Annotated in this window: 66 protein-coding genes and 4 pseudogenes; 34 read left to right on the plus strand and 36 right to left on the minus strand. The window is 34.0% G+C overall.

All coding sequences use genetic code 11. The annotated features are described in order from the left end of the window. Positions 1–57: 57 nt before the first annotated feature. The 3 genes from NSS74_RS18635 to NSS74_RS18645 form a co-directional block, all read right to left on the minus strand. The gene (locus tag NSS74_RS18635) at positions 58–261 is read right to left on the minus strand and encodes a DUF4028 family protein (protein ID WP_012260481.1); all 204 of its coding nucleotides are present in this window, start codon (positions 259–261) and stop codon (positions 58–60) included. A 287-nt stretch (positions 262–548) separates the two neighbouring features. After that, complete coding sequence (locus tag NSS74_RS18640; protein ID WP_002011077.1) at positions 549–1,079, minus strand: general stress protein; 531 nt, start codon at positions 1,077–1,079, stop codon at positions 549–551. A 36-nt stretch (positions 1,080–1,115) separates the two neighbouring features. Next, positions 1,116–1,256, minus strand: coding sequence for a hypothetical protein (locus NSS74_RS18645; protein ID WP_002011076.1), 141 nt, complete (start codon positions 1,254–1,256; stop codon positions 1,116–1,118). Positions 1,257–1,477: 221 nt separating this feature from the next. Between NSS74_RS18645 and NSS74_RS18650 the strand changes: the two genes are divergently transcribed. The 3 genes from NSS74_RS18650 (at position 1,478) to NSS74_RS18660 (ending at position 5,498) form a co-directional block, all read left to right on the plus strand. Next, positions 1,478–1,729, plus strand: coding sequence for a hypothetical protein (locus tag NSS74_RS18650; protein ID WP_002140683.1), 252 nt, complete (start codon positions 1,478–1,480; stop codon positions 1,727–1,729). Positions 1,730–1,933: 204 nt separating this feature from the next. Beyond that, positions 1,934–4,624 (plus strand): response regulator, encoded by a 2,691-nt coding sequence (locus NSS74_RS18655; RefSeq protein ID WP_002140681.1) that lies wholly within the window; start codon positions 1,934–1,936, stop codon positions 4,622–4,624. A 16-nt stretch (positions 4,625–4,640) separates the two neighbouring features. Beyond that, positions 4,641–5,498 carry a CheR family methyltransferase gene (locus NSS74_RS18660; RefSeq protein WP_002140680.1) on the plus strand — a complete coding sequence of 286 codons (858 nt, stop codon included), beginning with the start codon at positions 4,641–4,643 and terminating at the stop codon, positions 5,496–5,498. Between the two features lie 39 nt (positions 5,499–5,537). On the opposite strand, the gene NSS74_RS18665 is transcribed toward NSS74_RS18660, so the two are convergent. The 5 genes from NSS74_RS18665 to rsbV all read right to left on the minus strand — a co-directional run bounded on the left by NSS74_RS18665 (position 5,538) and on the right by rsbV (position 9,082). Next, entirely contained in the window at positions 5,538–6,680 is a 1,143-nt protein-coding gene (locus NSS74_RS18665; RefSeq protein ID WP_002140679.1) for a fused response regulator/phosphatase, read from the minus strand. A 325-nt stretch (positions 6,681–7,005) separates the two neighbouring features. Beyond that, the gene (locus NSS74_RS18670; RefSeq protein WP_012260479.1) at positions 7,006–7,446 is read right to left on the minus strand and encodes a ferritin-like domain-containing protein; all 441 of its coding nucleotides are present in this window, start codon (positions 7,444–7,446) and stop codon (positions 7,006–7,008) included. Between the two features lie 69 nt (positions 7,447–7,515). After that, positions 7,516–8,292 (minus strand): RNA polymerase sigma factor SigB, encoded by a 777-nt coding sequence (gene sigB, locus NSS74_RS18675; protein ID WP_002140678.1) that lies wholly within the window; start codon positions 8,290–8,292, stop codon positions 7,516–7,518. Continuing rightward, complete coding sequence (gene rsbW, locus NSS74_RS18680) at positions 8,255–8,737, minus strand: anti-sigma B factor RsbW (RefSeq protein WP_002140677.1); 483 nt, start codon at positions 8,735–8,737, stop codon at positions 8,255–8,257. Before rsbW ends, sigB begins: the two co-directional genes overlap by 38 nt. Positions 8,738–8,743: 6 nt before the next feature. Next, positions 8,744–9,082, minus strand: coding sequence for an anti sigma b factor antagonist RsbV (gene rsbV / locus NSS74_RS18685; RefSeq protein WP_002140676.1), 339 nt, complete (start codon positions 9,080–9,082; stop codon positions 8,744–8,746). Positions 9,083–9,279: 197 nt separating this feature from the next. Between rsbV and NSS74_RS18690 the strand changes: the two genes are divergently transcribed. After that, on the plus strand, positions 9,280–9,480 hold the full coding sequence (locus NSS74_RS18690; RefSeq protein ID WP_340814056.1) for a methyltransferase: 201 nt from the start codon (positions 9,280–9,282) through the stop codon (positions 9,478–9,480). 163 nt (positions 9,481–9,643) lie between these two features. Here NSS74_RS18690 and NSS74_RS18695 read toward each other — a convergent pair whose 3' ends face one another. From NSS74_RS18695 to NSS74_RS18705, 3 genes are all read right to left on the minus strand, one after another. Further along, positions 9,644–9,895: a GlsB/YeaQ/YmgE family stress response membrane protein gene (locus NSS74_RS18695; RefSeq protein ID WP_000522906.1), complete on the minus strand. Its 252-nt coding sequence runs from the start codon at positions 9,893–9,895 to the stop codon at positions 9,644–9,646. Positions 9,896–9,970: 75 nt separating this feature from the next. Continuing rightward, positions 9,971–10,171, minus strand: coding sequence for a CsbD family protein (locus tag NSS74_RS18700; RefSeq protein WP_000004264.1), 201 nt, complete (start codon positions 10,169–10,171; stop codon positions 9,971–9,973). 50 nt (positions 10,172–10,221) lie between these two features. Continuing rightward, complete coding sequence (locus tag NSS74_RS18705) at positions 10,222–10,611, minus strand: general stress protein (protein ID WP_000448809.1); 390 nt, start codon at positions 10,609–10,611, stop codon at positions 10,222–10,224. Between the two features lie 273 nt (positions 10,612–10,884). On the opposite strand from NSS74_RS18705, the gene NSS74_RS18710 reads away from it, so the two are divergent. Continuing rightward, complete coding sequence (locus NSS74_RS18710) at positions 10,885–11,355, plus strand: hypothetical protein (protein ID WP_002140672.1); 471 nt, start codon at positions 10,885–10,887, stop codon at positions 11,353–11,355. A gap of 265 nt (positions 11,356–11,620) precedes the next feature. Next, positions 11,621–11,728: pseudogene (locus NSS74_RS18715) on the plus strand (YjcZ family sporulation protein). A gap of 445 nt (positions 11,729–12,173) precedes the next feature. On the opposite strand, the gene NSS74_RS18720 reads toward NSS74_RS18715, so the two are convergent. Both NSS74_RS18720 and NSS74_RS18725 read right to left on the minus strand, forming a co-directional pair. Then, the gene (locus NSS74_RS18720) at positions 12,174–13,118 is read right to left on the minus strand and encodes an acetyl-CoA carboxylase carboxyltransferase subunit alpha (protein WP_000050726.1); all 945 of its coding nucleotides are present in this window, start codon (positions 13,116–13,118) and stop codon (positions 12,174–12,176) included. Positions 13,119–13,150: 32 nt separating this feature from the next. Then, complete coding sequence (locus NSS74_RS18725; RefSeq protein WP_000817662.1) at positions 13,151–13,597, minus strand: MarR family winged helix-turn-helix transcriptional regulator; 447 nt, start codon at positions 13,595–13,597, stop codon at positions 13,151–13,153. Between the two features lie 749 nt (positions 13,598–14,346). Between NSS74_RS18725 and NSS74_RS18730 the strand changes: the two genes are divergently transcribed. After that, positions 14,347–15,279 (plus strand): LVIVD repeat-containing protein, encoded by a 933-nt coding sequence (locus NSS74_RS18730; protein WP_002140670.1) that lies wholly within the window; start codon positions 14,347–14,349, stop codon positions 15,277–15,279. Between the two features lie 194 nt (positions 15,280–15,473). Here NSS74_RS18730 and NSS74_RS18735 read toward each other — a convergent pair whose 3' ends face one another. Beyond that, on the minus strand, positions 15,474–16,700 hold the full coding sequence (locus NSS74_RS18735) for a phospholipase D-like domain-containing protein (protein ID WP_002140669.1): 1,227 nt from the start codon (positions 16,698–16,700) through the stop codon (positions 15,474–15,476). Between the two features lie 239 nt (positions 16,701–16,939). Between NSS74_RS18735 and NSS74_RS18740 the strand changes: the two genes are divergently transcribed. From NSS74_RS18740 to NSS74_RS18755, 4 genes and pseudogenes are all read left to right on the plus strand, one after another. Then, on the plus strand, positions 16,940–17,140 hold the full coding sequence (locus NSS74_RS18740; protein ID WP_000218933.1) for a DUF1657 domain-containing protein: 201 nt from the start codon (positions 16,940–16,942) through the stop codon (positions 17,138–17,140). Positions 17,141–17,253: 113 nt separating this feature from the next. Further along, a pseudogene (locus NSS74_RS18745) lies at positions 17,254–17,487 on the plus strand (DDE-type integrase/transposase/recombinase); the annotation flags it as partial. A gap of 92 nt (positions 17,488–17,579) precedes the next feature. Beyond that, a complete protein-coding gene (locus NSS74_RS18750) occupies positions 17,580–17,789 on the plus strand; it encodes a glycine zipper domain-containing protein (RefSeq protein WP_000764047.1) in 210 nt (69 codons plus the stop codon). A 420-nt stretch (positions 17,790–18,209) separates the two neighbouring features. After that, positions 18,210–18,434, plus strand: coding sequence for a hypothetical protein (locus tag NSS74_RS18755; protein ID WP_002035172.1), 225 nt, complete (start codon positions 18,210–18,212; stop codon positions 18,432–18,434). Positions 18,435–18,701: 267 nt separating this feature from the next. Here NSS74_RS18755 and NSS74_RS18760 read toward each other — a convergent pair whose 3' ends face one another. From NSS74_RS18760 to NSS74_RS18780, 5 genes are all read right to left on the minus strand, one after another. Beyond that, the gene (locus tag NSS74_RS18760; protein ID WP_001202613.1) at positions 18,702–19,139 is read right to left on the minus strand and encodes an NUDIX hydrolase; all 438 of its coding nucleotides are present in this window, start codon (positions 19,137–19,139) and stop codon (positions 18,702–18,704) included. Positions 19,140–19,214: 75 nt separating this feature from the next. Further along, the gene (locus NSS74_RS18765) at positions 19,215–19,871 is read right to left on the minus strand and encodes a uridine kinase family protein (RefSeq protein ID WP_002125725.1); all 657 of its coding nucleotides are present in this window, start codon (positions 19,869–19,871) and stop codon (positions 19,215–19,217) included. A 258-nt stretch (positions 19,872–20,129) separates the two neighbouring features. Beyond that, on the minus strand, positions 20,130–20,741 hold the full coding sequence (locus tag NSS74_RS18770; RefSeq protein WP_002035046.1) for a DUF2812 domain-containing protein: 612 nt from the start codon (positions 20,739–20,741) through the stop codon (positions 20,130–20,132). Positions 20,742–20,757: 16 nt separating this feature from the next. Then, positions 20,758–21,072 carry a PadR family transcriptional regulator gene (locus NSS74_RS18775; protein ID WP_001078071.1) on the minus strand — a complete coding sequence of 105 codons (315 nt, stop codon included), beginning with the start codon at positions 21,070–21,072 and terminating at the stop codon, positions 20,758–20,760. A gap of 140 nt (positions 21,073–21,212) precedes the next feature. Further along, on the minus strand, positions 21,213–22,949 hold the full coding sequence (locus tag NSS74_RS18780; RefSeq protein ID WP_002035045.1) for an S-layer homology domain-containing protein: 1,737 nt from the start codon (positions 22,947–22,949) through the stop codon (positions 21,213–21,215). A gap of 690 nt (positions 22,950–23,639) precedes the next feature. On the opposite strand from NSS74_RS18780, the pseudogene NSS74_RS18785 reads away from it, so the two are divergent. Together NSS74_RS18785 and NSS74_RS18790 are read left to right on the plus strand one after the other, a co-directional pair. Next, positions 23,640–23,843 (plus strand): annotated as a pseudogene (locus tag NSS74_RS18785) (hypothetical protein); the annotation flags it as partial. Positions 23,844–23,931: 88 nt separating this feature from the next. After that, complete coding sequence (locus tag NSS74_RS18790; protein WP_002035370.1) at positions 23,932–24,762, plus strand: VanW family protein; 831 nt, start codon at positions 23,932–23,934, stop codon at positions 24,760–24,762. A gap of 638 nt (positions 24,763–25,400) precedes the next feature. On the opposite strand, the gene NSS74_RS18795 is transcribed toward NSS74_RS18790, so the two are convergent. Further along, positions 25,401–27,785 (minus strand): immune inhibitor A domain-containing protein, encoded by a 2,385-nt coding sequence (locus NSS74_RS18795; RefSeq protein ID WP_215598990.1) that lies wholly within the window; start codon positions 27,783–27,785, stop codon positions 25,401–25,403. Positions 27,786–28,400: 615 nt separating this feature from the next. Here NSS74_RS18795 and NSS74_RS18800 point away from each other — a divergent pair. Then, positions 28,401–29,495 (plus strand): response regulator aspartate phosphatase, encoded by a 1,095-nt coding sequence (locus NSS74_RS18800; protein WP_340814060.1) that lies wholly within the window; start codon positions 28,401–28,403, stop codon positions 29,493–29,495. Continuing rightward, complete coding sequence (locus NSS74_RS18805) at positions 29,495–29,653, plus strand: hypothetical protein (RefSeq protein ID WP_002087237.1); 159 nt, start codon at positions 29,495–29,497, stop codon at positions 29,651–29,653. The genes NSS74_RS18800 and NSS74_RS18805 overlap by 1 nt, the downstream gene beginning before the upstream one ends. A gap of 211 nt (positions 29,654–29,864) precedes the next feature. On the opposite strand, the gene dhaK is transcribed toward NSS74_RS18805, so the two are convergent. Then, positions 29,865–31,616, minus strand: coding sequence for a dihydroxyacetone kinase subunit DhaK (gene dhaK, locus NSS74_RS18810; RefSeq protein ID WP_340814061.1), 1,752 nt, complete (start codon positions 31,614–31,616; stop codon positions 29,865–29,867). 326 nt (positions 31,617–31,942) lie between these two features. On the opposite strand from dhaK, the gene dhaS reads away from it, so the two are divergent. Both dhaS and dhaQ read left to right on the plus strand, forming a co-directional pair. Beyond that, a complete protein-coding gene (gene dhaS, locus NSS74_RS18815; protein ID WP_212089433.1) occupies positions 31,943–32,509 on the plus strand; it encodes a dihydroxyacetone kinase transcriptional activator DhaS in 567 nt (188 codons plus the stop codon). 19 nt (positions 32,510–32,528) lie between these two features. Further along, the gene (dhaQ, locus tag NSS74_RS18820) at positions 32,529–33,527 is read left to right on the plus strand and encodes a DhaKLM operon coactivator DhaQ (protein ID WP_340814063.1); all 999 of its coding nucleotides are present in this window, start codon (positions 32,529–32,531) and stop codon (positions 33,525–33,527) included. 216 nt (positions 33,528–33,743) lie between these two features. On the opposite strand, the gene NSS74_RS18825 is transcribed toward dhaQ, so the two are convergent. Then, the gene (locus tag NSS74_RS18825; protein WP_080001803.1) at positions 33,744–33,887 is read right to left on the minus strand and encodes a YjcZ family sporulation protein; all 144 of its coding nucleotides are present in this window, start codon (positions 33,885–33,887) and stop codon (positions 33,744–33,746) included. Positions 33,888–34,200: 313 nt separating this feature from the next. Between NSS74_RS18825 and NSS74_RS18830 the strand changes: the two genes are divergently transcribed. The 4 genes from NSS74_RS18830 (at position 34,201) to NSS74_RS18845 (ending at position 37,244) form a co-directional block, all read left to right on the plus strand. Further along, the gene (locus tag NSS74_RS18830; protein ID WP_002064077.1) at positions 34,201–34,701 is read left to right on the plus strand and encodes a hypothetical protein; all 501 of its coding nucleotides are present in this window, start codon (positions 34,201–34,203) and stop codon (positions 34,699–34,701) included. 3 nt (positions 34,702–34,704) lie between these two features. Further along, entirely contained in the window at positions 34,705–35,184 is a 480-nt protein-coding gene (locus tag NSS74_RS18835; RefSeq protein WP_002064076.1) for a hypothetical protein, read from the plus strand. Positions 35,185–35,470: 286 nt separating this feature from the next. After that, entirely contained in the window at positions 35,471–35,782 is a 312-nt protein-coding gene (locus NSS74_RS18840; RefSeq protein ID WP_002140623.1) for an ArsR/SmtB family transcription factor, read from the plus strand. Positions 35,783–36,068: 286 nt separating this feature from the next. Next, complete coding sequence (locus tag NSS74_RS18845; protein WP_340814064.1) at positions 36,069–37,244, plus strand: MFS transporter; 1,176 nt, start codon at positions 36,069–36,071, stop codon at positions 37,242–37,244. A 617-nt stretch (positions 37,245–37,861) separates the two neighbouring features. Here the strand turns inward: NSS74_RS18845 and NSS74_RS18850 are convergent. Next, complete coding sequence (locus NSS74_RS18850; protein ID WP_159146309.1) at positions 37,862–38,143, minus strand: barstar family protein; 282 nt, start codon at positions 38,141–38,143, stop codon at positions 37,862–37,864. Between the two features lie 157 nt (positions 38,144–38,300). Here NSS74_RS18850 and NSS74_RS18855 point away from each other — a divergent pair, with 157 nt between their 5' ends. Further along, entirely contained in the window at positions 38,301–38,642 is a 342-nt protein-coding gene (locus NSS74_RS18855) for a YolD-like family protein (RefSeq protein WP_159146308.1), read from the plus strand. Positions 38,643–38,936: 294 nt separating this feature from the next. Here the strand turns inward: NSS74_RS18855 and NSS74_RS18860 are convergent. Next, positions 38,937–39,181: pseudogene (locus NSS74_RS18860) on the minus strand (N-acetylmuramoyl-L-alanine amidase C-terminal domain-containing protein); the annotation flags it as partial. Between the two features lie 97 nt (positions 39,182–39,278). Here NSS74_RS18860 and NSS74_RS18865 point away from each other — a divergent pair. Then, on the plus strand, positions 39,279–39,482 hold the full coding sequence (locus NSS74_RS18865; protein ID WP_236571813.1) for a hypothetical protein: 204 nt from the start codon (positions 39,279–39,281) through the stop codon (positions 39,480–39,482). Positions 39,483–39,494: 12 nt separating this feature from the next. Continuing rightward, the gene (locus NSS74_RS18870; RefSeq protein ID WP_340814065.1) at positions 39,495–39,716 is read left to right on the plus strand and encodes a hypothetical protein; all 222 of its coding nucleotides are present in this window, start codon (positions 39,495–39,497) and stop codon (positions 39,714–39,716) included. A gap of 61 nt (positions 39,717–39,777) precedes the next feature. On the opposite strand, the gene NSS74_RS18875 is transcribed toward NSS74_RS18870, so the two are convergent. Continuing rightward, positions 39,778–40,083, minus strand: a complete 306-nt coding sequence (locus NSS74_RS18875) for a hypothetical protein (RefSeq protein WP_012260458.1) — start codon at positions 40,081–40,083, stop codon at positions 39,778–39,780. Between the two features lie 998 nt (positions 40,084–41,081). On the opposite strand from NSS74_RS18875, the gene NSS74_RS18880 reads away from it, so the two are divergent. Further along, complete coding sequence (locus tag NSS74_RS18880; RefSeq protein ID WP_002064068.1) at positions 41,082–41,405, plus strand: hypothetical protein; 324 nt, start codon at positions 41,082–41,084, stop codon at positions 41,403–41,405. Between the two features lie 119 nt (positions 41,406–41,524). Here the strand turns inward: NSS74_RS18880 and NSS74_RS18885 are convergent, their stop codons facing one another. Beyond that, complete coding sequence (locus NSS74_RS18885) at positions 41,525–41,983, minus strand: putative iron-sulfur cluster-binding metallochaperone (RefSeq protein WP_000389113.1); 459 nt, start codon at positions 41,981–41,983, stop codon at positions 41,525–41,527. Between the two features lie 260 nt (positions 41,984–42,243). Then, positions 42,244–42,444, minus strand: a complete 201-nt coding sequence (locus tag NSS74_RS18890; RefSeq protein WP_012260457.1) for a hypothetical protein — start codon at positions 42,442–42,444, stop codon at positions 42,244–42,246. A 286-nt stretch (positions 42,445–42,730) separates the two neighbouring features. Here NSS74_RS18890 and NSS74_RS18895 point away from each other — a divergent pair, with 286 nt between their 5' ends. Beyond that, entirely contained in the window at positions 42,731–42,832 is a 102-nt protein-coding gene (locus NSS74_RS18895) for a YjcZ family sporulation protein (RefSeq protein ID WP_000505688.1), read from the plus strand. Positions 42,833–43,381: 549 nt separating this feature from the next. Continuing rightward, complete coding sequence (locus NSS74_RS18900; RefSeq protein WP_340814066.1) at positions 43,382–43,930, plus strand: DUF4352 domain-containing protein; 549 nt, start codon at positions 43,382–43,384, stop codon at positions 43,928–43,930. Positions 43,931–44,057: 127 nt separating this feature from the next. Here the strand turns inward: NSS74_RS18900 and NSS74_RS18905 are convergent, their stop codons facing one another. Then, positions 44,058–44,294, minus strand: a complete 237-nt coding sequence (locus NSS74_RS18905; protein ID WP_002140614.1) for a hypothetical protein — start codon at positions 44,292–44,294, stop codon at positions 44,058–44,060. Between the two features lie 200 nt (positions 44,295–44,494). On the opposite strand from NSS74_RS18905, the gene NSS74_RS18910 reads away from it, so the two are divergent. The 4 genes from NSS74_RS18910 (at position 44,495) to NSS74_RS18925 (ending at position 46,281) form a co-directional block, all read left to right on the plus strand. Then, positions 44,495–44,641 carry a YjcZ family sporulation protein gene (locus NSS74_RS18910; RefSeq protein WP_000540380.1) on the plus strand — a complete coding sequence of 49 codons (147 nt, stop codon included), beginning with the start codon at positions 44,495–44,497 and terminating at the stop codon, positions 44,639–44,641. A 299-nt stretch (positions 44,642–44,940) separates the two neighbouring features. Continuing rightward, the gene (locus NSS74_RS18915; RefSeq protein ID WP_002064063.1) at positions 44,941–45,282 is read left to right on the plus strand and encodes a PadR family transcriptional regulator; all 342 of its coding nucleotides are present in this window, start codon (positions 44,941–44,943) and stop codon (positions 45,280–45,282) included. Then, positions 45,275–45,757 (plus strand): hypothetical protein, encoded by a 483-nt coding sequence (locus NSS74_RS18920; RefSeq protein ID WP_033706476.1) that lies wholly within the window; start codon positions 45,275–45,277, stop codon positions 45,755–45,757. Before NSS74_RS18915 ends, NSS74_RS18920 begins: the two co-directional genes overlap by 8 nt. Next, complete coding sequence (locus NSS74_RS18925; protein ID WP_002087271.1) at positions 45,754–46,281, plus strand: permease; 528 nt, start codon at positions 45,754–45,756, stop codon at positions 46,279–46,281. The genes NSS74_RS18920 and NSS74_RS18925 overlap by 4 nt, the downstream gene beginning before the upstream one ends. A 43-nt stretch (positions 46,282–46,324) precedes the next feature. On the opposite strand, the gene NSS74_RS18930 is transcribed toward NSS74_RS18925, so the two are convergent. After that, positions 46,325–47,800, minus strand: a complete 1,476-nt coding sequence (locus NSS74_RS18930) for an MDR family MFS transporter (protein WP_215588765.1) — start codon at positions 47,798–47,800, stop codon at positions 46,325–46,327. Between the two features lie 142 nt (positions 47,801–47,942). Between NSS74_RS18930 and NSS74_RS18935 the strand changes: the two genes are divergently transcribed. Continuing rightward, complete coding sequence (locus NSS74_RS18935) at positions 47,943–48,518, plus strand: TetR/AcrR family transcriptional regulator (protein WP_340814069.1); 576 nt, start codon at positions 47,943–47,945, stop codon at positions 48,516–48,518. Between the two features lie 50 nt (positions 48,519–48,568). Here NSS74_RS18935 and NSS74_RS18940 read toward each other — a convergent pair whose 3' ends face one another. After that, a complete protein-coding gene (locus NSS74_RS18940; RefSeq protein ID WP_233147363.1) occupies positions 48,569–48,913 on the minus strand; it encodes a hypothetical protein in 345 nt (114 codons plus the stop codon). A 169-nt stretch (positions 48,914–49,082) separates the two neighbouring features. Between NSS74_RS18940 and NSS74_RS18945 the strand changes: the two genes are divergently transcribed. Next, positions 49,083–49,970, plus strand: coding sequence for a DMT family transporter (locus NSS74_RS18945; protein ID WP_063226605.1), 888 nt, complete (start codon positions 49,083–49,085; stop codon positions 49,968–49,970). A 224-nt stretch (positions 49,971–50,194) separates the two neighbouring features. On the opposite strand, the gene NSS74_RS18950 is transcribed toward NSS74_RS18945, so the two are convergent. Beyond that, on the minus strand, positions 50,195–50,962 hold the full coding sequence (locus NSS74_RS18950) for a TSUP family transporter (RefSeq protein ID WP_088098742.1): 768 nt from the start codon (positions 50,960–50,962) through the stop codon (positions 50,195–50,197). Between the two features lie 110 nt (positions 50,963–51,072). Here NSS74_RS18950 and NSS74_RS18955 point away from each other — a divergent pair, with 110 nt between their 5' ends. Further along, a complete protein-coding gene (locus NSS74_RS18955; RefSeq protein WP_060750927.1) occupies positions 51,073–51,858 on the plus strand; it encodes a TrmB family transcriptional regulator in 786 nt (261 codons plus the stop codon). 163 nt (positions 51,859–52,021) lie between these two features. Here the strand turns inward: NSS74_RS18955 and NSS74_RS18960 are convergent, their stop codons facing one another. The 5 genes from NSS74_RS18960 to NSS74_RS18980 all read right to left on the minus strand — a co-directional run bounded on the left by NSS74_RS18960 (position 52,022) and on the right by NSS74_RS18980 (position 56,814). Continuing rightward, on the minus strand, positions 52,022–52,189 hold the full coding sequence (locus tag NSS74_RS18960) for a hypothetical protein (protein ID WP_000169779.1): 168 nt from the start codon (positions 52,187–52,189) through the stop codon (positions 52,022–52,024). Positions 52,190–52,233: 44 nt separating this feature from the next. Then, a complete protein-coding gene (dnaB, locus tag NSS74_RS18965) occupies positions 52,234–53,520 on the minus strand; it encodes a replicative DNA helicase (protein ID WP_340814071.1) in 1,287 nt (428 codons plus the stop codon). Beyond that, positions 53,517–54,377: a DnaD domain-containing protein gene (locus tag NSS74_RS18970; protein WP_340814072.1), complete on the minus strand. Its 861-nt coding sequence runs from the start codon at positions 54,375–54,377 to the stop codon at positions 53,517–53,519. Before NSS74_RS18970 ends, dnaB begins: the two co-directional genes overlap by 4 nt. A gap of 197 nt (positions 54,378–54,574) precedes the next feature. Further along, positions 54,575–54,931, minus strand: a complete 357-nt coding sequence (locus tag NSS74_RS18975; protein ID WP_340814235.1) for a nucleoside triphosphate pyrophosphohydrolase — start codon at positions 54,929–54,931, stop codon at positions 54,575–54,577. Positions 54,932–55,725: 794 nt separating this feature from the next. After that, complete coding sequence (locus tag NSS74_RS18980) at positions 55,726–56,814, minus strand: hypothetical protein (protein WP_340814073.1); 1,089 nt, start codon at positions 56,812–56,814, stop codon at positions 55,726–55,728. Positions 56,815–56,931 lie beyond the last annotated feature (117 nt).

The following is a 56,931-nucleotide window of genomic DNA, read 5'->3' on the forward strand; positions in this document are numbered from 1 at the left end:
TATTGAATTACCTTACAAGAGTGTGACAATTTTGTAAGAATGAAACGCCTATTATTTTTAATAAAGCGCCTTTACATTCGGATACATAAACGATTCTCTATTTTCTTTCCAATCCTTTTCTACTTCTTTAAAAGTTGGTCGCCCTACTTCTTCCTTGTTTTTCTGTTTACTAAACCATTTCTTCACATACTTCTCTCCATTTTTATTTTGAACCGTACAAAGGAAACTATTACTACTATCCTTTACTATTTTTACAATCACGAAAAGACACCTCTTCCCTTTTCAATAAAGTGAAACTTTAATCAGCCCTCACCAATCGGGCTTTTACGGGCAGCCCGACCCCCACCTAACTTCTTTGCTTTCACTGAATTTTGAGATGGGGGTCTTACTGCCCACAAATAGCGGGATAACAGAATAGAACTTGATCTTTTACTATAAGCCCTTCCTCTCTTATAGTCATACGACTCCTCGGCCGCGCCAAAGTTGTAAGATCAAAAAACGATATTCACTATGTTTACATTTTTCATCATTGATATGTGAAGTACATATTATTTAAAGAAATCAGAGTTATAAGCATTATGCTTATCAAATATTTTATAGATTTCTAACTTATCATCTAATTTTGCATCTACTAAAATTAATATATTTCCATCGTAAATGTATTCTTCATATTTCTTAGCATGTTCTTCGGGAATTCCTAATCCGATAAATGCTCCTATTAAACTTCCAGCTCCTCCGCCAATACCGGCTCCTCCAATAGCTGCTGCGATAGGTCCCGCTGCTACGATTGGACCCATTCCAGAAACGGCAAGTATACCAAGACCTGTTAATAAACCACCGAGTCCGCCTGCTACTCCTCCTGCCACAAGCCCTGTCGCTGAAAAGATATCCGCTTTATGTGCCGTTTCACTATTCACTTTTTCACCCGATTTTTCTTCCAGATGTTCAATTTCCTTTTGATCCTTCGCAATAGCTGAAATGTTACCCGCCGAGTATCCTTTATCTTTTAATTCATTAATAACGAATGCCGCATCATCAATTGTTCTAAAAATACCTACTATTTTTCTATCTACATCCATAACTATTAACCTCCTAAAGTTTTATATAATGTATCTTTATCTTTCTTCATTTCTGTATACACTAACCTTCTTATTAACATAACCATTTACGAAAAAAGCGAATAGTAAAAGCATTACAAGCGAACTACTTAACAAGTAAATTAAATCAAATGTAATATCAATCATCATTTCATTCATGTATACCAGACTCCTTTTTATTTAAAGTAAAAGTATATTTTTATAGACTAGAAATCTTACAATTCATCTTCAGTCAATCTCTTTGTAGTATATGTATACCCTTCGTAACCCTTTCTAAACCTAAAAAACTATAATTATTTTTTTCTTATTTATATGTTTAACATTTTTTAAAACGGGTATGTTTATATTGTTATGCTTACTATACAGAAAGGAATATTTCGATGAATGCAATCCAATCTACTACTATTCTTTATAATGAAACACCTACAATAAAGCAGATTCATCATTTTTATGCTTTAATGACAACATTTCAAACTAATTTATTTATAAGTAAACACGGAACACTTACTTCTATTAAAAGCTTAAGCACATTAATATCCTTTTTCCTTACTGTAAAAAAGAGAGAGCTTGTATTATTTATCTTTGAAGGAATAGATGCAAAAAAAGCTTTAAGCACACTCTTTCCTTCTTAAAAGTTTTATTATCCCCCGATTCCCTCGATTGTTACTTTTCATATATGTTTATATTTCAAAATGATTTCCTCTATTCAAAACGAGACCCCCTTATACAATAGGGGGATTTCTAGTTTGGCCTTATGAAAACTGATATAATATATATTACGTTTTTCATTCTTTTCAATAGAAAACTTTTAATAACCTTGAAGGTAGGAATTTTTAATGAAATCGAAAGCAAAATTTAGTATTCGCTACAAAATTATGGCTGGTTATTTAGTTATGATTTTGTTCTTACTTATTTCTTTCATTATGTTAAACAATGAGATTTCCAATTTACAAAAATCTCGTAATTTTATTATTGATCACGATTTTAAAGTTCTTAATTTAACGAATCAAGTGGAGAAAGAATTGCTAACAATTGAAAATAAAGCGAAAGGATTTATTACTTCTAATAACGCAAATTACGTGCAATCCCTGAACACTGCGGAAAAGGATTACGAAAAACATTATCAAGATCTTTTGGCTCTATTAGAGGATAACCCCTCTCAGCAAGAAAAATTAAAGCAGATTAACGAAAATATTAATAGTTGGATTAATAAAGAGATTCATCCATTCATTACAAATCATAATAGTAATAACATACAAGCAATCGACACGACTCAAATTCAGTCATTACAATCGCAGCTAACTAACTTCCGTGGTGTAGAGGAGCAACTAACGAAAAAAAGAGCTGCACAATTAGATACTGAAAATAATAAATTAGAGATTTGGTTATACAGTTTATTGTTCTTACTTTCTTGTATTTCTATTATCATTTCACTCTATATTTCGAATTCCATTACAAAAACGATTAAAAACGTAATTCAAGCTATTAAATCCATTTCTTCTAAAGAAAAAATTACTGAAAGAATTCATGTAAACACGCGGGATGAAATAAAAGAGCTTGCTCATACAACGAACCACCTACTAGACGAAATATCTAAAAGAGAGTGGTTACAAACCGAGCTTGCAGAATTAATTTTAATGTATCAAGGTATACCTTCTATTGAGATGTTAGGTAAAAAAATTCTTAGTGGAGTTATACAAAAAACGCAAACCTCTTGCGGTGCATTCTATGTACGTGAAGAAATTGAAGAAACTGTCTACTATGTGAAGAAAGCTTCTTTCGCTGATCAAGGTGCTGATATTGGAAAACAATCCATTAAAATGGGTGAAGGTTTAATTGGGCAATGTGCTTTAGAAAAACAAAGCTTTATTCTTCGAGAAATACCAGAAGAATTTCGTTATGTCACTAGCGGCTTATTAGAAATACGCCCTCAAAACCTACTAGTCGTCCCTATCTTATTTGAAGATGAAGTGATCGCAATAATGGAGTTAGTAAGTGTAACTGAGATTTCAGACTTACATCAAGATTTAATTCAACAAACCGTTGATAACCTAGGTCTAACCATCCATAGTATTATGGGACGTATGCGAATTCAAACTCTTTTACATGAATCACAAGCAATGACAGAAGAGTTGCAAGTTCAATCAGAAGAATTGCAAACGCAAGCTGAAGAACTACAAATGCAAGCCGAAGAATTAAGAACAACGAATGAACAACTAGAGTCTAGAACTGAAGAGGCCGAGCAAAAGACAGCTGACTTACAAATTACTAAATCAGAATTAGAAGAAAAAGCAAGTGAAATATTACGTAGCTCAAAATACAAATCAGAATTCCTAGCAAATATGTCACATGAATTACGCACACCATTAAATAGTATTTTACTATTATCTGAAATGTTAAGAGAAAATCATGATAATCATTTATCCGATGATGAAATTGAATTAGCAACCGTCATTCATTCATCAGGGAAAGATTTACTTACTTTAATTAATGACATACTAGATTTATCTAAAGTAGAAGCTGGGAAACTAGATGTTATTTTTGAAGCAACGAACATAAGTGACATGGCAGCAAATATGCATCAAAACTTTTTACATATAGCTGCACAAAAAAATGTCGAATTTACTATTGAAGACAGTGATATTATTCCTAATTTGTTTTATACAGATGCAAAACGGATTGAGCAAATTATTAAAAACTTATTATCCAATGCATTTAAATTCACGGAAAAAGGATCCGTCTCTTTACATTTCGATCCGATAGAAACAACCAATTTGAGTAATGAAATGCAGTCTATAAGTAATGATTGGATTACAATTTCAGTAAAAGATACTGGTATTGGTATCGCTACAGAACAGCATCAACTTATTTTTGAAGCTTTTCAACAGGCAGATGGAGCAACGATTCGGAAATATGGTGGTACAGGCTTAGGATTATCTATCTGTAAAGAGTTTGCTAGATTATTAGGCGGTTGGATTACGTTAGAGAGTAATGTAGGAGAAGGCAGTACTTTCACAGTATATATTCCTAACCTTCCAAATGGGTTAAATGATATACAGTTATCCAATTTAGAAGTCGCAGCAACGATAGAAGATGTTATTCCTGCTGAAGTTATTGAGGAAACTATCGTGACGCCAGAAACAAATAACGTCTTCCAAGAGAAAACTATTTTAATTGTCGATGATGATCATCGAAATATATTTGCATTACAAAACGCATTAGAAAAACAACATGCCAACATTATTACTGCACAAAACGGCATAGAGTGTTTAGAAATACTAAAAAACAATACAAATATTGACCTTATTTTAATGGATATTATGATGCCGAATATGGACGGTTATGAAACGATGGAACATATCCGAATGAATTTAGGGTTACATGAAATACCTATTATCGCATTAACTGCTAAAGCAATGCCAAATGATAAAGAAAAATGTTTATCTGCTGGCGCTTCAGATTATATAAGTAAACCATTAAATTTACATCAACTCTATTCGGTAATGAGTGTATGGTTAATAAAATAAGTGAGGTTTAGTTTAAGTGGAAAATAAGTATTATAATTTTGATCCATCCGTAGATATGGATAAGCGTACGAACTTAGAAATTGAATTACTATTGGAAGCGGTATTTAAACTGTCAGGATTTGATTTTCGCCAATATGCTCGCACATCTATTTATAGAAGAATTTGTAATAGAATGCAGCTCTCTAATATCCCTACCATTTCAAAATTAATTGAAAAAGTAATTCATGAGGAAGGGTTTCTAGAACAGTTATTAAATGATTTCTCCATTAATGTAACTGAAATGTTCCGTAACCCTACTTTTTTTAAAGCGTTAAGAGAGCATGTTATTCCTGAATTAAAAAAGTATCCTGAAATTAGAATTTGGCATGCTGGATGCGCAACTGGTGAAGAAGTGTTATCAATGTCCATCTTACTTCACGAAGAAGGATTAAGTGAAAAAGCTGTTATTTACGCAACAGATATGAATACAAATGTGTTAGAAAAAGCAAAACAAGGCATCCTTCCGTTAAATAAAATGCAAACTTATACGAAAAACTATTTACAAGCTGGCGGTACACAAGCATTTTCTAACTATTATTCAACAGATAATCGTTTTGCTTATTTTAATCCATCCCTTTTACAAAACATTATTTTTGCACAGCATAATTTAGTAACCGATCAATCTTTTAACGAATTTCATATTATACTTTGCCGTAACGTTTTAATTTACTTTACGAGTAAACTTCAAAACCAAGTACAGCAACTATTTTATGAAAGTTTAGGCCACAATGGATTCCTATGTTTAGGAAATAAAGAAACTCTTCGTTTTTCACATATAATGCCGCATTATATCCAATTTAATCCTAACGAACAAATCTATCAAAAAATACAATAAAAAGCGTATGAAATCCTATGTTTGGATTTCATACGCTTTTTATTTCGCATTCGTTTGTATCATAATTAGACACATATCATCTGATTGTGTTTTCTTCTGTTCTTCCTTATAAAATCCTTCTATCTCTCCTTCTAAATCTCCCCATTTTCTTTCTGTAAAAGTACGCAACTTCTCTTCAGACTCAAATTCATCATTTGCAATTGATTCAAGAACACCATCTGTAAACAATAATATTTGAGCGTTTTTCTCAAAAGGTATGACTGTCTTCTCGACTTTTATTTCATCAAAAAATCCTACCGCACAACTCCCACGATCTAGTTCAATTATATTCTCTTCATCAACTAAAACGTATCCAGAAGGATGTCCTGCATTTACATATTCAATTGTTTTATTTTCTGTATTAACTACTAAGTATATTGCTGTAAAATAATATGGAATATTGTCATTCTCATTATGTAAAAGAGTCATATATTTATTTAAGTCTTTAATGACGAGTTCTGGATCGATTAAACATTTTATCGTTTCACGTAATACAGACGAAATAAACATACAAACTAATGAAGCAGATACACCATGTCCCATCACATCTAATAATATAATACCGTAGCGGTTTTCATCGATTTTATACCAATAATACATATCTCCAGCTAGTTTGAATGAAGGTAAGTAACTTGCTTCAATTTTTATATGATCTTCTCTTAATGGGCTACTTAATAAGTTTCTTTGTACTTGTGTAGCTAAATCTAATTCATTACGAAGATTTTCCTCTTGTTCTTTATGCCAATTTAATTCCGATTTCAAGCGTAATGCCACACGCATACGAGCTAACAATTCAACTTTATTTATAGGTTTCGTAATATAATCCATTGCGCCTATATCAAGCGCTTCAGCTAATTTATTCGCATCTTCTAAAGCTGTTACAAAAATAATAGGAATATCTTTAAACTTCTCCTCGTTTTGTAATCGCCTACAAACTTCAAGTCCATCAATCTCAGGCATCATGATATCTAATAGTATTAAATCAATTTCATTATGCCTGGAAGAATCTTTTCCAAAATGGATGTATTCGAAAAGCTCTTGTGCAGAATTAAGCGATACAAGATCCTGATATCCGGCTTGTTTTAAAATTTTTTCAATTACAAAGATGTTAACCGGATTATCATCGACAATTAAAATGGACACAAGTTATTTCCCCTTTTCTTATTTAAAATGTAAATCTATTATCATTTTCTATTTTTCTAGTATTACATACTCAGTTATAAAATAAAAATTTCCTACTCATACGTATCTATACAGCAAAAGAACAAACCCCCTAGAAATGAGAGTTTGTTCTTTCACTCTATACAGTGAAACTTTAATCAGTGGGGGTTTTCTTCATCCCCCACTGATTATTAGTTGAACCAATCGGACTTTTATGGGCAGTTGATCCCCCACCTAAATTCTTTGCTTTCGCTGCATTTTGAGGTGGGGGTCTTACTGCCCATTAAAGTGGGGTAAATTTCCACTATTAATTTAACACCATCGCTTTGTCATTTAAAAGACGATCTAATTCTTCCATATGATTTGTTTCATCTGCAATCATATCTTCTAACTTTACAACTAACTCTGTCATATTTAATTTCGCTGCCTGTTCTTTTCTCATTTCATAACGCTTAATTGTTTCATATTCTGATTGTCTAGCTGCTTCTAACATTTCTCTAACATCTTCTACTTGTTTCACTGGTAAAGGGATCGTAGTAGGTGTACCACCTAGCGTCTTAATTTTCTCCGCTAAATATAGGGCATGTCCTTGTTCATCACTAATTTCAGATTCAAAGAAAGGTTTTAACACTTGTCTATATATACCAGAAACCGTAGCTGCATTATGGTTATACATAATAATTGCCGAGTATTCTCCTGCTAAATCTTCATTCAATCCTTCGATTAGTTCTTTCACATCGTGTGACATTTTAATATCTCCTCCTATACTTAATAACTACCCCTTTTTTCATGTTTTAAACATAATTATTTAAAATTTTTATGTATCTAAAAACGCCGCTTGCTTCAATTTACTTATCGCTTGTCTTTTAATACGAGAAACGTGCATTTGTGAAATACCTAACCGCTCTCCTGTATCCTTTTGATTTAAATTTTCTCCAAATATATAATGAATAACACTCTTTTCCGTATCATTTAATACGTTAAAAATATCATCTAAAACGAGACGTCTTTCTGTCTGTTCATATCCTTGCTCTACTTCACCTACAGATTCAATTCTCGCTACCGAACTTCCATCAGATGAATTTTCAACTACATCATCTAAGGAAGATACTTGATAATTATTTTTCGCATCCATAATTTCTAGAACTTCCTCTTCGGATAGTCCTAAATGATTCGCAATCTCTATAATCTTCGGTGAACGTTGTAGGTGATCTGTTAGCTCCTCTATCGCAAGTTTAATTTTCCCGCCTAAATCTTTAATTCGCCTTGGAACATGAACGCCCCAAGTTTTATCACGTAAATACTTCTTTATTTCCCCTACTATCGTAGGTATTGCAAACGGTTCAAAAGCATTCCCTATCGAATAATCATACCTTCTTATTGCGCCTAAGAGCCCTAACATCCCTACTTGTATAATATCCTCATGCATCGGCCCACCTTTTGAATAGCGATATGCAATGGAATATACGAGATTTTTATAGTGATTAACCAACCTTTCCTGCGCTTCATCACATTGGTTTTGTTGGAATTCTGCAATTAGTTTAATAACGTCTTCTTTAGTAAGATCTGTAGGTTGAGATTGGATTTCCATCATTCTCCACCTGCTCTCTTTGTATATATTTTGTCATTAAAACTGTCATGCCCTCATCATGCATAATTTGTATATCATCCATTAACGTATTTATTAAATATAAACCTAAACCATTTTCCGGCAAATGTTCTACTGGTTTATTAATATCATACGGACCAACTTTACTTTTTAAGGTACTAAAATTAAAGCTAACCCCATTATCCGCAACCATAATTTCTAATCGATCTTCATATAGACCAAAGACAATTGTAATTTCTCCAACGTCTTCTTTATATGCATGTTGTACAATGTTTGTACATGCTTCACTAATAGCAATTTTCATATCTTCTATATCGTCATAAGCAAAGCCCATTCGATTCGCAACACCAGCCATTGTTAAACGAATAATAGCCACATATTCTGCTTTTGCAGGAATTTTCATTTCTATCTTTTCAAATTTCTCCATCATCCCTAGTCACCTTCTTTCTACTTTTTCAAAATCTGAATTCAAATTTAATATTTCTGTTAGTCCTGTAATATCGAATAATCTTTTTAACCTTCTAGATACACCAATAAACTCTAGTTTTCCATCATTTTTCTTAATTGCTTTTAATAGCGCTATAAAAACGCCTAAACCTGTACTATCCATATAATCTACCTTATTAAAATCTACTACTATATAAACCTCTTTCTCACTTGCAATAGGCATTACCTTATTTTTCAAATCTGATGCCGTATACGCATCAATCTCACCATTAAGTTGTACTGTATAACCTAAATCATTTTGCAAAATATTTATTGCCAAATTCATCATTTCCGCCCCCTTATCTCAAACTACTACTATTTAATTACCCATAAAAATTAGTTTTAAACATATTTTTTCATTTTAATTATAAATAAATTTTCTACACCTTTCTCAGCTTAACACTAAAAAAAATACTACCAAATGTTTAAACCTTATAAATTTGTGTATGTATAATGTATAAACATTATTTTTAGGGGGATCTATCTATGGAAGAGCACAGCTTTAAAGAGGGAGATTTTGTTCAATTTTCTTATCGACACGATCATGCTACAAAATTAATTGGTTCCATTATTAACATACTAACGAATACAATTGTAGTTGATATAGGTAATAGCGAGGACTTATCTCATATAGAACCGAGGCAGGTCGTAAGAATAAATAATTGTAAAAAAGTAACGATAGCTTAATATGTAATCTCAATCAGTGGGGCCATCCTCACTGATTCCTATGTAAAATACATTAAAAAAGCATCCAAATTATTTTAATTGGATGCTTTTTTATGTATATTTATTAGTTTTTTAACTTTATATCTATATATAATAAACTTAAGATTACTATTCATTATAATGCTTATGCTTTCCGTAGCATTCTAGAAAAGAATGTAACGATTAAAATAAAGACGATTGCACCTAATAAAGCTGGAAGAATAAAGATGCCTCCCCATTCAGGACCCCAATGACCAAATAAGGCACTACCTACCCAAGATCCGATTAATCCCGCAATAACATTACCAACTATACCTAAAGGAAAGTCTTTTCCTGTAATCATTCCAGCTAACATACCAATAAGTCCACCTACAATACACGTAATAATAAGTCCCACAATTAGACCTCCTATATTATTTTTATAATGGATTTATCAAGCTTTGGCGTTTAACCAAAGCTTGATAAACATGTATTATTCTTTGTTATCCAATCCATCACTTATCTTTTGTTTCACTTTTCCGACTTTTTCTTTTACAGTTCCCTTCGTCTTCTCCCACTTCCCTTCATTTTTCAACTCTCTATCTTCTGTAACTTCACCAATTCCTTCTTTTACTTGTCCCTTTTTCTTTTCAACTTTACCAGTAATTTGTTCTTTTAGCCCGCTCTCACTCATATTTCCAATCTCCTTTTCGTAATAGATTTGTAGATTTAAAGAGTATGAATTTAAATAGAATACGTGCATCTTCTTTCTTGTAACCATTCACCGACTCTTTCTAAATCCTTAACGAATAATAAGATTTTCCCTTCATCCAGTTTTTCTTCATAAAAGTTAGCTTCTTCCTCATTAAGTCCTAATTCTTGCATCTTATTTCTTAACTGATCTCCTGTTTTTTGAAAAACATTAATAATACTTGTCCCAAGTCCCTCTTCTTTTATTCCAATTGTATTCACGTCTGCATTGTCTGCGATTCTATCTGTCCTTTCTTTCTCATGTGTTAATACGTAAATATCTTTTTGGTCTATTCCTTTCTTCACTAGATCATTCGCTGCATTCATGACCTCTTTCTCCGTAATAAATTCATATACAAAAGGTTTACTATACTTCGTTTCCATCTTTAACTTCCTCCTCTAAAATGAATTATTTGTTATATTATATGTAATACACCCATTTTCGAAATGTTAAACATAAAATATGAAAAAAATTATGTGAATTTTGATTTTGATAGAGAATGAACCGCATATTTTTCATATATACGCTTCATATTATTCATACGAACATCATTAAAACTAGTAAACATGTCTCCCTATGATTTACAAAATTATCTCCTTACAATAACTACCTAAAATAACAGAAAATTGTTACAATTAAACGTAAGGAGGGATACTATGAAAAAAATCATATCTATATGCGCTCTAACCGCTCTATCTTTCACTTTAATAGGCTGTACAAGCACTTCTACTACAAATAATACTCCAACAACTAAGCAAGAAAATACGAAAAATGCCATTCAATTAAACTCTGCAGACATTACCAACATTGAGATGCTTAGAACAACAAGTAATACTAGTTCCAAATCTCAAACAGATAACGAGGAAATGATACAATCAATCGCTTCAGCAGTCCAAAACGGAACACCGAAAACAATCACACTAGATCAAAAAAAGAAACAGTCTGCGCATTCTACTATAACCGTTACATATAAAGATGACTCAAAAGAAGAGTTTCTTGTATGGGTTGATAATAAGGAGAACATTACGATTGCTAAAGATGAGAAGAAAGATAAAGTAGAAGCTGTGACGGTGAATATTAAAGGCGCTAAGATAATGAAGGATTTTTTTAAAAATGATAAAACATAAAAGGATCCCCATCAACTTAAGGATTCAAAATCAGCACAAAATTTTGTTCAGAAATACTATAAAATTTCAGCCTAATAGGTCAGTGGCGAGACCGTATATTATTAAACTTAAAATGTTCCAAATCGAAGGAAGACACCTTATAAGGTGTCTTTTCCTTATTTTCAAAAGGACCTGCTCCATTCATAAATGCATAAAGTAAATTGAATCCGTTAAAACACATGAGTGAACCTTTGTCTTCCCCCTCCTATCTAAAGGAGGAACTGTTATGGGCTTTGGTGGTAGTTGTGGCGGCTGTGGATTCGCTGGATGATTTGCTTTATTAGTTGTATTGTTTATTTTATTAATCATCGTTGGAGCTGCTTGCTTCTGCTAAAAAACTATCGAAAAAGATCCCCGTGCTAAACAAAAAATAAAATAAGCTGCCCATATGGACAGCTTATTTACATAATTATCGTTCTCGGAAGTAAAGTTTTAAAAGTAATTTATCCATAGTGATATTAAAATTACTACTAACAGGGGGAGCACCACATTGCCATCAACCTAAGCTTTTGAGATACCCCCCATAACGAAATTTTCACCTTTTTACAGTTATTTATGAGAATTCAGCTCATTTTTTCGTTTTGGGGAACAATCAATTTCTTAAGTTGATGGGTATGTGATAATGCTTCCATTTGAACAAATTTTCCTTTTCCATACCGATCACACACCTTTTGTAGAGTAATAGTATCAGCATATCCCAGTTTAAGAGGTTACTTACAAAATATTTAGAATTTTTTTTGCGAGAATCCTCCGAAATGTAATACGGACTTTAAATATTTTCATTTATAATTCTCTATTTGTCTATACTTTTCATACCGCTGTTGTATAAGCTCTTCCGAGGATAATAGTATCAATTTTTTTAGAGATGATTCGATTACAGATTCAATCACTTTTGCCTGTGATTTTATATCATTTTGTGCTCCACCTTTAATTTCAGGAATGATTTCATCAATAATTCCTAAATGTTTTAAATCTTTTGCTGAAATTTTCATATGTTCAGCAGCTTCTGGAGCATACTTAGCGTCCTTCCATAGGATAGATGCTGCTCCTTCTGGCGAAATTACCGAGTACCATGAATACTCTAACATATGGATATGGTTACCGACACTAATGCCAAGAGCTCCACCACTTGATGCCTCTCCAATTACAATACAAACAATTGGCACTTTAAGTGTAGCCATTTCAAATAGATTTCGAGCTATCGCTTCAGAAATTCCACGTTCTTCAGACCCTTTCCCTGGATAGGCGCCTATTGTATCAATAAATGTAATAATAGGGCGATTAAATTTATCAGCTTGTTTCATAAGTCTTAGCGCTTTTCTATAACCTTCTGGATGTGCCATTCCAAAATTTCTTTCTATATTTTCCTTTGTATTTCTACCTCTTTGATGACCAATAACCGTAACGGGCATCCCTTTAAATTTTGCAATACCACCTATCATTGCTTTATCATCACCATATAATCGATCACCATGAAGTTCGAGAAAGTTTGTAAACAATAAAGGTATATAGTCCAATGTCGTGGGCCGGTTACGTAGCCTTGCAATTTGAACTCGTTGAAAAGGTGTAATATTAGAATAAATTTTATCTTGCATTTTATTTAAACGTTTTTCTAATACATGAATTTCTGGCGATAAATCTACATTATTTTCTTTCATAATTTTCTTTAATTCATCAAATTTCTCTTTTAATTCAATAATAGGACGTTCAAAATCCAAACTCATTTTACCCTCCAAATGTTATGATTTACCTCACTCTAATCAAAAGGCTTAGAAATAGAATCAATAAATAATTCAAAACCATCCACAACTATTTTTTGTTCTGATTCTGATAAATTATTGAGAATACTTTGATAAAATGTAATGGATTGCTCTCTTAAGCAATTAACAGTTATGTGACCTTTTTCTGTGAGGTGCAGAAAAAGTTCTCTTCTATTTTTTTCATTTACTTCACGATAAATAAGCCCCTTTTTTACTAACTTATCTACCAATCTACTTACAGTTGAAGTCTCTAATCTAAGTTTATTGGATAGTTGCCAAACAGTTAATTTTTCCACCTCTAGTTCCTCTAACGCCATCATTTGAGAAGTTGGTAAAGGTTTTTCAAATGGTCCATTGGGCAAATTTTGAGATTCAAAAACCCCAGTTATTATAATCATTTTCTTAATATCTGTTCTTAGTTTTAAGGCATCTTCTCTTTTCAAAAAGGTCACCCTCCTACAATTAATGTATCATACATCAATTGTATTATACATGAATATGTTTTTTTCACAAACTTAACGTAAGCCAATATTACAACATGGACGAGATATTTCTTCTTGTTAAAATGGTATAAGTGGATTAAATGGCAGAACATCAATTATGTATCAGGGGCCTTTATGGGGTACCGCTCATCGCAATCAAGCTAAGAAAATAAAACTACCCAAAAAACGAAAATTTTGTGATAACTTGTAACAAAAAACTCATAATTTTTTGGGGGAGCTCTAAATTCTTAAGTTGATGGGCATGTGGCGTTACCCCATGCCCATCAAGCTAATGAAACTAGTTGCCCCAAAACAAAAAATGTATATTTTCACCTGGAGATGCCAATTTTCTCGTTTTGGGGGTACTATAAAATTTTAGGTTGATAGCCATGGGGTACCGCCAGCATTTCGGAAAAAAAACAGGCTAAGAGTATGCAAGATTTTATACAGTTTTTCTGCTAATCCAGTAACCTAAAAACCATGCCAGGATAGGAATGTATAAAAAAATGCATAGATCCATAGAACAAAAAAGGAGATTTACTTATGAGATTAGGGTTCCTCCTTATTCTTGCTACTGATAATAGGACGTTATGTTAACCTCATATGAATAGAATATACATCGTCAATTTTATTAGATAAGCATACAAGCTTAATTATCCGATTTGAATATAAATAATTATATTCAATTTCAAAAAAAGAGGTGAACTGTTTTGAACTCATATTTTTCAAAACAAAAAAAATGCTGTCATAGACTTTTTCCTGCTTTTCCACCTGCTGCCCCTCCTATTATTGTGAAAGCTAAATTTCTTTATGTATCTAGTTCTGACGGCGGTATCGATGATGACACGATAGAAATTTATAATATTATCAATCCTACGGCTCCTATACGTGTAGGAGAGTTTACATCAGTAACTAATTTAGCTCCTGCGGGATTGGCTATTACAGATACTATTCTTTATATCGCGAATTTAGGAGATGGTGTAGAAATTTACAATATCAATAACCCTATAGCCCCTATACGCATAGGAGAATTTGGTACAGCAGATTTAAATGTTCCTGATCAATTAACTATTACAGGTACCACTCTTTATGTCTCAAATGGTGGTAATAACACGGTGGAAATTTATAATATTACCAATCCTACGACCCCTGTTCGTGTAGGAGAGTTCGGCGCTGGAGATTTAAATTTCCCTTCCGGCATGACTACTACAGATTCCACTCTTTATGTCGCAAATACTGGAGATAACACAGTAGAAATTTATAATATTACTAATCCTATGGTTCCTGTGCGTGTCGGGCAATTTAACGCTGGAAATTTAAATGTCCCTGCCGGATTAGCTACTAAAGGTACCACTCTTTATGTCGCAAATGTTGGAGATAACACGATAGAAATTTATAATATTACCAATCCTACAACCCCTGTTCGTGTAGGAGAGTTCGGCGCTGGAGATTTAAATGCTCCTGCTGTATTGGCTATTACAGATACTACTCTTTATGTCGCAAATACTGGAGATAACACAGTAGAAATTTATAATATTACCAATCCTACAGTTCCTATACATGTTCGAGATTTTGGTGCTGGAGATTTAGATTTTCCTAATGGATTAGCAATTTTTACGGTATTCGGATACAACTACCAATAACGGTAATTATGTAAATGAGCTGTCCATATGGACAGCTTATTGTATTTTTGCTTAGCGTGGTTTTTTTGATGCATGTTGATCGTTTTTATCGTTTTGGGGTAACTCGTCCTTGTTAGCTTGATGGATATGGGGCATTTGCATTTCTTATCTTGATGGCAATGTGAAACTATCCCTAATATAAAAATACTTTGTCTTTACAAATAATACTCAAACATTTTTGCAACCTTTTCTTTCATTTTTTCTTTTATAGATAATTGATTGACGTCAGAGGATGTTACTTGCTTTGAATTTTGTAAGTCTGCATTAATCACTGGTTTTATTCTCGAAATATAGATAGGGTCATGAATATAACAGTTCATTTCTTCATTTAAATGAAACGAGCGTGAATCAAAATTCACGGTCCCAACCATCAATACTTTTTCATCAATCAAAAATACTTTACCGTGTAACACCCCATTTTTATAACCATATACTTCCATCCCCTGTTTTAATGCTTTTCGGATATATGGATATGCTGCTTCTTTAACTAATAGTGCATCCGAATGAGGTGAGAATAGAATTTTGACACGGACTCCCCTCTTTCTTGCATCTACTAATGCGTTCCAAATAGTTCTGTCTTTTGGTATAAAATAAGGTGTTAATATAATGATGGATTCTTTTGCTTGTTGAAACAGCATTGCATAATCTTGCCCAAGTTTTTCTCCACTATAATATGCAGTAAATCGTTGCGAGGTTGCTCCCTTTTCCTTTACCGCATTGTGTATCGGAATCGGTTTCTCTGAGTTTTTATTCCAGTCTAATACAAATTGGTGTTCTAAATCTTGAACTCCTTCTCCTCGTATTTGAAGATGATAATCTCTCCAATAACCAAGTTTTTCTTTTTCCCCCAAATACTTCTTTCCAATGTTGAATCCGCCAATGTAACCAACCTTTCCATCAATAACTGAAATACGACGATGATTCCGATGATCCAAAGAAGAAAAAAGATAAGGGAAAACAGGTTTATTGTAATATGTAAAATGAACTCCTTTTTTAACTAATAATTCTCTTTCCTTTTTCTTTAGTAAAATTCCACCTAACCTGTCCACTGCATAGTATACTTCTACACCTTCCTGACTTTTTTTCCGCAATAGCTCTAGAAACTGATGACTTACTTTATCATCAGCAATAGAAAAAAAGTTAATATGCACGTAATGCTTTGCTTTCTCTATATCTGAGAATAATTGATTGTTTAACTGTTTCCCATCTGTATACATAGTAATATCACTTTGACGCATAGGGTATTGACTAGAATTCTGGCTAAATACCCCATTTTTTTCGGCTATTGTTCTGTCAATTTCCCCCCAAACAAACAGAACTAAACATCCACCGATAAATAAAAAGAGGAATACTTGGAAAATTCTCCCTATCTTTTTCAGCATATTTAATCTCCTTTATATATTATTGTTTTATTTCTGCTAGTTTTTGTTATTGGGGCAAAACTATTCCATGCATCTATTAGCTAAAAAATCCTCCTTTGAATAATTAACTGTAAAATTTCTCATTCACATAACTCTAATTTAGGGTTATCATTCCTGATAACCCTAAAATTAGAAATCGTACTATGATAACAAAATAGGCATCCTATATTTTGAAGTACATTTACAAGGAGGATTACTACATGACAGTAAGTACTAAACTTAAACAAACTATCGCTGGATTAAAGAGTGCTCAAGCATGCCTAGAAGGATTTGTTCTTGATACTGATAACAAGCAAGCAAAACAATTATATAAAGGTGCAGCACAACAAACTCAAGAAATTATTGAATCTTTAAATCCTCGTCTTCAACAAATTGAACATGAAGAGCCTCAGTACAAGTAATAACATAATACCTTCCACATAGAATATCGTCCCCATGGAAGAGTGCCCAGCTTAAATAACGATTATCATAATGCTGATTACGATTAAAGGTATCGCCATATGCCCATCAACTTAAGAAACGGAATACACAATCTGCGTATGCTTTTATGAAACGACTCGTTCAAACTTTTGGAGAACCAACGGTTCTGACAACAGATAAGGCCCTTTCTTTACTTTGTTCACTCAAAAAATTAAAGGTGAATGACTTTTATAAAAGTACTACTCATTCTACAATCAAACATTTCAATAATTACATAGAACAAGATCATCGCTATGTAAAGCGCCGGTTTGCTAAATCCTCAGGATTCTAACACTTCGCATAAATCTGTCCTTATAGGTCAAAATATGTAAGGTATTGTGCTGGAATGCACTTGCCTATTCTAAATAAGGAGTGAGATGAGTGGCTGATAAAAACGAACGTAACCGTGTTGATAATGATACTGGCGAAGCGGTAGGAACTGGTGTCGGTGCTGTCGCTGGAGCTGCTTTGGGTTCTGTTCTTGGTCCACTTGGTACCGTTGCAGGAGCTGTTGCAGGAGGAGCAATGGGTAACAAAGTCGGCGAAGGTGCCGATGAGGCTAATGACAGTGTTGCGAACCGAGAAGATTAGACTTTAACCAAAGTGACACTGAATGAATTGGATTCCCAAAAAGGGAGTCCTTTTTTTTATTAAGTTAATTCAGCTTTTTTAGGTAAATTCCCAGTAAGATTGTGAATCAATTCACTTAAAGTAACGTGTGCGTTAGTTCAACAAGCTATAAGCAGCAATCATAATCATTTTCTTGGTCTTCCGCAATCGGGCGCTATTGCTGAATAAACCTTAGATTATCAATCGACTTTATTGTTATATTTTTGAGTACAGTGAAGTATCTTATATCGGAAATTAAACAACTATATTTTAACCCCGTCCTAAATTTAGAACGGGGTTATGCTTGTTTTAGCTTTTTAAATTTAATAGCACCACCTAAATGGAAGTTTTATCTCGAAACGAAGAGGTAACTCCAATTCTAAAAGAAGGGCCTGAAGTGTTTTGGAGTTTGTAGAGTTGATAGATGCTTTAAAATATGTTTCACCAAGTCGTGATAAACCTTTTAAAGCTTATAAGCATATTACTGAAAATTGGGATGATAACTGGGATAGTGTAAATTCACAGTGGAAAAATATAATTGGAGGATTATCAATTTCTAGTGTCCAAGGTGAAGCATTCAAGGAAGTTACTAGTACCATAGAAGGTTTCTTTAAGGAACAGGAATGACTTAATAGTCATTCCTGTTTGTTTTTTTGCGGTATCAAGTTAAGAAGCACATTCTTCCCCAAAAATCATAAAAATGAACTTCGGTGCTATAAAAAAATTCCATTTAGGGGGTACTTTAAAATCTTAGCTTGATGGGCATGGGGTGCCGCCAACAAAACGCGATTTCGTACGCTAAGAAAAAAGCCTTGCTACATAAGTAATGTAGCAAAGCTTTTTTAAGTTGTTTAATTCTCGCTCCACTATCGGCTTTGTTAACTAACACTTTAATTATTTTAACAGCCTTTTGTTTAATTCCCACAAAGCCGTTTTGTTACTATCCCATTTTAAAAGCGTTACGGCTTCCTCAAAGCACAGCCATTTATAATTGAAGTGTTCTTTAGATAATTTAATATTTTTTGTAGGAACTTTAACTCCAAAAGAAAATTCTTTTATTACATAAACATCTTCGCCCCAAAGAAATTCACCAACTACATCCTCTACTGGTAGTGAAGACACAGAATCTAGTTTTATATATGGACTTTCTCTTGTAATACCAGCCTCTTCAAACGCTTCTCGTTTTGCTGATTCAATAGGAGTCTCACCATCTTCTCCACCACCAGCTATTCCTTGCCAATAACCATAATCACTTCGATTAAAAATGGCATATTGAATGGAATCGTCAGTTTTTATATAAGGAAATATCAATACTTGATACGGTGCTCTCATTGCTTAACATCCTTCCGAAAAAATATGAAAAATTTATTCACTAACTTGCTATTTTAGTAAATAAAGTATTTGTATTTAAACTTTATAAAACTCAAATGTATTTTTTTCTAAACATATTGTTTCATTGGAATTTTTGATAATAATATCAAAACGTTGACTATACTGATGCATAAACACTTCATACTGAATCCGACGTTCTTCATGAGACTTCCTTAAGTAATTAATATCGGCTCCTCTTTCAATAATATCACGGCTAGACCTTCTCATTAATTCTGTTTCTCCATCTGTATAGAAGTAAATTTTCAAATCAAATAAATTTGGATTAATAAATGCGACACTCATTCCTTCTACAATCGTCACCTTATTTTTCGAAGAAATTAACTCACTTTTTATATAATGTGTATCCATTGTATAAAAATCTAAACCAGCTCTTACCATTTGAACATCTCTTTCTAACGCAGACAAATGATGGGCTGATGGATGACAAGCTGTCATTTTATCATAATGATTTTCATTCTGATATGTATAATGGATATTTGTATACTTTCGTACATTTGAACTAACAATGTATGGATCTGTATTAATATAACTCACTTTATTTTGATTTAATTGGTTTATGAGCTTATTGGCGAACGTTGTTTTTCCGGCAGCACCGTGTCCTGAAATGCCAATAACAATCTGTTCATCGGTCATACTGATCCAATTTATAATTTCTTGTAATAACTTTTTCATTATTCTCCCCCTGTTACTAATACATTCCCTTATTTATATTATCTTAATATAGAGTTATCCTACTGTAAAATCATACATGAAGCGAAAAAAATGGTATGATTATCCATCATATCATCTCTATTTTTAAAAAACTATATTAATTTTCAAAGGATTTTATTGTTATTTGGGGTAGTACCACATGCCCATCAAGCTAACCAAGTACACCATTTACAAATTCAAAAGAATCCCCCTCAAAGCATCAACTTTAAGGGGGTCCTCCTAGTATCTTCTCTCTTCATACAATCGATTTGCTTTATATGAGAAAAAGAAAAACATACCAATCGCAGCTGGGATAAACAACCATGAAATACCTCTCATTAATGCAAATGGCGTTTCAAATAATAATGATCCTAAAAATGCTGCACCGTGCATATCCCATAATCCTGGTGTATAGTATAGGCCTTTCGGATTTAAAATCACTCCTAAATCAATTGTATTATTAAACATAAATAGGATTAACAGCGGCAAATAGCATATTGCTAATTCTAAAAATGTCTTAGATAAACGTTTATACTTCCCTGCTCGTGACATTTGATCTGAAAAAATGTCATCTTCACTTTCCTCATCTATCTTTTTAAAATATTGCGTGCCTGCCCACCATTTACCGGCTATATGCTTCCAGCCGCTATCTTCAAATAACGTACAATAATTAATAAAATCACTTCGTCTATAAAATATTCTATAATCTATTTTAATTGTCGCATCCTCTGGTTCTGCGATTTTAAATTTATAACCGAATGTATTACTTTTTAGTTGATAGCCTTTCCAAGCCATCTCTTCTAACCATTTCTCTTCTTTCTCAAAGTCTAAAAAGAATTTCAATCTCCACATCTTTGCTTCCCCCTAACTATACATTTAATAAGCTTTTTGTAACCCCAATAATGTGCTGCATTCTCATAAAGTCTAAATGTAATACTTCTTTCCCGCGTTCAGTAATGACATACACTTTTCTTCGTTTATCTTCACTTTTTACAGATTCTATTAATTGTTGCTTTAATAAATTTTCAACCGCACCATACAATGTACCCGCTGCGATTTTCACTTGATGATTACTAAGTTCCTCCACCTTTTGCATAATTAAATATCCATGAGCTGGCTCTAATAAAGCTAAAAGAACGTAATACGTTGTTTCCGTTAATGGTAAATTTTTATCTCTATTCATAAAGACCTCCAATGTAACGATTAATATATAGCTAAACTATATAGTTGAACTGTATAGTTTTATTTTATACAGTCTGACTGTATATGTCAAATTTAGGTACAAAAAAACAACCTAGATCTCATAGGATCTAGGTTGCTTTTTTACATAAACGTAATCGTCACTAAAGAATATCCTTCTTTCGCATTATACGGCTCAGCTTTATAAGAAACACGGTTCGCTCCTTGCGGATAACCGATTTCTCCAATTACTTTTTTCACATCTTGCAATGCGCCATCCATTGATTGTTTATAAAGAATTTCAATCTTTGCTGACTTTGTGCTATAACGTTGCTGCATTTTATTTTTGAATTCATTATAGTTATTTGCGATATATTCATTTCCTAAATAATTTAACTTTGTATCTTTTAATATTTGCTGATATGCAGGTGTTTTCGTACCACCTGTCGCAATTCTATTTGTTAATGTACTATAATAGTTTGTTGTAGCTTGCGGATAGTCCCCTCGGTTCCACACGTGATTCTTCGCGATTTGCTCATCTGATAAGTTGAAATAAGAATACGTTACGCGGCCTTGTTCATCTGGCACTGGATCATCAAATGTTGTATCGAGATGGTACCATTTGTTATCGATTTTCACTAAATTCCAAGCATGAGGCTGACCGTCTCCAGTTCCTACTACAAAATGATTCTCAATTCCAGCTTCTTTTAATAATTGATAGGTTAATAGTGTGTAACCTTGGCAAACGGCAGAACGATTCGCGAGTGCCTCATATGCTGTATAGGCTTTATAAGACGTATCGTAAGAAACATGTTTTACAACATAATCATGAATCGCCTTCACTTTTTCATGATCATCCATCCCGACTTGAATAATAGAAGAAACAATCGCTTTCGCTTGTTTCATCACATATTCTGTTTGTTCTTTCGTTTCACGATATGTAATATTTAGCGTAAACGTATAATTCCCTGGCGATCCAGATAGTGAGTATGAAACATTCGATCTATTATAATTTGTATACTCATTTTTACTTGCGACTTCTTTATATGCGGTGAAAAGTGTATTCATCACTTCTTTTGTATTACTGTTTTTCGTTTTATATGGAAGTGTAATATTCGTTTCATACGTATTAATACGCGTTTGTACTTCATTTTTGAATGCTGTTAATAATGCTGCGTCTCCTGTATCTTGCACCGCAACCTCAGGCTTTTTATATTTCAATGCATTATATAAAAACTGTGCATACTGTTCACGCGTTACCGTTTTAGCTGGTTCAAATTTCCCGTCTCCTGTACCAGATGCAATCCCGTTTGACTGCACCGCACTAATCGCATTTTCTGCCCAAAATCCATTTGGAACATCATTAAATGTATGTTTTTGTTTAGCTGAAACTTGGAACGCATTTTTAATAATTTGCGCCATTTCTGCGCGGCTAACAGAATCTTTCGGTCTAAAACCGCCATTTCCATCACCTTTAAAGATCCCCAATTTCGTTAACGTTAAAACCTCTTCAGGAAACATTGTAGAACCTGAGCGAATATCTCCATACGGATTATTTAAAGTAGACCCATCTTGTAATACATAACGAGCACCATCATTACTAAACGTACCACCTTGCTTATTCGGTACTAACACACGATAAATTAAAGCTGCAACTTGCTCCCTCGTCGCAACATCACCAAAACCAAACTTTCCATTTCCATAGCCTGAAATAATATTTTTTCTCGCTAAGTCTTTAATCGCAGGATAGGACCAGTGCGATGTTGGTACATCAGAAAAAACGCCCGCTTCCGCAGCTTTCACATCACTGCCATTTGTATATAATAACGCACCACCAATAAGTGATAATGATGTAATTGATTTTAATAGTTTTATGTACATAATGCATTCTCCCAATACGTCTTCTATTTTTGTTGTTTTTTGTCGAAAAATCTAAAATAATATGACAAAACACATTATACAATTAAAACTTTTCGGAGGATATACTGAATTTCAAAATATGCAAAAATTCATATCACTATAGGGATTCATACTGATATTATGCTATTTTACTTGCGAATATATAAAGTGAAACTTTAATCAGTGGGGGTTTTGTTCATCCCCCACTGATTATTAGCCTTCACCAATCGGGCGTTTACGGGCAGTTGATCTCCCACCTAACTTCTTTGCTCCAGCCGCATTTTAAGGTGGGAGTTTTACTGCCCGTTAATGCGGGATAAATAAAAAGAAAAATACTAATGTAACATTGTAAATATACATATCGCTTTTTGAGCTTTTATTTCGCTAAAATGTAGCCTAAAAAACAATGCTATCTCCATTAAAATCACAATATAATCCTGAGAACATACCTTTTAACATGATTCATTGTAATTAACTTAACTTTTTATTTGCTAAGAAACTTTGCAACAGAACCTAGTAAAGTCTCAAAAAACAACTTATTATCAATCAATATTTAGTAAAAATATATTGATTCTTTAGAATTTCTTTAATTTTCATTATTCTTTATTTAAGGTTATCCTTTATATTTATAATGTGTTTATTTGAATTTATCATATTGAGGCAGAGTTTCACATGACTATAAGCAATTCGAAAAATGGAAAAAACAAGGTCCCCATTAGATTAATTATACTGTTTTTTTGCGTCTCTTATCTATTTATGTTAATTACTATGCAGCTAAGAAAAGTACAATTTATTGATGGATATACATATAAGAATGTAGTTAAAAAACGAGAGAATGCGACAATTAATATTACAGTTCTGTGCGGGAAAACTTGGGTAAATTCAAAGGCATTAATAAGACAATTGATTGGGATCGTAATTACGGAAATGGTAACATATGAAAACGATGGAGAGAGGAAATAAAATGAATTTAGTGAACTTACGTCCTAAACAACGGTCTAAGTATCGCATTCTACTAGGGACATGGTATTACTCTACAAAGAGGTACATTCAGTGGTTAGCAGATGGAAAAACATATGCAAAAACGTTTCAACAAGAAAAGTTACCCTATACAGCGATTCAGCACCGAACGATACTACTTCGTAAGCTCAAAGATGTAGATATGTGGTATCAACAGAATAAAGTTGTTAATTTGAAGATTGCTATTAAACAACTAAATGGTATCGTCATTAGACCGGGAGAAACATTCTCTTACTGGCGTTTAATAGGTAAGCCTACGAGGAGAAAAGGGTATGTAGAGGGCATGATACTACACTATGGATCTTTTCAAGCAGGCATTGGAGGAGGGCTTTGTCAGCTTTCAAATTTAATATATTGGATGACCTTACATACACCATTGACAGTAACAGAGCGATATCGTCATAGTTTTGATGTCTTTCCTGATTCCAGGCGGACCCAACCATTTGGAAGTGGAGCGACTTGTTCTTATAATTATTTGGATTTACAAATCAAAAATGAAACGGACCAATCGTATCAACTTCACCTTTATATTACAGATAAGCATTTAGTCGGTGAGTGGAGAATTGCCCATCCGCAGCTTTATCAATATGAAGTATATGAAAAAGAACACTCAATCCAATCTGCATACTGGGGTGGTTATATACGACATAATGTTATTCAACGTAAAGTATATACTCAACAGAAACAGTTTATAGAAGACCAATATGTAACGGAGAATCACGCTATAATGATGTACGAACCACTATTAGCTTATAATAATGAGGAGGGTAAGTGAAGGTAACATTGGTGTATCAAGTATTTTTGTCTAGTAACACACTACATGCCTCTCTTCATATAATTAATAGGCACAACCCTTTTTGCAACATAACTTTTTCTTGTTAAAAAACTTTGTAACAGAACCTCTTTTTAGTTTCTAGTGTGAAAATAAAGGGATGTGATAATTAATTTTTTCTGTACATCATAAAAAATCAATTATACTTATCATTTCTTACAATCAAATCTGATAAGTATTTTGTAATTTAATAAAAATTTCGTATGAGAATGTATTTTTGTTCATGCATTTCAATTAATTTTAATCATGCTACATTGTAATTTATTGATTTATTTCTACTTTTAAAACTAAAGCGGCATGCTACATAAATCTATTTTGATTTCTCGACATATAAATCGCTGCTATGCAGAATATAACAGGACCGCTACTGACTTTCTCCCTTTGTTTTACACCTCTTATGTGGAAGGAAAAGGAAATTTTCTAGAGATATCATTTCTCGTTTTTATTGAAAATAAATTTTATATCTTCCTTTCCAATGAACTGGTTCCTAAACTAAACTGCCACGTTTCTAGAATAAGAAAAGAGCTGTCCATAAGTCAGTTTCACCAACTTATGGACAGCTCTCATAGTTTCACCTTATTCTATCGATGAATCCAAACTGCACCTGCAGATTTGTCTTCAGCTTGACCTACTACTTCAAACTTCAATCCTAATTTCGGCAACTTACGTCCTGCATCTGGAATAGCGCTGTTGATGTACTGCTTAGAATCATCAAATTTTGCAACTCCTGGTAATCCTTTATAGTCAAAGATACCGCGAGTTGGCGAGTCTACTCTCCATGCTGGCGCTTGATCAAATGAGAATGCCGCATCGGCAATTTGATAACGCGTACTGCTCTTCACAGTCGGTTGTCCGTTTAATGTACCTACGATTGCCTCTGGATGAGAATCTACTACTCCTAAGAATCCTTCACCTGGATGAACACCTACCCAGTTATCTGTAAAGCTTTGATCCGCATACCATACAACCATTCCTGTATTAAAGACTGGACCACGCGCATGTTTTAACGCCGTGTCAGAACCAGCGTAATTTCTCCACTCTACGTAGTAGTTATTTTTTTTCTGTTCCAATCCGTTAGATACAGTAAATCCTTTTAACGTCATTGCTGGCCCGCCTTCTGCATCATCTGAGAAAACAACTTTGCCATCTACAGTTAATGCAGCATTATCTAACGCAAATCCTTTATAAGCTACTGCAATATCTGTTAAATACTCAAATTGCAGTTTTACTTTTTTCCCTTTAAATTGGCTTAAATCGTATGATTTATCAACCCACTTACCATCAGTTGTATCCACGCCGCCTTTTACATCTTTTTCGCCCATTCTATCAATACGTGTCTTCGTTCCATCTTCTGCAATCGCATATACGTCAAGGAAATCATACTTCGCTTCAAGTTCGTAGAATGCCTTATAATCGAACTTAGCATCCTTTGCATTTGTTAAGTCAAATACTGGTGTCTCAAGTGTTGTATGAATGTCATTTCCTTTTGTGCTGTAATAAAACTTCTTACCAAATGCTGACTCGATATTTTTAATATCTTTGTCTGGCAAGTTAACACGAACGATTCCTGGTCGTTTTGATTTTGTAACACTTTGATCTAAATATGTTGCAACACCGACTCCCGTGCGAAGTTTATCATAATCTACCTCAACGATATTCGCCCAGTTACCCTTCATATTCTTTTGGAAAAACTCTTTATTTTGTGGTGAGAAACTTGTTGGCTCTGTTCCTGCAATTTTTCCAGCCCAGCTGCCGCCGCTCATAATAGACCATGACTCAACAGGTTCACCTTGTCCTGAGTACTTCGTATCGTACTCATCTGGTAAGCCTAAATCATGACCATACTCATGCGCAAACACACCAACTGCTCCATCTTCAGGCTCGATTGTATAATCGTATGCAGCCATCTTTCCGCCCCAATTCGAAACAGAAGATTTTGTGCCATCAATCGCATATGGTTTTGATCCAAGTTTTGAACGATGAGACCAAATCGCATCATCTTTCAATTTACCGCCGCCAGCTTCTTGACCAACGCCAGCATGTACAACCATTAAATGATCAATAATGCCATCTGGCTCGTTTTTATTTCCATCACCATTTTGATCGTATTGATCAAATTGGTCATAATCAGCTAAGTTAATTCCTTTTGCTACCGCTGCTTTTAATGCTTCTTTCACAAGATCGCGTGGCCCTAAAGGACCTTTGTTATCATGGCCAGTACCCGCATCCGCACCATAATCTGAAGCTTTCCCTGGAACAGTAAGCCATTCCGTTACAGTTCCATCAACTGTGTAGCTGCCACCAGATTGTTCTTCATAATATTGTTTAAATGTGTTAATCTTCGATCCATCAAATAACGTAAATGGTTCATTACCAAATAACATTTTTTGATAATGTTCACGATTAAAGTCCTTAGAATACATGTATCCTGGCTCTTGATCAATATTGTTATGCTTAAAATCGCTAAATTCTACAAGTAAAACAAGTACTTTATCTTTTCGAACAGCACCGTTGTACTCTTCTTGCTTCGCTGGTGCAGTAGGTACTTTTCCATTTAATTTACTAGAATTCAATCCTGCACCTTGTCCAGCTACTGGCCCTACTGTTGGCTGCTGCGCCTGTTCATTTTCCTTCATTTTTGCATCTTTTACTTTTTTCATAAAATCAGAAGCTTCTTGCGTAAGACTATCTCCTGTCAAGATTTCTTTACCAGGGTTTTCCCCTTTCTTTTTCTCAACATATTTCTCGACAGCCTTTGACGTCTCAGCTTGTGATGCAGATTGATCAATTACGCCCCGTTGTTTTAGCGCTTCTGCCAAACGCTCTTCCGGTATTAAATGCTCATCTATTGGTAGAGATGATGGCGAATCAGCATACGCTGCATGACTTCCAAAAGCAAAACTACTACTTAGTACTGCTGCTGTTGCTAAAACTGATAATGGTTTTAACTTCTTATTCTTTTTCAATGCATTTCCTCCCCAGTGTCTGCGAATTATCGTTTTTTTTGCCGATAGCAACATAATATTCTTTATAATAAGAATATTCAATATTTTTCAATAGATAAAATGTTGAGAAATATTTTTTTGTGCAGGGTGGGATACGTAGGATAAGAAAATACAAAACTTCTACTAGTTTATGTTTTACACATAACCATAAAGTGGGATCACTCGTTCTTTTGTTTTGATGGCGATAGAGTAGTGCTAGGAAAGGAAATAACAAACAGCCCAAGTTCCTCATTGGAACTCGGGCTGTTTGTTATTTGAATGAATGCTTTCCATATGGATTCTTATAAAATTTCGAATCAGTTTATGTAGATTCACTTTACAAAAAGGCTGTTATTTATTTTAAGTGCAATAGTCATATTCGCTCGATTCACTTATTTTTTTTGCAATAAGTAAATGATCACCACCTAAGGAATCCGATTGAATTCTTTTTCTATTTATATTCTAATTACCTTTTAAATTATCAGAAAATTATTGAAAAAGTTTTTTTCTTTCAATATATCACTCTATCACACTTAATTTCTTGCTAGTATATACATACCAATATACAAATAAATATAGTAGAAAGCGGGGAGAATTATGGTAAGTCACCTAAAAACAAAAGATATGATCACACAACTTTTAAATAATTGGTATCAAGAGATACGTGCCCAGCACCTAAAAGAAGCAAAACACTTAAAAGACGAAATTGATAAATACATAAATAGCATTAATGAAGATTCAAATTTACTATTCCATTACTCACTTCTTACTTTTCGCTTTAAAGTTCTGCTTGATCATTTAAGCATTACACCAACAAGCTTCCAGACAATTGATTCACTGAATATACCCAAAAATGAATCGTTGTCTTATTATTATCACTTTTTCAAAGGGATTCACGCCACACTAATTTCAAACAACAATGAAGCCTGGGAATACTACGAAAAAGCCGAAACGCTATTACAACATATTCATGACGATCTTGAAATAGGTGAGTTTAGCTATCGTTTTGCTAACTTCTATCTTCATACCTATCAACCTCTATTAGCAATTCAACATGTGACTAAAGCTAAAGAGATTTTCTCTAAACATAATGGTTATGAAAATAATGTTGCCGCTTGTGAGAACTTATACGGTTTAGCATGTATTGATATAAAACAATTCCCTGTAGCAGAAGAAAAATTTAATTCTGCAATAGATATTTTACGTAAAAATAATGAGGATTCCCTAATATTAAGAGTCCGCAATAATTTAGGGTTTTTATATAGTAGCCAAAACTTATCCACTTTAGCAATTCGACACTTATCAGAAGTAACAACTAAAACTCCGGAGCATTTTAAAGCCCTTTTCCTTGAAGCTAGAGAACATTTCAAACTCGGTGAAGTTAATCAATCGGCCGAGTTGATCGAACGAGGGGTGGCGATTTGTGAGCAATTAGACAATAAAGAATACCTATATCATTTCAAAATTTTAGATTGTATGAATAAAGGTGTTCCAGCTGCTATTCTCGAAGAATTATCTTGGGAAGCTATCTCATTTTTCGACACACAACAACTATTTAATTACACACAAGAATACACTGAAAAATTAGCAATCAAGTTTTACGAAGAAAACGACACTGTAAAAGCTAGTAAATACTTTTATATTAGTCATCAAGCTAAAGAAAAAACTTTCGAAAAAGGAGCGTTAAAATAATGAAAAAACTTTTTGGAACGATTTTAGGCTTAGCACTTTCAGCTGCTTTATCTATAGGGTTAGCATTCCCTTCACAATCAGATTCTAAAGAACAGGTTAATTCGACTAAATCTAGTACAATTATGTACATGCAATCCAGCCACGGTGACTCCTGGTGATATAAAGAGATTCTATATCATGAATTACGAAAAGGGCACTCCCTCAATGGAGTGCCCTTTCTTAAACATCATATAGCAGACTACTTATTAACTTCAGCCCATTTAACCTTAAACTCCGCACCGAAATCATTTGCTTCTAAGCCACATTAATATACCATTTCACTAAATTTAAAATCCCCTCCACCTTAAGGCAGAGGGGATCTTTTAATTCCTATTTCAAACTACCCGAAATCTCCGTAAAGATAACCCCAAGCGCATGCGCACCTGCATCAGGATAGCCTAAACTTCTTTCACCAACTGTACCAGCGCGGCCCATACGAGCTACGATTTCTTTCGTATACTCTGCTCCTTTAACCGCTGCTTCTGCTCCTTTTTCAAAGGCAGTTTTCATATCTTCTTCGTTTGAAGCGCTATTTAACCAAGAGTCTACACATGGAGCAAGTGCATCAACAAGTGTTTTATCACCAACTACCGCTCCTCTTCCGAACGATCTTTCACCGATAGATTGTATGCCGTGAAGTGCCGCTTGCAATATTTCAGCGAACTCTTTAGCTGTTAACTCACGTTTTTCGCCTGCTGCTTTACTAGCTGCGCGGAATGCTCCGCCCCAAATTGGACCAGAAGCGCCGCCGCAATGTTCCATAATAATCATTGAACAACCGTCAAGGAATGCTCCGATCGTTACATTCTCTGGTCCTAAAATAGAATGCCACTCACGCTTTAATTGCTTAAATCCTTTTGCAATACTCATTCCGAAGTCTCCGTCACCTGCATGTGTATCTAACTCACAGAACGGTACTTCATTTTTAATAATAATGTCACTCATTTTATCAACGAGATAAATCATGTTATTTAATGTAATGACATTATTTTTAATAACAGCGTGCTCTTCCGCTGTTTCTATTTCGAAGGAAACTTCCTTCTCTTCTACATCTTCAAGCACATTCACGTACTCTACACTTTCAACTGGTCCATCTACTTTAAACGCTGGTGTATTACACTCTTTCGATAACAACGTTTTTAACTCGTCATCTAACTTCATTACTGTTAAAGACATACCTGCCATATCAATACTCGTCATATAGTTACCGACGAATACTCTATTAATCTTAATATTTCTAGCAGCTAATTCTCTCGTAACTACGTTATTAAATAGGTAAAGTTCTTGCAGTGGTGTTCCGCCAAAACCATTTACTAGAAGTGCGATTTCCTCACCATCTTTTACTCCTAAATCTTTTATTAAATCATTTGTCATACGGTTAGCTAATTCATCTGCTGACAGCGTTTTTTCACGTTTAATACCTGGTTCACCGTGAATACCTACGCCGTATTCCATTTCATCTTCCGCAAGTGTAAAAGTAGGTGATCCGCTCGCTGGAACTGTACAAGAAGTTAATGCTAAACCGATTGTACGCACGTTAGCCGCTGCTTTTTCCGCTACAGCTTTCACCGCTCCTAAATCCATTCCTGCTTCCGCTGCTGCGCCGGCAATTTTATGCACTAAAATAACTCCCGCAACGCCGCGGCGTCCTACTGTATACAAACTATCTTCTACCGCAATATCATCGTCTACTTTTACGTAGTCTACTTCAATTCCATCTTCAGTCGCTAAATGCGCACCGTTTTTGAAATTCATAATATCGCCGCTATAATTTTTAATAATTAATAACGTACCTTTTTTACTAGCTGTTTCTTTAATTGCTTGATAGACCTGAATTTGCGAAGGAGAAGCAAACACATCTCCGCACACTGCCGCATCCAGCATTCCTTTTCCGACTAGACCTGCATGCGCTGGCTCATGACCACTACCGCCGCCACTAATTAACGTTACTTTATTTTCATTCATTTCTTTCTTCTTAATAACTTTATATTTTTTCAAAAGCTCAAGCTCTGGATGAGCCATAACCATTCCGTTGCACATTTCCATTACTAATGTTTCTGGTTTATTTATAATCTTTTTCATTGTGATTCTCCCTCAATTCCTTTAATATATTGTGATATATTTGAAATCTTCTTCTTACTACTCATGTTAAAATGAAAGCGTTTTATAGTAAACGGACAAAATGGACAATCTGTCTAAAGACACCGCTCTCATTTATCCCGCATTAACGGGCAGTAAGACCCTCACCTCAAAATGCAATGAAAGCAAAGAAGTTAGGTGGGAGATCAACTGCCCGTAAATGCCCGATTGGTTCAACTAATAATCAGTGGGGGATGAACCTCCCCACTGATTAAAGTTTCACTGTATAGATAAGATTTTCATATTACTACATTCTAGGGATGATTCAGATGACCTCTTCTATAATTTCTAAAAAGATAATCGCGAACTCATTGAAACATTTAATGGAAACAGAATCGTTTCATAAAATATCAGTGAGCGATATTATGTTACACTGTCAAATGCGTAGACAAACTTTTTATTATCATTTTAAAGATAAATTCGAACTATTAAGCTGGATTTATAGAGAAGAAACGAAAGAAAATATTATAGACTTTCTTGATTATGAAACATGGGAAAACATTTTCGATTTATTATTTGATTACTTTTATGAAAATCAAAAATTTTACCGAAATGCCTTTAAAGTCATTGAGCAAAATTCGTTTAATCACTATTTATTTGAGCATACGAAAAACTTATATATGAAGATTATTGATGAACTATCCATGAGCTGTAGATTCAGCCTTTCGAATGAGACAAAAAATACGATTGCCTCTTTTTATAGTCACGGCTTCGTTGGGACGATAAAAGATTGGATTGAAAGTAAATGTGAAGTAGATCCATCCATTATGTCTTCTCTCATGAAAAATATGATAAACAATCAATTACTACTATTACTCGAGCAATCAGCAAAGTAATTAAAGGGTGGCAAAAGCAATGAAAAAGATTATGAATGATGTACAAAATATCGTTCAAGATATGCTGCATGGCTTTTATTTTGAACATAACGACAAAGTAAATTACGACGAAACAAATAACATCATTTATGTAAAAGATATCGCAGAAATGGAACAAAACGTTGTCATTATAAGCGGCGGTGGTAGCGGACACGAACCAGCTGATATTGGCTATGTAGGAAACGGAATGCTTACGGCGGCAGTAAACGGCAGTATCTTCACTCCCCCTACAGTCGAACAAATTGTGGCGGCAACTCGCTTAATGCCAAAAGATAAAAGTATTTTATTCATCATAAAAAACTTTAAAGATGACGTAGAAAACTTTTTAGCGGCAGAACAAATCGCAAAAGAAGAAGGAAGACAAATTGACCACATCATCGTAAATGACGACGTTTCAATTGAAGATGATGCTTCGTTTAATAAAAGAAGACGCGGCGTCGCTGGTACTGTTTTCATTCAAAAAATAGTAGGCGCGGCCGCTGAGAGCGGTCATTCTTTAGAAGAACTAACAGCACTTGGCCGTTCTGTCATCCAAAACTTACACACATTAGGAGTCGCCCTTTCACCTGCAAACGATCCAGTACAAGGAAAAGCTTCATTCACATTAAACGACGATGAAGTCTTTTACGGCGTTGGTATTCATGGCGAAAAAGGTTACCGCAAAGAAGCACTATCCTCTTCTGAAATATTAGCGATTGAACTTATGAACAAACTAAAAAGCATTTATCGCTGGAGAAAAGGTGACAACTTCGCCATCCTCATTAACGGACTCGGTGCGACACCATTAATGGAACAATACATTTTCGCAAACGATATTCGCCGTTTATGTGAGCTGGAAGGCTTACATGTGAAGTTCGTAAAGGTTGGTACCCTTCTCACTTCTTTAGATATGAAAGGTGTTTCGCTCAGTTTGCTTAAAATAGAAGATTCGGATTGGGTGAAGTGGTTGAAGGCGGATGTTGGTGTGGGTAGTTGGTAAGATTAAATAAAATTAATCAGAGAATATAGGGGTTTATACTATCCAATATAAATATCCATCGCCCTTCTTCTCTTTCATTGGCTTATTCTATAGTAATTATAAATCAGTTAGTAAAATGAAGCCTGAAATTTTCAAATAGAAATTAGGCGATGCATTAAGTAAATAATTTATATAAGTAATATCTTTTTTTAAAGATATTACTTTTCCGATAGTTTTTTAGCAGAAGCAAGAGGCTCCAACTATGATTAATAAAATAAATAGTACAACTAATAACGCAAATCCTCCAGCAAAACCGCAGCCTTCGCCGCAACTACCACCAATCTCTCCTTTGAGTAGGAGGGGAAATGCAAGGTCACACATGTATTTTAACGGATTGAGTTTACTTTATATTTTTAAGCATTAATTGAGCAGGTCCTTTAAGAAAAAAAGAACAGAAACCCTAAGGTGCCTTCCTCCGACTTGATAACCACATTTTATGTATTAAACTGCTATCCAATATTATTATAGTTCGAATTATTTTTTCTGAAAATTCACAACCATACACTTCATTAAGTTTACATTTATTTACAAGGTAATTATATCAAAAAAATACATAAACAACTAGACTAGTAATTAAATCCTATTAAGTTTAATATTTGGTTGTATAGCAAAAAATTACAAGGGGATGAATTAATTGAAAAGATTTATTAAACCACTTCTAATCGCTTCAGCATTTGCTTTAGGGATTACAACAATTGCACCTGAGAAGGGATTTGCAGAAGTATCTAATTATGAAAATAAAATTGAAAGCACTTACGAATTAGAGTACAATAACGATGTTTCATTTGAAAATAATTTTGAAGTGAATGATTACAGTGAGTTAGAGCAATCTAATCTACAAGGTACTGAAGGTCTTCCTGAACATGGCGTACAGTATGCACTACCTTTAATTCCAGTTGCTATTGCTGCGATTATGCGCCTTGTTCCAGTGGCATTAAAAGCTGGATCTAGACATATTAATATGTCTAAGTTTACTCAAAGGGTATCAGGTCAACTATTTAAAGATCCTAAATCAGGATGGTCTATTTCTAAAGAAAGGTCTGGTAACCCTCATGGAGGAAGTGCATGGAAGTTGATAAGTCCAAAAGGAAAAAAGGAAGCTACTTTAGATAGTAAAGGAAAGGTTCTTAGATAAAAAATGTGTGAAATCAAAGATTTGTTTCAAAAGTTAATTGAAGAATATTATGAGAAAGAAGATACCGATTTTTACGTTGTAGATACTTTTCCAAAAATAGTAAAGAGTGAAAAGTATTTTGATTTTGAAGAGAATATATTGCTACAGAATAAATATAACATTTTAAACAAAAGTGTTTTAGCTTTAAGTAAGTTATATTTATATGATGAGAATATTTACATTTTGGATAATGTAGAATCCCTAAATTATAGCAAATACACAAAATCTATAACTGAATTTAATGATGATGTGTTGAAATTTTTACCGTGTACAGAAGTAGATAAGCTCATATTAGTATTTTCTGATTTAAAAATAGGCGTAATAATTGGTGATGGTTGTTTTGCCTATGTAAGTTTTGAATCGAAAGATTTAAAACTAGTTGAGCAACTTTGTATATCTGAAGGCTTATTTGTAGCACACACTAAAGATCCTGACAGAAATTAAAAAAGGAATGCTGGTATTAATATCAGCATTCTTTTTTAATTTGAATATTTTATGTATATTCGAAAATATTAGATGAATTTAAATTCCTGCGAATGGCAGCCAATTTAATATTATTGTCCTGCTACTTCTTGCCGTTGACAAACATACTATATAACAGCAAACGAAGAAAAAACAAGCCCTATTACTAGAGCATCTCATTCAGATTTAAAAGAATCTACATATACCTTCTCCCCTTAAAATCACCAAAACCCATTTACAAATCTATAAAAGTAGATATAATATCCTTATGGAACCTTTATTAATTTATAAAGCATTGTCAAATGAAACAAGATGTCAAATTTTATCATGGTTGAAAAATCCAGAAAACCATTTCGATGAAAAACCTTATCTAGAGCAAGACCTTAACTTTCAAGTTGGAGTGTGCGTAGGAGATATCCAGCTTAAAACTGGCTTAGCCCAATCGGTTATTTCTAGTTATTTATTAACAATGAAAAAGGCAGGATTACTAGACTCTGACCGAATTGGAAAATGGACATACTATCGCCGAAATGAAAAAACAATACGAGAGTTTTCTGAATACGTTCAAAACGAATTATAAAATGAAAGCTAATAATCAATCTGCATACTAATTGATTATTAGCTTTCACACATTCTGCTTTTTACGGGTATCCAATTACTTTTTATAAGATTGCACTACCTATAAAAGCAAGAAACATAGAAAGGAGAAAATTTTTTAATATATCATATCTAGTTATTTAGATATCTGTTATTGTATTTAAAATTAAATAGTCCTGATAATATTGGCATCCAATCATACTTGTAATAATGCTTCTTTGTTAATGAATTTACTTTCAAAATACCGATACGAATGGAGAGTTTTATAAATGAAAAAAGTAAATCCTTTACTTATTCTGACACTCGCAATAGGTGTGTTCGGAATTATTACTACCGAGATGGGTATTGTCGGCGTATTACCACAAATCACTGAAAAATTCGGAATTTCAACTACACAAGCTGGATTTTTAGTAAGTATATTTGCACTAGTTGTTGCTATTTCTGGTCCGTTTTTAATTCTGCTCGTCTCTAGTATTAATCGCAAAATAATTTTATTAACAGCAATTTTTGCATTTGTTATTTCAAATATAATCTACGCTTATACAACACAATTTGAAATCATGCTTATTTTTCGTATTTTACCGGCAGCACTTCATCCACTCTTCTTTTCAATCGCTCTTGTAACAGCTGCTAAACTTGTCCCTCCAGAAAAGAGCGGTCAAGCGGTTACAAAAGTTTTCATGGGAATTACTGTTGGCTTTGCTTTAGGTGTACCACTAACCTCTTACCTTGCAGACCAATTTTCACTCGAAATTGCTTTCTTATTCGGAGCGCTTGTTAACACTCTTGCATTCATTGGAATACTAATTCTACTTCCTTCTATGCCTGTTACAGAAAAAATGTCTTTCGGCAAACAAATTCGTATACTCGGCAAACCAGGATTATGGTTGAATATTTTAACCGTCACATTCCTTTTTGCAGCCATGTTTTCCGTATACAGCTACTTCGCTGAGTACCTTGCCAAAGTAACTTCCATGAATGGATCTCTCATCAGTATCATGCTATTCATATTTGGCATTATTATGATTTTAGGCAATCATTTATTTGGTAGTCTCCTGCAAAAAAGTATAGTAAATACAGTAATATTATTCCCTATCCTATATTCTATTGTTTACATATTGGTTTATTATTTAGGTTCCTACCTTGTTCCAATGATTTTTATCGTATTCATTTGGGGAATCGTACATGCTGGTGGATTAATTGTTGGTCAAACATGGTTAATAAGCGAAGCAAAAGAAGCGCCTGAATTTGGTAATAGCCTATTCGTTTCATTCTCAAATCTCGGAATTACTTTAGGAACAACTATTGGAGGCTGGTTCATTTCAAACTTAGGTATTCACCAACTTATTTGGAGCGGATTCATTTTCACACTACTCTCATTTCTATTAATTATAATAAAACTAAAATTTTTCAATTCTAATAGCCAGGCTTCATTATCAAGTTAGTACATTTTCAGTTTCAAATTTTATAAACTAAAAAGTATAATGATCAAAGCCTTTAGCCATAATTACGACTAAAGGCTTTTTTGTATATAAAGTGAAACTTTACTCAGTGGGGGGTTTTGTTCATCCCCCACTGAGTATTAGCCTTCACCAATCGGGCGTTTACGGGCCGCAGGGCTCCCACCTAACTTCTTTGCTCCAGCTGAATTTTGAGGTGGGAACCCTGCTGCCCACAAATAGCGGGATAAAAATAAATCTAAAAGGAGCTAATTTTATGGAACATAATCAAAATGGAGTACTTGCTTTAATTGTTTTGTTTTTAGGATTAGTGTTTTTTGTTAGTGGAATGGTTTATCATTTATGGGGTTCTTATTAATTTCAACTTTTAGAAAGATAAATAATTTAAAAACTAAAACGTGTATTGTAATTATCGATATGGCATATTTCCAAAAACAACTTAACATGGTAAAATAATATTCGGACGGGAGTCCAATATTATTAAAATTAAGATGGTTCAAGTCGGAGAAAGGCACCTTAGGGTGTCTTTTCTTTTTTGTTAATTAATAGCTTGTTCTCTTCTAGGTAACTCTTTAAAATATAAATTTTAATAAAAAAGACGCTCATGCAGGATCCTTTCTATCCTCTTCATTATAATCAAGAAGACACTCTTTCATTATTTTCGTATCTCTCGGTAACCTTTTTTCAAACTTTGACCATCCGTCGAAGATCATTTTGTTTGGCAAAGGACACACAAATCCTGTAATACAATCCCAAAAAGCATCCCAGTTTTCCACGTACAAATTAGGAAACTCAAGCTTCTCTTTAAGAAGTAAATGCAATTCTTTTGCATTATAAATATTGCTTACATCTATGACAATAATTGATTCATGTGCATTACTCAATTATATATATATAAATCATACTTAGTTAAATTGGGTTGATTTTATAAGGAGTCAAAAACCTCTAAATGTTTATTTTATAATTATATAAATAATCCTAACATCTCTAAAAATTGATATAATGATACAGTTATTAATAGCAATCAGGGAGATATACAGCATGAACTATACACATATGCCAAAAGAAATAGGAATGATTAAGCGGACTCCATTCACTTCAATACCGAAGAAATTCATCGGTATTGGTAAGATTGTTAAAAAACAAACAAAAGTGGAGCGCCCTACATTAACCCAAGACGAACAAGAAATTATTGAAAACAAGTTACTATGTTCATTTCTTTCTGAAGAGAAGGTATTGATTACTTATTATAGAGATGGTCATTTACTTACTAGATATGTGACTGTAACTGACATAAATCCGATAAAGAATTTAATAACTTGCACTGATGCATCTTATAACAGAGTTTTCCTTAAATTTATAGATGTAATTGATTTGAGATAAAAAACATACAGTTTTTCAAATATATCCAGGAATAAAAATGAAAGAATCTTGTATTCTAGGTTAAATACAGATAGAGAAAAAGTGTAAGTTCTTGTGAGAATTAGCAAGATAAAGGCTGTTTGTTTAGGTTTTGGACTGTCTGTTATGGTTATCGAATTTACAAATACAAAAGAGGAACAGAACACAATAGAGAAAGCTAAAGAAGCATTTAGATAATAGTTGAAAACGCCCGATTAAGGACGGCTTCAACTATTATCTAACTTTGATATATTCATACCACCATTTACCACCTGATCAAGTATCCACCCAACAAGTAATCTTATCTAACTCTGTATTAGGTAGGACATCGGTTTGGATATAACATAGTCCAGAAAGTGAATCAACATTAACGCTACCTTTTATTCCTCGTTCTGCCATAGCTTGAATAGCTTCATCTAAGGAGTTAGTATCGAATCCACCTGACTTAACGTATTGATATCCACATTAGAACCGCCGTTTCCTTCACAATTCCCAACAGTTTGTCCCGTTAGAGCGTATAGTCATACCCCCTCCTTATGGTAATTCCTTTTGTAAATCTTTTTATTTAAATGTATAATTGTATGAAAAGTTCTAAAACTTTGAATCGAGGTGAAAAGCATGAGAAGTTTTGGCTCATTAATGACCTCTACTATCTGCTCAATAATCCTTATAATTTGGAATGCCTATTCCTTCTATGATGGATTCACGATGGGACATACGTATTACTGGGTTAATGGCATCGCAGCTGTTATCTTCTTTCTATTCTTTATCGTAGACATGCGAGAGATCTGCAAGAAAAACTATAGAACCTCAGAACAATAGGAGTTGATACATATGTGGAAAAAAATTAAGGATTATAGATTGAGCTTAAAAGATTTAAAGTTCATGTTATGGCTGTTCGGTATTACATGCTTTATATACAGCTACAATTTCATTGTAGGACTTGCTTTTGTCCACAAATTCCAAGTTTATGATTTAGGTGGTGCTATAGCGACATTCGCCGCATTTATGGATACTAGAAATAGGATTAAAAATAAAAATTATAAAGCAGCTTAATATAAAAAGGATCCTTTGCGGTTTCCTTTTTTCTATGTAAAATAAAAAAGCATCGAATTCGCTACTTTAATTGTTTGTTGTTTGCTTCTATTTCTTCTTCATTAAATGATTTTTGTACATTTCTTTTTAAATACAATCCTTTATAAACAAGTTCCTTGAACTCTTTCATAGATAATGGATCATTCAATACTTCCCATAATCCTATCAATTCTGTATATTTAGGTGTCTCCGTAACATACTCGTGTGATTTAACTGTTTCGAAGTGTCTATGGAATTCCCAATGACATTCTTCGCATAAATAGTAGAACCCGGAACACCTGTCATTTACACTCAAACTATTTTCTGTTCTATGGTTTCCTAGCCCCATTGTTATTCCTCGCTTTCTACTTGTAAATTTCTATTTCGATTGAATATGCAATATTTCATATTTCATTATTGTAATATTTCTTTATTAACTATCATTTTCTAGTTCATCATTAATATCCATTGATAAATCAACGTTTGTAATTTAATTCCTTATATTAAACCCCGACAAGATACTTTTAAACACTTTATTCAAATAATTATATTGGAATTTCTTGTTCTACACATCTATACGTATTTTGTGTATTATATAGCAGAAGAGTAAGGTAAGAGTTACTCTTTGCCATTTTAGAAAAGGTTCTGTTGGAGACAACAGGACCTTTTTTGTTCGAATTTCAATAAAACAATTCTTAAATTCCATCTCATTGGAAATAACTATATAATGAAACTGATTAAATATTAGGAGTGCTATTAATGTCTGATATAATCCGTCTCTTAATTATCATGATGATTGCAACCTTTTTATTTTCTTCCATAATAATGGAGTTTAAAAACCTCAAAAAAGCATGTTTTGGTTCTCAATTGAAGTCTTGTCTCTCCTCGGAGTTTTACTGCTAATAAAGGAATTTTTTATCAATCATATAACATAGATCCCTGAATAAAATTCAATATTCCGTCAACACTGAAGACAACCGATTAAGTTACTTTCTCCTTGTTCCCCCTTGGAGAACCGAGCAGTTAGCTTTTGCTGACTGTTCTTTTGTTTGAAATTAAAATAGCGTTTTTGTTCCAAATGATGCCCTTATTCATTTGGACACATTTACCATTATTTTTACCAAAAAATTCATGATATCGTTAATTAGTCGAGTACGTCATTACTTGACGATTACCCTTAGGAGCCCCGCAGACAATCGGGGTTTCTTTTATTTAAATTCATTTTCTCTTTTAGGGTGATATAGTCCTTAAGATCTTGTTAAACCTGTGCAATTACGGTTAGAACTTCATTCTGTTTGACACATATCCCCAGGCTATCTGGACATGATAAAAGATGAGGTGACTGACATGAAGGATAAAATATTAGAATTAGTACCAGGATCGGTAAAAAAATTACTCCAGAAAAAAGTTAAAGATGGAAACCGATGCATCATTGATTTGGTTGTGGATGATGCAACTGCTTATGGATTTGAACCGGAGCAAGTAATCCCCTGTATCATGGCGGGTTATTATGTTTATGAATCTACCACCTATCCCAGTGAAATGGAAGAAGAATTGAAGCTAAACTTGGTTTTTCATGCGGCCAATCGCTCGGCAATGAAGCTTCTGTCTTATGGGAAGTATAAAGCGAAACAATCTGAAAGTGGATGGATGAGATATACAAATCCATAAGGTTTACTTAACATACCCTAACTGGCTTGGTGAGCATGAGGCAACGTCACATGCCCATCGACTTGAGATTTTGAAATACCCCAAAGTATTTTGGTGAAAAAAAGCAACATTTAAGTTCCTTATGACATTTTTCTAATATAAGTTGTAACATTGCCTAAACAACAACTACCTTGTGGATTGTTTACTTCACAACCACATCGATTTTCTCTTATGTTTTCGCGAATATGCTCTACTGGATTAGGAGTAAGTCCATTTTCTACATATTGTTTGATTTTTTCTTTTGTCCAATCAAAACAATAGCAAATTGGTGTAGTTGCTGAGTCATCTTTTTGATTTACAGCTACCTTTATGTCAGATACAAAGTATTTTTTATTATTCGTATCAAAATAGACTACATCACAATCTTCGTTTGAACAAAAATAGTGATTTTCTTTAGCATTTAATGTTTCTAATGCCGATGGTTTAAGCAATGATTTTAGTGTAATCAACTTTACATTCTTAGCTTTATTTTTACATGATGGACAATGACCATTATTTTCAATTTTTATTCCTTTAAGGTTACTACAACAATCTTCCATTATTCTCCCACCTTTACAATTTATTATTTTTATAAATATTCTTCTACTTTCTTTTCTGAATCTATTAAAGTTTCGATAATAAGATATTGCATCTGTCTCACCTCATATAAAGTATAACCCCTGTGCCATAGTACAGGGTCAAGGAAAGTATTATTTACTATATTATCGATTTACTTTCTTAAAATAAACTGTCATTATTCAATAAGTCTTTTTCAACAATATACTCCGATTGCGAAATTCTAAAACTACATTTAGGGCGATTAACCTTTATCACCTCGTAACTCTTTACTACAACGTTTTACAAAAAACGCTGTTATTAAAATAATATTTCCTATACTCAAAACAAGTAATTGATCGAGTGCAATCACATCACGAAAAATCCAACGAGAAACAAAACCGAAGCTAGACATGCACACACATATAAAACCAAAATAATTTAACCATCTATGTACATTTTTCATTCATCCCCCTCCTTAAACTTGCATTTTATCATTCCCTCCTGTTTTTAGGTGTGAGTGCTGGCTAGTCGTGTGGTGATACCCCTATATAGGGCTTTTTCTTTTTTCTCAATGTCCAATATTATTAAAATTAAGATGGTTCAAGTCGGAGAAAGGCACCTTAGGGTGTCTTTTCTTTATTTTCAAAAGGACCTGCTCAATTATTGCGTAAAAAACATAAAGTAAATTGAATCCGTTAAAATACATGAGTGACCCCTTGTTTTCCCCTCTTATTAAAGGAGGAACTATTATGGGATTTGGTGGTAGTTGTAGTAGTTGTGGCGGCGGCTTTGCTTTACTAGTTGTATTGTTTATTTTATTGATCATTGTTGGAGCTTCTTGCTTCTGCTAAAAAACTATCGGAAAAGACACTCTTATATGGGTGTCTTTTCTTTGTAATAAAAAGCTCTTCATCACTTTCGGTCTTTAGTGTGACATACAAATAATCCAGTTCCCCAAGCGCCCATATTCCACAGCCCCTTCTTTGTGCTTTTCTTTTCATTTATATTTCAATTTCAAATATAGTAGAAACTCATTACAAGGCTAGTTATATATACAATTATTATAGATAATATATACCTTTCACCACATGTATCATTCTGAATAATTAAAAACAACTATTGAGAATTCCATATAGACCCATTACTGGTTAAAATGTTATAATTAAACCATCTTACATAGTTACTCATGTTCAGGATGAGTAACTAACGTCTTATTAAGTAATGCGCATAACTTAAATAAACAAGACACTGCAAAGTGTCTTGTTTATTTACATCAAGTTTCCTTTTTATCCCAAAACCAATGTAACAAAATGTAACATTTAATACATATAAAGAAAAATATAGATTTATTAAATCATTATGGCACCCATGAAAGTACTTTTATTTTGGAGGAACACAATATGAACAAAAAGTTATTAACAACATTATTATGTAGCACATTCTTGTTTGGATTATCAGCTTGCAGTTCACATGATACATCTAGCAGGAACACGAAAAACGAACAGGAGACTTCTAAAGAAACAAAAAATGATGAACTTAGCAACAAGGATCCTCAAAAAGAACTTCCCACCCATGGAGATTCTTCTGATGTATACATATCAATACGCTCTGCCGATTCATTAGATGTTATAGGCAATGGAGAAGTTAAAGCACAAGGTGTATTTAAAGTATTAGACGTCGCAGTTTATAATCGTCACGAGGAACCCATTACACTAAATATCAATAACTTTAAATTAATTGACGGAACCGGAAGAGAATATCACATTTCTAATGAATCTCAATTAGTACTTAAAGCTGCAAATACTGCTACATTTAAATTTGGTGTTCTTAATCCTAATGAAAATTCGGAAGGGAACATTGTATTCGATGTTCCGAAAAATACGCAAGGATTAACTTTGAAAATTAATGGAGATATGCTGGGTGAAGGGATCGAGTTAAAGGTGGAATAGTCAAAGAAAATACAAACCACCTATCACAACTTATACTAACATAACAAAAAGTACAGCCTCTGTATTAACTACAGTAGACTGTACTTTTTCATTTGTGATTTTGTATAACTCACTATAACAGGATTCCTTAGTTCTTTTGAGAAGATGCTCTCCAATCACGAAAAGATGTTGGAAACCCAGAATGTCCACGTTGCTTTGTAACAACTGGTTTCTCTTGAAGAGTAGTTGATTTCTCTTCAGGAATAGTTGGTTTTTCTTCAAGAATACTCAAAGCTGTTTGCATTTTCTCCAGCTGTTCTTTTAAAGCTTGCTGCTCAATCTTTAAATCCGTAAGTAAACGTAATATCATCTCAGAATTAGCCATAACGATCTCCTTTCCCCCAATGCACAGAATAAAATACCATATGTAATAAGCGGAATACTCGTGACAAAAATAAGTTCGTCAACTCTTTTAAAATACCGAGTACTTTTATTTTTTCAAAAGGACCTGCTCAAGTTTATCCGTAAAAACATAAAGTGATATAAATCCATTAATATATGGACTTTATGGAAGGAGGAGTTAATATGGGCTATGGTGGTAGTTGTGGAGGCTATGGTGGTAGTTGTGGTGGAGGCTGTGGTTTTGGCGGTGGATTCGCCTTACTTGTTGTGCTCTTTATCTTATTAATCATCGTTGGAGCTAGCTGTTGGGGCGGCGGATTCGGCTGCTAATAAGAGGCACTCTTGAGAGTGTCTTTTTTTTATTTCTCAATATAGGGCTAACATATATATGTTACTATCAAAAGGCGAGATTCCCTAAGCGTAATATAGTAGTTTACCAACTATGAAAGCCACTGTCACAAGAAAACAGTAGGCTTTTATTTTGTTATTTAACAAGATTAAAACATGAATTGCCATTTCCCCTCAGTAACATTTTAAGATTGACATAGCACTTCATGCACCATATACTGTTAACAACAGTATACTGTCATTAACAGTATATATTCCAATTCATTCTAGGAGGTATATTCATGAAACATACAGGAAGACATACAGGTGCATTTCTTTTGTTATTTTTAGCAGAAGGTGATAACTATGGCGGGCAACTACTTCAGAAATGTGAAGAAGAACTTCCGGTCAATCCAATCGATAGTGCCATCCTTTACCGCACGCTGAAGAAATTAGAAAACGAAGGTGCGATTGAATCTTATGTAAGTACATCCGTTCCAGATAAGCCGAGAAAGATGTACAAAATTACTACAGCCGGAAAAGAACAATTAGCAGATTTTCAAATAGATATTGAGGAAAAAATGAAAAACTTAACCTTTTTCTTAAACAAATATAAAGACTTAAAGGAATCTAATCATGATTAATGGCGCTATCCTTTACACTTTGGCCATTATTCTTACAGGGATTTCTTTTATGAAGGATCGGAATAAAACGAAAGCTGCCCTATTAAAATCATGGAAAATATTTCGAAACCTCCTCCCTGCCATGCTCTCCATTATGCTTTTCGTTGGACTATCACTTTCTATCTTAACGCCGTCCTTCATCTCTTCCATCATTGGAGAACAGTCTGGATTTTTAGGTATTATTTATTCAGCACTACTCGGATCTGTGGCACTTATCCCAAGCTTTGTCGTGTTTCCTCTTGGTAATACGTTAGTACAGCACGGCGCAGGTCTTCCTCAAGTTGCGGCACTCATGTCTACACTAATGTCAGTAGGAATTACAACCTTGCCGATGGAACAAAAGATATTCGGACGAAGCTTTGCTTACGCCCGTAATGCATCTGCATTACTCATGTCACTCCTATTCTCATATATCATTTGGGTGGTGATGGTATGAAGGAACTAAAAAGATATCGCTTCTTTTTCATTTTGCTGATTGGACTTATCATTCTAACTTTTATAAACCAATCTTTAGGATGGAGCGCATTACAATTAACGGGGAATAGCATTTTAGATATGTTGTTTCTACTCCCCCCTGTCCTAATATTTGTAGGGTTACTTGATCAGTGGGTGAAGAAAGAAACGCTAATGAAATACATGGGAGAAAAGTCCGGTATATATGGAATATTATTCTCTCTATTATTAGGCGGCATTGCAGCTGGTCCCCTCTATGTTGCCTTTCCGATTGCAGCACTACTATTAAAAAAAGGCGCCAGCATTAGGTACATCGTATTTTTCTTAGGTGTTTGGACAACTGCGAAATTACCGATTATGGTCTATGAATTTTCTTCATTCGGAGCTACCTTTACGCTCATTCACATTTGCTTCGGTCTGTTGTTCTTCTACGTAATGGGCATTGTTTTTGAGAAATTTTATGATCAACGGCAGTTGTTGCAGTATGATATTACGAAAGAAATGTAAAAAGACATCTTTATCTTGTAAAGATGTCTTTTTAATATGAACCTTAATTTTCGTTCTGTAAAACCCTCGCTGCCTTTACTTCCTTTTTCTCTTCTTTTAAGAACAACGATACGATAAAAGCAATAATGATAAAGATTAACCCTAGTGTAAATGCACCTTGGAATCCAGATGTTAAACCATTTAACTTCTCTACTGGATCCATTGGATTTGCTGAGCTTTCCATATACTTAGTTGTTCCTGAAGACATTTTCGAAATAAAGATAGCCGTACCAATTGCGCCAGCTACTTGCTGTAACGTATTAAACAGTGCTGTTCCGTGCGGATATAAATCTGGTGTTAATTGATTTAAACCGTATGTTTGTGCTGTCATTACGAACATGAGTCCAACCATTAATACGCTATGCATGACAATAATTTGTACCATTGATGTATCAGGAGTAATGCCTTTAAATAAGAACATTGCAATCCCTACTAACACAATGCCGGGAACGATAACAACTTTCGGGCTAAATTTATCAAATAGTTTACCTGCGATTGGTCCCATTATGGCGCTAATAATACTTCCCGGAAGCATTATAATTCCTGATTTAAAGGCTGTAACGAGTAAAACTGTTTGCAGGAACATCGGTAATAAAGTCATCGTTGAAAATAACGACATCATCACAATGACGATTAATCCAACTGATATTGTAAACATCGGAACTTTAAATGCACGTAATTCTAAAATTGGATTCTCGATTTTTAATTGTCGCACTACAAAAATACATAGTGATATAAGCCCAACAATTAAGGCGCCATACACTTTCGGATCGGGCCACCCTAAATCACCTGATGCACTAAAGCTATATACAAGCCCGCCAAATCCTAATGTCGATAAAAGGATAGATGGATAATCTACTTTCGGTCTTGTTAACTCTGTAACATTTTTAATGTATTTCATTCCAATTACAATTGAAATGATCACGATAGGAATAACAATGTAGAATAACCAGCGCCAATTTAATGAATCAACGATTACTCCAGATAATGTAGGACCAATTGCTGGAGCTGACATCATCACAAGTGCGATTAATCCCATCGTGGCACCGCGCTTTTCAGGTGGACAAATAATTAAAATCGTATTCATTAATAACGGTGAAATTAACCCCGTCGCTACTGCTTGGACGATACGGCCGACTAATAAAACGGAAAATGTCGGTGCAAATCCCGCAATTAATGTACCGACTAAAAACGTTACCATAGCGATCAAAAACATTTGTCTCGTTGTGAGCCATTGCTGAAGTAACGCTGTAATCGGGACTAAAACCCCAACCACCAACATGTAAGCTGTAGAAAGCCATTGAATAGTTGAAGCTGTTACGTCAAATTCTTTCATTAATACCGTTAACGCATTACCAAGTAATGTTTCGTTTAATAATGCAACCATTGCCCCTAAAAGTAATGCAATTAAAATCGGGGTATGTTTCATATTAGAAGTATCAACTTTGCCACTTGCAGGGCTCTTAGTTGTTATATTCATGTATTGATTCTCCTCCTGTTTTTTACTTAAAAATATTTAAATACACCGGAACACATGTAATATAATATACATATGTAGATTAAAAAGGGAGAATCAATTTAAAGCCATTGTATATTTAATCTACAAAAAAGGAGAATTGTAGATGAACGATAGTGAAAAACAGCTTGATTTACGCATTAGACGTACACATAAATTACTATGGGATTCCTTATTTGAATTAATGACGCAATCAAAACAGAAATATAGTTCTATCACCATTAACCAAATATGTGATCGCGCGATGGTACACCGAACAACCTTTTATAAACATTTTGAAGATAAAGATGCTTTATTAGCATTTGGGTTTAAACGATATGGCGAGATGATTGCTGAAATACCGCTTTTAGATCGATTAAGTAAGCCATTTCAAGTGATGGAACAATTCCTACATCATGAAGAAATCGGTAAAATATTAGAGGCGCAAATGTCTGATGAGCAATTTATTAGCCGTATACATTATTTAAGTCACGAAACAAGAAAACAAGAAACAGAAGCGTTAAATCAGCTGTGCAAAAATCATACGATGCCAAATGATTTGATCATTGAATTTTATTCAGGGGCAATCACCTCATTAAGTGCGTGGTGGTTTAAAAATGAAAGAAGCGTTTCTGCTGCTGAAATGGACCAATATCTTCACCAACTTATTAACCGGGATATTTTTCAGTTTGAGGAAGAATAACTTCACCATCAAAAAAACGCCTATATGAAATAGGCGTTTTTTACATACTATTACTTACCGATTTTCTTCAAATCCGAACTTTCTATAATTGAACGAGAATATCCATCTTTCCCAACTCGCACCATAGCTCTTCCCAACTGCTCAGAAGTTATAACACTGCCGAATCTCTTCAAAAGAGAGTTCAACGGCTTCATCACATCATACATCAATTGATATGATTTCGTTTTTGATTTCACACCATTTGCCGGAATGATCAATCCTGGTCTAAACATATACGCGGCTTTAAAAGGTAAACGCAACAATTCATTTTCCGTTCTTCCCTTCACTCTCGCCCATATCGTACGTCCTGATTCTGTACTATCTGTGCCGCTACCAGATACGTAAATGAACGTCATGTTTGAATTTAACTTCGCTAATGTTTTTGCGGTAGATAACGTTAATTCGTACGTAACTATAGAATAAAACGTCGATAAATTTTTGTTCCAAATATTCAGAATTAATATTAAAATAAACAATGGGGATAGGGGTATGGAATCATAAATTATACATAACGAGGGACTAGAAATGAAAATACAATTAAAAGCTGATTTAATGCTACTACTAGTTACATTTTTTTGGGGTGCATCCATCCTACTTACAAAGCTTGGACTTGATGGCATAGAAGAATATAATTTAATCGCATTACGATTTATTATTGCCTTTCTTTTATCAGGTTTAATATTTTACAAACACTTATTCAAAGTCGATTTTAAAACTGTAAAATATGCTTTTATACTAGCTTCCGTTTTATTTATCGTTTACATTTTCGCGACATTCGGTACAAAGTATACTAGTGTCTCTAATGCTGGTTTCTTACTATGTCTCACAGTCATTTTCATTCCGATATTATCAGCTATATTTTTAAAACACATTCCTGAAAAGAAAGTTATATTAGGAATTGTGTTAACGATAATAGGAATTGGCTTATTAACATTAACTAGTGAATTCAAGATCGGTAACGGCGATATATTTTGCATACTATCTGCCTTATTTTATGCGATTCACGTCATCATTACTGGAAACGTAACAAAACATGTGAACTCGATTGCGCTCGGAGTCATACAACTCGGTTTCGTCGGCCTATTTAGTCTTATTTTTTCATTAGTGATGGAAACCCCAAAACTTCCTAGCACGATCAACTCATGGCTAATCATATTAGCCTTAAGCATATTTTGTACCGCAGTCGCTTTCATCGTGCAAGTTATCGCCCAGCAATACACTACGCCCACACATACAGGTCTTATCTTTTCATTAGAACCTGTCTTTTCCGCAGGATTTGCTTTCGTTTTCACAGGCGAAACGCTCACAGGGAAAGGGTACTTAGGGGCGACGCTTATACTGTTAAGTGTGTTGATTGCTGAGGTGGATTTTAAGGGGTTGTTGCGGGTTAATTATAAGAAGAATATAGAGTAAACATTTCACTATGCTCAATAAACATACCCCAGAAAAATATGAGTTTATATCATTCTCTTCATTTAGATTTTCTTTTAAATGAGACTTTTTTAGATGCTATCTTCGAATAAGGTAGCATCTAAAAAATGTTAAAAGAAATTTGCCCCTAGTATCTTCTTATATTTTATGTAGCCTTCATATTTGACCTTTTCTACGTTCTTTGAAGTGAAGATGTTCAAAATTACTTACTGAATATAGTCATACAGATTTTTCGCTAACAATAAACAAGTTACTGTAATGAAAAGAGCACGAACATACCCGCTTCCTTTTTTTATAGCAAATTTGGAGCCAACAATCCCTCCAGCAATTTGAGCAATCCCCATTATAAAACCATACACATAGTTTACTTGCCCTACATACATAAATATCAACAATGCACCAACATTACTTCCTAAATTAAGAAGCTTCGCATTACCTGCTGCTTTTAAAAAATCATACCCAATAAATAAAAGAGAAAACATTAAAAACGAACCTGTGCCAGGACCTAGAAATCCATCATAAAAACCAATAGCAAAAACAAAAAAAGTAAAGATAATGACGTGTCGACCAGACAATTTTTTATGAGTGGAAATACTCCCCCAATCCTTTTTGAATATCGTATAAATAGCAACCGCACCAAGCATGATCAGCATCAATGGCTTCAGTACTTCTGGGTTCATTAAATGAACGGTCCATGCCCCTATTATGGAACCTATGAAAGTGAGTGGAAATAATTTAAACGCCGATTTCAAATCAAGATTACCAGAACGATAAAACACAATATTACTAGTTGCACACCCCATTGTCGACGCTAGTTTATTCGTAGCTACTGCACTTGCTGGATTCAGTCCTGTAAATAATAAAGCGGGTAAGGCAATGAGTCCACCACCACCTACAACTGAATCAATAAATGCAGCTAAAAATCCAAAAGCAATCAAAATAATTAATACTGATGGGTCTAAATAAAAATCCATACTATTAACCTCCCCTTTAGTCACTATCCGAATAGTAACTAATAATTTGCTAAATGTAAACAGTTATTGTAACGTTGAAATATAAAAGCAAACATCGGAGGACGAAAAAAGTGGACTACATAGTGCAACAGCTTAAAAAAATTGGTTTTAATGAATATGAAGCTAAATCTTATGTATCTCTTGTTAAACAGGGGCCTGTCACAGCCTACCAAGTGAGTAAGGATTCGGGTATCCCAAGAGCGCGAATTTATGAGATTTTGGGTAACCTTGTAGAAAAAGGAATTGTCATGAAGGAAGAAATAAATGACACCACTCGCTATTCACCTCTACCTGTTGAAATCTTTTTACAAAAGGCGCAATCAGAATGGCAGTCTACTTATGAAGTAATCAGTGATTCATTAAAAAAACTAGAAACTTCCGAGGAAAAAACAGATAATCGAGTGATTACTTTAAAAGACAATAAAACAATACTTAGCTACTGTCAGGCATTAATAAAAAAAGCCCAAAAACGTATTGTCATTTCAATGTGGGATGAGATGTATGAAGCGTTAAAAGAGGAACTATCTGAGGTAGCTGATAAAGTTACAGTACAAGGTATTACCCTGCATGTTGAAAATCCCATTAAAAATCTAGAAGCCCATCGTATAACACCTTATACAGAAACCCTGTCTACAGAACATTGGTTTATTTTATCGATAGATTCTAAAGAGATGATTTATGGACCATCACTTGAGGAGCGTAATATTGCTTTTTATACAGATGATCCCGTTCATATATACCTATTAGAGGATTATGTATGGCATGATGTTTTAGTGAATCGACTTGTACAACGTAGCCAAGATGATTTGGAGCAATGGATTACTACAGAGCGAAAATCCTTCTTTATGGAAAAATAAGAAACATATTCAAGAGAAAATCAAAAAATTTGCGTATTAAACCTAACAACTTCTCCGTACAAAAATAGCCGACTATTATATAGTAAATAGTCGGCTATTTTTATATAAATTTATACAGACGCTGCCATTTTCCCTTTGCAGAATATTCCCATTAACCCAGCGATTAATGAGATAAACGCTTCTCCCACTCTTTCACCTTCTCAATTGTTACATCTAATTTCTTAGCCACTTCCTCTATACTCATTCCCTTAAAGAGCATTCCAGCTGCCGAAAGTGCTTTATCTATTTCTTCTTGCTTCTCTTGCTCATATAAACGACCTACTTTTGTCAACCGTAACCACTCCTTTACCTTTTTATATGCCTTCTTCTATTTTATCATCCAATCTCCACAAACCGCCCAAACTCCTTCAAAAATCTCAGCTTAAAACTACCCACAGGCCCATTCCGATGCTTCGCCACATGGATCTCCGTCATCTCTTTCTGTATCGTTTCCTTAACGTAATAATCCTCACGATACATAAGCATAATGACATCCGCATCTTGCTCAATTTGCCCCGTCTCTCTTAAATCAGATAAAAGCGGACGCTTATCTTGACGTGACTCTACAGAACGAGACAATTGCGATAATGCTACTATACAAACATTTAAATCACGCGCTAACAACTTAAGCTTACGTGAAATTTCACTTATCTCTTGAAATCGATTGCCCTTATGCTTCGGATCGCCCGTAATAAGCTGCAAATAATCTACAATAACTAACAGCTTTTTATCACCGTGCTTCCTCTTTAACTTACGAGTCTGCATCCAAATATCTTGCATTGTAACACCGGCCTTATCATAAATCTCAAGCGGTAACTCACCAATCTCCGCAAACGCCTTACTCACCTTTTCCCAGTCTTCTATCGTAAAACGATGCTTCGGATTTTTCAGCCTACCTCCTGACACTTCGCCCGCGCAAGACGCCAGCCTTTTTAGCAATTGCTTACTACTCATCTCTAACGAAAACAGCCCAACTGCTGATCCAGACTTCGCCGCATGCAGTCCAATATTTAACGCAAACGCAGTCTTTCCCATAGAAGGGCGCGCACCAAGGACAACAAAATCACCTTCCTGCAATCCGCACGTCATTTTATTTAGCGATGTATAACCAGTCTCAATACCAGTATTCTCTTTCGTATCTTGATGAAGCTCTTCATACAAACCAACTAACGCATCCTTCAAATCAAACTCACATACGTAGTCTTTCTCCTCTAACTCACAAAGTGCCGTAATCGTCTCACCAATAATTTTCTCGTTCTTCTCCGCAATAAGACGCTCTCCCATCTTGTGCCCGAGAACACCCGCCTGATACATTTTCCAAGCACCTCGAACAAGCCCCTCATAATAAGAAAAGTTGCTAGTTGTAGGCACACCCTCTATTAACCCTATAAAATACTCCATTCCCCCGATATTCTCCAAAAAATTTGGATTCATCTTAGAAACAAGCGTCACAAGATCAATTGGTTGCCCTTCATCTTCAATTTTCCGCATTAACCGAAATATAGACTTATGAACTGGCATAGAAAAATAATGCTCCGTCAAACGGCACTCCTTAATAAGCTCTCCTTCAATTAAAAGAGAACCTAACACCGTCTTTTCCGCCTCCACATTTTGAATACTCATGGACGCCACCCGCGTTCCGCTAAAAAGCGCTGCAACTCTTCCTCTGACAGTGCATTCTTCTCCCACTCCTCGCACCTCGTCAAAAACTCCTCCGTCTCCCCAGTACTAACAGACGACTCCTTCTTCCTAAACTGAGCCGTATCCGCCTCAACCTCAGACACTTTCGTAAATCCTTTCCCGTGCCATCCCCTCAAAATCCCCTTCACATAAGCAACCGTTCGCTTATTATTCTCAAACGCAATTTGAAGAGCCTTCAGCACAAGCTCCTCTGACAAATCAGCCATCCACGCACTCAGTTCCTCTACCGTATGAGGAGACAAACTGCCGAAATGTTGCTCATAAAAAGAAAACACGCGACTTCCCGTCTCTTCCTCTATAACCTCTTCTTCCTCTGTCTCCTCACAAATTGGATCAACATCATCCATAGCCAAATCACTCGGCATACCGAAATGTGCTAAAAGCATCGGAACATTCAGCTCCTCCTCTACGCACTTATGAAGAAACATATGCACAAACTCCTTATTCTTCACACCCTTCAGCTCACGAAGCACACACTTCTCCACATTCGTATTCGTCACAGGATTATAACGAAGCCAATTTAAAATAAATAACTCCCTCGTCTCCGCATCATAAAGAATCTTCCCATAATCAATAAAGCGCTGCACAAGCTTATCAACAGTCTCCCGATTATAACCAGTCTCCATCTCAGCTAACCGCTTCGGAAACGGAAAAATCCCGCACTGCGTCGTCTTCGAACAAGTTAACAAGTATACATAAAAATACCGCTCCTCCGGCGTCAAATCCAAAACAAAATCATCCTGCCAAAAATTCACCTGCACATTACGATACACCGCCATCAAAGTTCCTCCCGTCTCCATTCAAAAATGAAAAATTCCTCTTTGTACTATATATAGGAAGGAGGGGTGGGTTTTTGGCGTGTTATTTCAAATTTTTTTTTGACTACTACTACGGTGTTTGTTGGTGTTTTTGTTTTGTTTTGTTTTTTCTTAGTGATTTATTACTTGGTAGGGGCTTGTAAGGGGATTATGAGGGGCTAGTTATCGGTTACTTCGATTAAAAAGACTCGATCTGAAAAGCCACCTCGTTCTTCTGCTTTCTTTTTACGGATTGTATTGATTTCTTCTAGTGTTGTGCCTTCGTATTCGGCTAGGGCGTTTATTAGTTCTAGTAGGTCGGATAGTTCTTCGAGTTTATCGGTTTTTGTTTTTGCTTCAATGTATTCTGTTAGTTCTTCTTGTGTTTTCTTGCATAGTTCTTTTATGTATTCGTCTTCGGGTAGGATTCTTGTTGTTGGTGTTTTTCCGTTAGCTTTTATTATTTGTGGGATTTTGTTTCGGATTAGTTTGTTGTGGGGTGGTGTGGGATTCCCACCGTTGGGGTTTTCTTCTATATAAAGATACTTTCCTGTTTTCTTACCTTTATTACGCAAGCTCTAGTTTTCTAAAAAAATTATTATAATGCTGTTTTAAGGAAACATCCATTCAAATGATTTTCTTAGCTGCGAACGAAGGAGAATGCATAAAAAATGATGAATACAACTGTTCAAATTGTAAAGTATGTTCCCTTATTTAAACTAAAAATAAAAAACGACTATATTTCTGTAAAAGTCCTTCTTGCTGATTTTCGAGATTAAATTCATATTACGAAGTTTAATAATTACTATAATTGATATATTACTCATGGATTATGGTAGATACACTTCCCCCTAAGAAAGAATCCTCTCCTAATTAAAATTTTTAAATCAGATGCTTTACAGAATTTTAATAGCTTAAAAACAACAATATGACTTAAGAAAAAATGAATACAGATCATTAAAGCTATTTTGAGCATTTTAATAACAAAATATTCTTCTCAAAAAAACAAGTAAAAAAACAGTGATCTGCTCAATTTTCTCACTGTTTTTTATGTATTTAAAATCCCCTTAAATTAACAATAGTAAACTTCAAATAGAAGTGCTATTCACTTTTAAAGACATCGTCCCCAAACATGAGGCCACTGAAAAAGTGGTTGCTTTGAAAAAATAACATACATTTTATCAATATGTTAAAAATAGAAAGGAGTCCACCACCTGTATATAGTAGGTGATGGGCTCCTTTTTCTTATGAAGTGGACTTTTTCAGTGCCCTCCCCAAACATAGGTGTATTTTTTTATGAATAGCATACTCATTTTCCCTTTTCAAATCCTTAAGATACATCCTTAGGTTTCTCTTGATACTCATTTAAAATGGTATGGATAATAAAAGCAAGCTCTTTCATTAAATTAATTAACTGTTCATAGTTATTGATACTAGAAGGTAATTTCCCTTCATGTATCACATGACTGCTAGCTGAATAAACTTGCTTTAACTCATTGGAGAGTCTTTTTGAAAAAATATCTTCTTCAATTAATAAGGAGATTATTTTAAGAATAGGCATCCTTGTTTCTTCATTAAATCTGACAAAATAAAGCTGCCTTATTATAGTTTCTAATATTATTCTTTGCTCAAATACCTGTCTAATTTCTTCACTATCATTAAAAAACTCATTAAACTTAATTTCTTCTTTTCTTTCGTTATTGAGATTTGATGACATTAATTGATAGTGTTGCTCAATCTCTTTACCATCCTTACCCGTGTTTTCTTCTTTAGTTCCAGGAAAAATACTATCCCCTATAATTCTCACTACCTTTTTCACTACCTTCTCTAATAGAGGGTTCATTGATATCAAAAGTATAATCGGCACAACAACTACAGCAACTTTTAGTATATTATTTAGGTTAAGATTTGCTTCAGAATACTGAGCAAATTGCACAATGAAAAGAAAAACGAATAGTGATACTATTAAAGAAATTCTTGAAGTAAATAAAGCAAATCTATCGGAGTCACTTTGGATAGTAGTATTAGTTATATCATATCTAATATTTTCCAATATTTCTTCGAGTTGTTTCAATAATTCTAACCTTATATTATTAGAAATATGCTCATTTTCACATACCCTTGCGTAAATCATCTTTACAATATCTTCTCTCTCCATATTTAATTTACAATTTTTATTTTTTTCAAATCCTTCTATTAATGAATCCAAATCAATTCGAAATATATGAACCTCACTGTTAACATGGTTTCTAATTACCAGATTAATTATCTCTTCTTTTAATCTTATTATTTCTTTTTGTCGCTCTTTTCTTTGTTTAATCTCTTGATATAAAAAAAATGCTATTGCTAAAATTAAAGAAAGAATTGTAGCTGTATTTATAACAGAACTTGAGTTTATTATGTCGTTAAAAAATTTCATATGTTTAACCCTCTTAATATAATTTAACAAACATTAAACTATATTAATATTCGTTAAATGTAATTTTACCATAATTACCAGACATTTAATATTCTATTAATTTAAAATGTACTTTGT

The organism is Bacillus sp. FSL E2-8868 (assembly GCF_038005505.1).
Lineage (GTDB): Bacteria > Bacillota > Bacilli > Bacillales > Bacillaceae_G > Bacillus_A > Bacillus_A mycoides.

What these genes read in the sequence shown, in the direction of transcription:
- NSS74_RS18640 (WP_002011077.1), bottom strand. Translation starts at nt 1,079, where the DNA reads ATGGATGTAGATAGAAAAATAGTAGGTATTTTTAGAACAATTGATGAT.
- NSS74_RS18645 (WP_002011076.1), bottom strand. Translation starts at nt 1,256, where the DNA reads ATGAATGAAATGATGATTGATATTACATTTGATTTAATTTACTTGTTA.
- NSS74_RS18650 (WP_002140683.1), top strand. Translation starts at nt 1,478, where the DNA reads ATGAATGCAATCCAATCTACTACTATTCTTTATAATGAAACACCTACA.
- NSS74_RS18655 (WP_002140681.1), top strand. Translation starts at nt 1,934, where the DNA reads ATGAAATCGAAAGCAAAATTTAGTATTCGCTACAAAATTATGGCTGGT.
- NSS74_RS18670 (WP_012260479.1), bottom strand. Translation starts at nt 7,446, where the DNA reads ATGTCACACGATGTGAAAGAACTAATCGAAGGATTGAATGAAGATTTA.
- sigB (WP_002140678.1), bottom strand. Translation starts at nt 8,292, where the DNA reads ATGATGGAAATCCAATCTCAACCTACAGATCTTACTAAAGAAGACGTT.
- rsbW (WP_002140677.1), bottom strand. Translation starts at nt 8,737, where the DNA reads ATGATGGAGAAATTTGAAAAGATAGAAATGAAAATTCCTGCAAAAGCA.
- rsbV (WP_002140676.1), bottom strand. Translation starts at nt 9,082, where the DNA reads ATGATGAATTTGGCAATAAATATTTTGCAAAATGATTTAGGTTATACA.
- NSS74_RS18690 (WP_340814056.1), top strand. Translation starts at nt 9,280, where the DNA reads ATGGAAGAGCACAGCTTTAAAGAGGGAGATTTTGTTCAATTTTCTTAT.
- NSS74_RS18700 (WP_000004264.1), bottom strand. Translation starts at nt 10,171, where the DNA reads ATGAGTGAGAGCGGGCTAAAAGAACAAATTACTGGTAAAGTTGAAAAG.
- NSS74_RS18705 (WP_000448809.1), bottom strand. Translation starts at nt 10,611, where the DNA reads ATGGAAACGAAGTATAGTAAACCTTTTGTATATGAATTTATTACGGAG.
- NSS74_RS18710 (WP_002140672.1), top strand. Translation starts at nt 10,885, where the DNA reads ATGAAAAAAATCATATCTATATGCGCTCTAACCGCTCTATCTTTCACT.
- NSS74_RS18720 (WP_000050726.1), bottom strand. Translation starts at nt 13,118, where the DNA reads ATGAGTTTGGATTTTGAACGTCCTATTATTGAATTAAAAGAGAAATTT.
- NSS74_RS18735 (WP_002140669.1), bottom strand. Translation starts at nt 16,700, where the DNA reads ATGCTGAAAAAGATAGGGAGAATTTTCCAAGTATTCCTCTTTTTATTT.
- NSS74_RS18740 (WP_000218933.1), top strand. Translation starts at nt 16,940, where the DNA reads ATGACAGTAAGTACTAAACTTAAACAAACTATCGCTGGATTAAAGAGT.
- NSS74_RS18760 (WP_001202613.1), bottom strand. Translation starts at nt 19,139, where the DNA reads ATGAGAGCACCGTATCAAGTATTGATATTTCCTTATATAAAAACTGAC.
- NSS74_RS18765 (WP_002125725.1), bottom strand. Translation starts at nt 19,871, where the DNA reads ATGAAAAAGTTATTACAAGAAATTATAAATTGGATCAGTATGACCGAT.
- NSS74_RS18770 (WP_002035046.1), bottom strand. Translation starts at nt 20,741, where the DNA reads ATGTGGAGATTGAAATTCTTTTTAGACTTTGAGAAAGAAGAGAAATGG.
- NSS74_RS18775 (WP_001078071.1), bottom strand. Translation starts at nt 21,072, where the DNA reads ATGAATAGAGATAAAAATTTACCATTAACGGAAACAACGTATTACGTT.
- NSS74_RS18780 (WP_002035045.1), bottom strand. Translation starts at nt 22,949, where the DNA reads ATGTACATAAAACTATTAAAATCAATTACATCATTATCACTTATTGGT.
- NSS74_RS18790 (WP_002035370.1), top strand. Translation starts at nt 23,932, where the DNA reads ATGAATTTAGTGAACTTACGTCCTAAACAACGGTCTAAGTATCGCATT.
- NSS74_RS18800 (WP_340814060.1), top strand. Translation starts at nt 28,401, where the DNA reads ATGGTAAGTCACCTAAAAACAAAAGATATGATCACACAACTTTTAAAT.
- NSS74_RS18805 (WP_002087237.1), top strand. Translation starts at nt 29,495, where the DNA reads ATGAAAAAACTTTTTGGAACGATTTTAGGCTTAGCACTTTCAGCTGCT.
- dhaK (WP_340814061.1), bottom strand. Translation starts at nt 31,616, where the DNA reads ATGAAAAAGATTATAAATAAACCAGAAACATTAGTAATGGAAATGTGC.
- dhaS (WP_212089433.1), top strand. Translation starts at nt 31,943, where the DNA reads ATGACCTCTTCTATAATTTCTAAAAAGATAATCGCGAACTCATTGAAA.
- dhaQ (WP_340814063.1), top strand. Translation starts at nt 32,529, where the DNA reads ATGAAAAAGATTATGAATGATGTACAAAATATCGTTCAAGATATGCTG.
- NSS74_RS18825 (WP_080001803.1), bottom strand. Translation starts at nt 33,887, where the DNA reads ATGTGTGACCTTGCATTTCCCCTCCTACTCAAAGGAGAGATTGGTGGT.
- NSS74_RS18835 (WP_002064076.1), top strand. Translation starts at nt 34,705, where the DNA reads ATGTGTGAAATCAAAGATTTGTTTCAAAAGTTAATTGAAGAATATTAT.
- NSS74_RS18840 (WP_002140623.1), top strand. Translation starts at nt 35,471, where the DNA reads ATGGAACCTTTATTAATTTATAAAGCATTGTCAAATGAAACAAGATGT.
- NSS74_RS18845 (WP_340814064.1), top strand. Translation starts at nt 36,069, where the DNA reads ATGAAAAAAGTAAATCCTTTACTTATTCTGACACTCGCAATAGGTGTG.
- NSS74_RS18855 (WP_159146308.1), top strand. Translation starts at nt 38,301, where the DNA reads ATGAACTATACACATATGCCAAAAGAAATAGGAATGATTAAGCGGACT.
- NSS74_RS18865 (WP_236571813.1), top strand. Translation starts at nt 39,279, where the DNA reads ATGAGAAGTTTTGGCTCATTAATGACCTCTACTATCTGCTCAATAATC.
- NSS74_RS18870 (WP_340814065.1), top strand. Translation starts at nt 39,495, where the DNA reads ATGTGGAAAAAAATTAAGGATTATAGATTGAGCTTAAAAGATTTAAAG.
- NSS74_RS18875 (WP_012260458.1), bottom strand. Translation starts at nt 40,083, where the DNA reads ATGGGGCTAGGAAACCATAGAACAGAAAATAGTTTGAGTGTAAATGAC.
- NSS74_RS18880 (WP_002064068.1), top strand. Translation starts at nt 41,082, where the DNA reads ATGAAGGATAAAATATTAGAATTAGTACCAGGATCGGTAAAAAAATTA.
- NSS74_RS18885 (WP_000389113.1), bottom strand. Translation starts at nt 41,983, where the DNA reads ATGGAAGATTGTTGTAGTAACCTTAAAGGAATAAAAATTGAAAATAAT.
- NSS74_RS18890 (WP_012260457.1), bottom strand. Translation starts at nt 42,444, where the DNA reads ATGAAAAATGTACATAGATGGTTAAATTATTTTGGTTTTATATGTGTG.
- NSS74_RS18895 (WP_000505688.1), top strand. Translation starts at nt 42,731, where the DNA reads ATGGGATTTGGTGGTAGTTGTAGTAGTTGTGGCGGCGGCTTTGCTTTA.
- NSS74_RS18900 (WP_340814066.1), top strand. Translation starts at nt 43,382, where the DNA reads ATGAACAAAAAGTTATTAACAACATTATTATGTAGCACATTCTTGTTT.
- NSS74_RS18905 (WP_002140614.1), bottom strand. Translation starts at nt 44,294, where the DNA reads ATGGCTAATTCTGAGATGATATTACGTTTACTTACGGATTTAAAGATT.
- NSS74_RS18910 (WP_000540380.1), top strand. Translation starts at nt 44,495, where the DNA reads ATGGGCTATGGTGGTAGTTGTGGAGGCTATGGTGGTAGTTGTGGTGGA.
- NSS74_RS18915 (WP_002064063.1), top strand. Translation starts at nt 44,941, where the DNA reads ATGAAACATACAGGAAGACATACAGGTGCATTTCTTTTGTTATTTTTA.
- NSS74_RS18920 (WP_033706476.1), top strand. Translation starts at nt 45,275, where the DNA reads ATGATTAATGGCGCTATCCTTTACACTTTGGCCATTATTCTTACAGGG.
- NSS74_RS18925 (WP_002087271.1), top strand. Translation starts at nt 45,754, where the DNA reads ATGAAGGAACTAAAAAGATATCGCTTCTTTTTCATTTTGCTGATTGGA.
- NSS74_RS18930 (WP_215588765.1), bottom strand. Translation starts at nt 47,800, where the DNA reads ATGAATATAACAACTAAGAGCCCTGCAAGTGGCAAAGTTGATACTTCT.
- NSS74_RS18935 (WP_340814069.1), top strand. Translation starts at nt 47,943, where the DNA reads ATGAACGATAGTGAAAAACAGCTTGATTTACGCATTAGACGTACACAT.
- NSS74_RS18940 (WP_233147363.1), bottom strand. Translation starts at nt 48,913, where the DNA reads ATGACGTTCATTTACGTATCTGGTAGCGGCACAGATAGTACAGAATCA.
- NSS74_RS18945 (WP_063226605.1), top strand. Translation starts at nt 49,083, where the DNA reads ATGAAAATACAATTAAAAGCTGATTTAATGCTACTACTAGTTACATTT.
- NSS74_RS18950 (WP_088098742.1), bottom strand. Translation starts at nt 50,962, where the DNA reads ATGGATTTTTATTTAGACCCATCAGTATTAATTATTTTGATTGCTTTT.
- dnaB (WP_340814071.1), bottom strand. Translation starts at nt 53,520, where the DNA reads ATGAGTATTCAAAATGTGGAGGCGGAAAAGACGGTGTTAGGTTCTCTT.
- NSS74_RS18970 (WP_340814072.1), bottom strand. Translation starts at nt 54,377, where the DNA reads ATGGCGGTGTATCGTAATGTGCAGGTGAATTTTTGGCAGGATGATTTT.
- NSS74_RS18980 (WP_340814073.1), bottom strand. Translation starts at nt 56,814, where the DNA reads ATGAAATTTTTTAACGACATAATAAACTCAAGTTCTGTTATAAATACA.